This window comes from Enterobacter cloacae complex sp. ECC445, from assembly GCF_021892025.1.
Classification (GTDB): domain Bacteria; phylum Pseudomonadota; class Gammaproteobacteria; order Enterobacterales; family Enterobacteriaceae; genus Enterobacter; species Enterobacter chengduensis.
This window is the reverse complement of sequence record NZ_JAKLRZ010000002.1, coordinates 114371-170760: the sequence shown is the minus strand read 5'-3', so window position 1 is coordinate 170760 and position 56390 is coordinate 114371. Positions and strand designations below refer to the sequence as shown.

The window sequence follows — 56390 nt, the reverse complement described above, 5'->3', positions numbered from 1 at the left end:
GATTTTTGCATAGCGGTGTTCTCTTTTATTGTTGTGTGTACTGGTTTTTCGGTTGGTCTAAGCCCAGACTTTCGCGCAGCGTGGTGCCCGGATAGTCGGTACGGAACAGGCCGCGCGCCTGTAAAACGGGCACCACCTGGTCAATAAAGCGCGGGAAGGTGTCCGGCGTGCCGCCCTGAATGATGAAGCCGTCTGCGGCATAGCCCTCAAACCACGCCTGCAGGCCGTCCGCAACCTCTTCCGGCGTGCCGGAAAAGCGCGGGCGCGGGGAAGCGGCCTCAAGCGCCACCTGGCGCAGGGTTAAGCCGCGCTCGCGGGCGTTACGCTTGATTTCATCGGTGGTGCTGCGGAAGCTGTTTTTGCCTAAGTCGCCGATATCCGGGAACGGCTCGTCGAGCGGATACTGGCTGAAGTCGTGATGTTCGAAATAACGCCCGAGGTAGTTGAGAGCATCGTTAATCGACACCAGCGCCGCCGTGGTTTGATACTGGTTTTCCACGTCGTCGGCGTCTTTCCCCACAATCACGCTGACGCCCTGGAAAATATGGAGATCCGACGCGCGGCGGCCGTTTGTTTCCAGCTGCTGTTTTACGTCGCGGTAAAAGGCTTTTGCCTCGTCGAGCGTTTCGTGATGGGTGAAAATGGCGTCGGCATGTTTCGCCGCCAGCTTTTTCCCGTCGTCCGACGCCCCGGCCTGAAAGACAATCGGACGGCCCTGGGGCGTGCGGCCAATATTCAGCGGCCCGGCGACCTGGAAGAAGTCACCGTGGTGATCGAGCGCATGCAGTTTGGCCGGGTCAAAAAACTGGCCGCTCTCCTTGTTGCGGATAAACGCGTCGCCTTCCCAGGAATCCCACAGCCCTTTCACCACGTCGAGATACTCATCCGCAATGCGGTAGCGCAGCGCATGCTCGGGGTGTTTTTCGCGAGAGAAGTTCTTTGCCGACCCTTCCAGCGGCGAGGTCACCACGTTCCAGCCCGCGCGTCCGTTGGTCAGGTGGTCCAGGCTGGCGAACTGGCGCGCCGTGGTAAAGGGCTCGCTGTAGGAGGTGGATAAGGTTCCCACCAGCCCCAGACGCGAGGTGATGGTGGCCAGCGCGGAGAGCACCGTTAGCGGTTCAAAGCGATTTAAAAAATGCGGGATCGATTTCTCGTTAATATAAAGACCGTCGGCCACAAACAGGAAATCGAGTTTGCCCTCTTCCGCCTTTAGCGCCGTCGCCTTGACGAAATCAAAATTGATGCTGGCGTCGGCGACGGCCTCAGGGTGACGCCAGGCGGACATATTCCCGGATGCACCCTGCAAAATGGTCCCCAGCCGCAGTTGACGATGTGCAGACATATTCACCTCTCCTGAATTAAACGTGTTGCAGGGCTTTTTCCGCCAGCTGTGCAAAATAGCGGGCAGCGGGCTCAATTAAGGCTTCATCCGGATTGAAGGCCGGATGATGTAAACCATACGGGCTGTTGCTGCCGATGCTGACAAACGCCCCCGGGATCTGCTGCAGGTAGACCGCGAAATCTTCCCCGCCCATGTGCAGCTCGGCGTGACGGGTTTCATACCCGGCTTCCCGGGCGACCGAGGTCGCGAAGTCGGCCCAGCGCTCGTCGTTCACCAGCGCGGTAGGCCCGGCATACCAGGTAATGTCAATCTGCGCGCTAAAGGCGCTGGCAAACCCCGCCGCGATTTCGCCCACGCGGGCCTTCACGTTCTGCTGCACCTCCGTGCGGTGGGTGCGCAGCGTGCCTTCCAGCTCGACGCTTTCAGGCAGCACGTTCCAGGTGTTACCGCCCGCAATGCGCGTCACGCTCAGCACCACCGAATCCAGCGTGTTGACGTTGCGGCTGGCGACGCTTTGCAGCGCCGTCACCAGCTGGCTCGTCAGCACGATGGCGTCGTTGCCTTCATGCGGACGTGCGGCGTGCGCCCCCTTGCCGGTAATGCGGATCACAAAGCGGTCGACGTTGGCATAAAACGGCCCGCCGCGGGTGGCGAACTCACCGACCGGCAGGCCGGGCTCGTTGTGCATGCCGAAAATCGCGCTGACGTCACGCAGGGCGCCGGCCCGCACCATGCTCTTCGCACCGCCAAAGTTCTCTTCGGCAGGCTGAAACAGGATCCGCACCCGACCCTTAAGCGAGGCCTCCCGCTCTTTCAGCTTTAGCGCGGCGCCGAGGATCACGCTGGTGTGGATATCGTGCCCGCAGGCATGCATTACGCCTGCACGCTGTGAGCTAAACGGCACGCCGCTGCGCTCCTCTATCGGCAGGGCATCAATATCTGCCCGCAGCGCAATCAGTTTGCTGCCCGAGCCGATTTCCGCCACCAGTCCGGTAGACAGATCGTAAGGCTGCGGGGTAATCCCGGCATTGGTCAGCCACTGGCGCAGGCGTGTGGTGGTCTCCACTTCCTGACCGGACAGCTCCGGGTTCTGGTGCAGCTCCCGGCGCCAGGCAATCAGCTGTTCGCCAAAACGCATACCGTAACCTCCCTGTTAAGACGCGCCTCGGCAAGCAGACGCAGCGACGCGACGCGCGTTGCCCCCTCCGCGACCGGCGTGTCGATAATAAATTCGTCAATGCCCCACTGCCGGTGCAGCGCGTTGAGCTGCCCCAGGACCGACTCGGCCGTGCCCGCCAGCAGCGACTGGGCGCGGCGCGCAATGCGCACCGGCTCGCTCCCCGCCTGACGCGCAAACGCGTAGGCCTGCTCTTCGCTGGCGACGGTCACGCGCTGGCCGTTTGCCAGCTCAACGCCCCACGCTTCGACCTTCTGCGCCAGGGCTTCCGCTTCGGCCTTCGTCGGCGCAACAATCGCCTGCACCGCCACAATCGCGTCCCGCGCGCTGTTCTTACGCCAGGTTGAAATCACCTCGCGCAGCAGGTCCGGATCGCCGTTCAGGTGCGCGGCAAACACAAAGTCCCAGCCGAGCCTGGCGGCCAGCAGCGCGCTATCGGTACTCGCGCCCAGCAGAAAGCGTTCTGCTGGCGACGGCGGCAGCGGCGTGGCGCGGACGGCATCCTCGGTTGACGGATGTTCAGGACGGATCCAGCGATCGAGCTGGGCCAGCTGTTCGGCGAAGCTGCCCTTTTCCTCTTGATTCAGCCCCTGCTGCAGCGCGCGGGTTGAGAGCGGCAGGCCGCCGGGGGCTTTCCCGACGCCGAGATCGACGCGACCGGGCGCCAGCGCGGCCAGTACGTTGAAGTTCTCGGCGACTTTATAGGGGCTGTAGTGCTGAAGCATGACGCCGCCGGACCCAACGCGGATGCGCGTGGTTTGCCCAAGGATCCAGGCAATCAGCAGCTCTGGTGAAGGGCTGGCAAGGTGTGGGGTGTTGTGGTGCTCGGCAATCCAGAAGCGGTGATAGCCCAGATTTTCTGCCTGCTGCGCCAGCGCAAGGGTACGCGCCAGTGCATCGGCAGCCGTTTCGTTTTCAGCGATGGGGCTTTTATCCAGAATGCTGATTCGCCATGACATGTTGCGTTCTCGTTTGACTTAACATGTCGACATTATTAAAGGCGCATTTCACCACTGAGAAACAATTAATTTACATTTGGTTTGCCGGAAATCAGATATATAAAACCATGCTAAGAATAAGACTTTAAGGAGGCAATCAGCGTTTGTGCCTGCTCCCGGCGGGTGATGCGCGCAAAGCGAATATGGCCATATTGCGGGTTTTGCAGATCGGCTGTGTAACGCGAGCGGTTGTTTCGCCAGGTCTTAATCGTCCAGATGATAATGGATTCTCTGCTAAAGAACGCGCGACGGAAACTCTCTCTGTTCCCCGTTCCCGGCCAAAGCTCGTGCTTATGCCAGGCCCGCTTCATTGCCCGCGTGACGGCCTGCCAGAGGGTGCGGGTAAATCCGTAATCCACCCACACCACCACATCTACATCGCGCCATTTGACAGGCCGCGTGCGGTTGTAGTTACCGTCCAGCACCCAGTCTGGCGACGCCTGTAGCGCCTGCGCCAGCTTTGCCTGAAACTCGTCGTCCGGCGTCCCCTGCCAGTCAGGTTGCCAGTAGAGTCTGTCCATCTCGATATAGGGAATGGCCAGTTCGGCTGCAATCTGCTTTGCCAGCGTGCTTTTTCCGCTCCCGCTGGTTCCGATGACGTTAATTTTCACCCTATCCCCACTGTGTTAACGAAACTGACCAAATCATAGCGTTTTCATCCTGTTAACGAAACGCTATTTCGGCTCGGCAATTTTTATCGGGAGACGATCTCCCCCTTTCAATTTGGCTTATGTCATTTATTTGCAGCGCCGTTCATAAACGGCCATGCAAATATTTTCATTTTTATTACATCCCATAACCCTCATGTATTAAAAATAATTAACGCCGGGTATTTCAGGCAATCATCATTTCAGGGAGAATAAGAAACGGACAGTTATAAAAATAATCACATTAATCTTACCGGAGCATTTTCCGGAGTTTATTTTATTTTTGCACATCATCATGGAGTTACTCATGAGGCGTAACACACCCGTTACACAAAACGAATATTTGCTTAACGATAGTTCGACGTTAATGTCGACCACCGATACAAAAAGCCATATTACCTATGCTAATTCCGCTTTTATTGAAGCCAGCGGATATAAGGAAGAACATCTTCTTGGCGTGCCGCATAACCTCATTCGCCATCCCGATATGCCTGCCGCCGCGTTTGCCGACATGTGGTATACCCTTCAGCAGGGCGAGACCTGGACCGGGCTGGTGAAAAACCGTCGTCATAATGGCGATCACTACTGGGTGCGGGCTAACGTGACGCCGGTCTGGCAGGGTGGATCCCTGACGGGGTATATTTCCGTGCGAAATATACCCGCCCGGGACGAGATCGCGGCCAGTGAAAAACTGTATGAAAAGGCGCGTAATAACCAGTTAAAACATTACCGCTTTTATAAAGGATTACTGGTGCGGCGCGGACTATTTTCGTTTTTGTCGCTCTTTAAATGTCTCAGCACCGCTAAACGAATCCATCTTGGTATTGCTGCGACGGCGCTACTCTCCTGCCTGACGGTGTATTTATTCCCGGATAAACCTGTTCTGACGGGTACTCTCGCGCTGCTGTTTATTGCCCTGGCCTTTTATCTTCATGCGCAGATCGCCCGGCCGGTAAAATCGATTGTGCAACAGATGCAGCGCGTGGTTTCAGGGCGTAAAACGGCCTATTACCATTTTGACAGGATCGACGATATTGGGCTGATGATGCGCCTGGTGAATCAGTCTGGCTTAAACCTGAATTCGCTGGTCGACGATGTCGGGGCGCAAATCAGCGGTATTGGCGCCATCAGCCAGCAGGTCGCGAAAGAAGGTGCGGCGCTGCAAACGCGCTCTGAAGAGACCGCAGATTTTCTGCAGCAAACCGCGTCGGCGGTGGGAGAGATCGCCAGCGCGGTGAAGCAGACGGCAGAAACCGCGAACGAGGCGATCCAGATGGCGGACCGCACCCGCGACAGCGCCCATCGCGGTGAAGCGATGATGAATGAGACCATCGGTATGATGCAGTCCGTGTCGCAGGATAACGGCCAGATCGTCGATATTATCAGCGTTATCGATCGTATTGCCTTCCAGACCAATATCCTGGCGCTGAATGCGGCCGTGGAAGCGGCGCGCGCGGGTGAAGCCGGGCGCGGGTTCGCCGTGGTGGCGGCTGAGGTACGCAACCTGGCGCAGCACTCCGCGACGGCGGCGAAAGAGATCAAAGCGCTGATTGAGAAAAACGTCGCCAGCGTCAACGCTGGCGTGGAGAAAGTAGAGCAGACCGAAACGCAGCTGGCGGTCATGATCGCCAATGTGCTGCAGGTCTCCTCCCTGATTAAGGAGATCGGCCACGCTACGCAGGAGCAAACCCAGGCGCTGACGCTCATCAACGCATCCCTCTCCCGAATTGGTGCAATGACCCACAACAATACGGGGATGGTGGATAACGTCACTCACGCCGCCAATCACCTGACGCAGCGCACGACGCGACTGCAGCAGGCGATTGCCGTTTTTGGCGGTTAACCGTTCGGGTACTGCTCGTCGGTGACCTTTTCCAGCCATGTTACCGGGCTGCCGTTAACGGATTCGGCGATGGCAATATGCGTCATCGCCGTTTGCGCACAGGCGCCGTGCCAGTGTTTTACGCCGGGTGGGATCCAGGCGATATCGCCCTGATTCAATATTTCCGCCGCCTTGCCCCACTCCTGTAACCAGCCGCGACCCTGCGTCACAATCAGCGTTTGTCCCAGGGGATGCGTATGCCACGCCGTGCGCGCGCCGGGCTCGAAGGTGACGGTGGCGCCGCCGACGCTGGCAGGTTCACTCGCCTGGAATGGCGCATCTATACGGACGGTGCCGGTGAACCAGGCTTCCGGCCCCTTTGCTGAAGGTAATGAACCGCTGCGGATAATTTTCATCGTATGCTCCTCTTTTGCTGTTGCGTAAACAGTAGCGCAAAGCACTCCGGAGCATTAGAGTGCATAATCAGATTGAACCCATGACTGAAATTCATTAATAGAATCGCGATGCTTAAAGATAGCGTCAACGACCTGCTCTCATTATCCGAGCCGTCGCCAACACACTACCGCCTTCAGGTTACTGTTAGATGCACTTCAGCATTCCACATCTATACCACCTGGTAATTATTAAGCGAATCTGATGATTAAATCATCAACCGGCCGACCGTTTTGTCTAAAAACTCACCACGATTCAGCGTGTTGTGATCCCCGTCTGCTCTGACCACACGATTTCCTTCGACGTGCATCACTTTCGGCACGGTTATATTTTGCGTCGCTTATGAATTGCAGGTAGGATGCCTCGCCATGTTTCGCCTTATCCATACGCAGAATGACTGGGAAGGCGACATGTGTTTGCGCAGAAGCAATCGTTTGTATTGCGCTCTGCCAGGCAGGACTATCACGATAATGGTTCAGACAGGCAAACAGGTAACTCAATGAAAACAAGCAATAAAAGCGCAGCCGATCATCATGCTGCTAAACGTCGCTGGTTGAACTCCCACGAAGAGGGCTACCACAAGGCGATGGGCAACCGTCAGGTTCAAATGATCGCCATCGGCGGCGCTATCGGAACGGGTCTGTTTTTAGGCGCGGGTGCACGCCTGCAGATGGCGGGCCCGGCTCTCGCCCTGGTCTATCTGGTGTGCGGGATCTTCTCTTTCTTCATTCTTCGTGCGCTGGGCGAACTGGTACTGCATCGCCCTTCCAGCGGCAGCTTCGTCTCTTACGCCCGTGAATTCCTCGGTGAAAAGGCCGCTTACGTGGCGGGCTGGATGTACTTCGTTAACTGGGCGATGACCGGTATCGTCGATATCACCGCCGTGGCGCTGTACATGCACTACTGGGGCGCGTTCGGTGACGTGCCGCAGTGGGTCTTTGCGCTTGGCGCGCTGGCGATTGTCGGCACCATGAACATGATCGGCGTGAAGTGGTTCGCGGAGATGGAGTTCTGGTTTGCGCTGGTAAAAGTGCTGGCCATCGTGATCTTCCTGGTCGTGGGTACCGTCTTCCTCGGCAGCGGCAAGCCGCTGGACGGCAACGCCACCGGCTTCCATCTGATAACCGATAACGGCGGATTCTTCCCGCACGGCCTGCTGCCTGCGCTGGTGCTGGTTCAGGGCGTGGTGTTCGCCTTCGCCTCTATCGAGCTGGTGGGTACCGCCGCGGGTGAATGTAAAGATCCGCAGACCATGGTGCCAAAAGCCATCAACAGCGTGATCTGGCGTATCGGTCTGTTCTACGTCGGTTCCGTGGTGCTGCTGGTACTGCTGCTGCCGTGGAACGCCTATCAGGCGGGCCAGAGCCCGTTTGTAACCTTCTTCTCTAAGCTGGGCGTGCCTTACGTGGGCAGCATCATGAACATCGTGGTGCTGACGGCGGCGCTTTCCAGCCTCAACTCCGGCCTTTACTCTACCGGTCGTATCCTGCGCTCCATGTCGATGGGCGGCTCTGCGCCGAAGTTCATGTCGAAGATGAGCAAGCAGCACGTACCGTATGCGGGTATTCTGGCGACCCTGGTGGTGTACGTCTTCGGCGTATTCCTGAACTACCTGGTGCCGTCTCAGGTGTTCGAGATCGTACTGAACGTGGCTGCACTCGGGATTATCGCCTCCTGGGGCTTTATCGTGGTCTGCCAGATGCGTCTGCGCAAGGCGATTAAGGAAGGCAAAGCCGCTGACGTCAGCTTCAAGCTGCCCGGCGCGCCGGTAACCTCCTGGCTCACCCTGCTCTTCCTGTTCAGCGTGCTGGTGCTGATGGCGTTCGACTACCCGAACGGCACCTACACCATCGCGACCATTCCGCTGCTGGCCGTGCTGCTGATTGCGGGCTGGTTTGGCGTGCGTAAGCGCGTTCACGAAATTCACAGCACCGCGCCGGTTCATCCTGATGATGAAAAACACGACGCCCCGCTGGTAGAAGAGACCTCGCGTTAATCAAAAAGCCGGGCGGCGGCTTCGCCTTGCCCGGCCTACGTTTCAGGTTTTGTAGGCCCGGTAAGCGCAGCGCCACCGGGCAATCCCTTACTAGAGCGCGATACGAATCACGTCGTCAGGCTGGGTGGCTTCCTGCTGGCGGGTAGATTTCTGTTTCACCGTCACGTACAGCGTTTTGCCATCGGCAGACAGCGCCAGGCTGTTCGGGTGGACCGGCGTATCGAACGTTTTGGTCACTTTGTATGTTTTTCCGTCAATCACGCTCACCTTACCGGCTTCACGGTGCGTCACGTACGCTTCATTGCGGGCCGGGTTAAACAGGACGGCCAGTGACTCCGGCGCGGCGATTTTCTCGATCACGCTGCCGTCCTTCAGGCTCACTACCAGCACTTCCGGCTGCTTTGAATCGGTCAGGAACGCGCGCTGGCCGGCGGCGTCGAGGCTCAGGTTCAGGTAGAAGTGCTCTTTCCCGTCGTCCTGCACTTTTTTACGGCTCAGGATCTTGTTGGTGGCCGTATCAATCGTTATCAGCTCGCCGTCCGCATTCGTGGTGTATAGACGTTTCGCCTGCGCATCCAGCGCCAGGCCGGTGCTGTAGGTACCGGTATTGGCAATGGTCTCTTTCAGCTTCAGCGTGGCGCCATCGACCACCCAAATCACGCTCTCTTTGCCGACGCCGGTAATGTAAATCGTGTTGCTTGCGTCATCCGCCACCAGCTGGCGCGGCTGCAGCGGTTTGACGGTTTCGCTGCGCTGACGGCCGTCCAGCACCAAGCGCCCTTTCACGTCGCCCGTTTTTGCATCAATAGCCGTTACCGCGCCGCTGATCGTATTGCCGAACCACAGCGTTTGGGTCGCGTTGTCAACGGTGGCACCAAAGGGTTTGAGATCGCTATGGATTGCCTGCGTCACGTCCAGCGTGACCGGATCAAGACGGTAGACAACCCCGCCCTTGTCGGTTTTACGACTTTGTGACGTCGCCACCCACAGCGCATTTTCCTGCTGGCTGACCGCCATTTCATACGCCCCTTTGCCCACCGCTTTGCGCAGCACCTCTTCGGCGGCATGCGCCTGGAACGTCCCGGCAAGCAGTAAGGTGGCAGACAGCAGCGACAGGCTCAGACGCGGCGAGCGCAGATGACGTAAAGACATAACAATTCCTTTTCTGAAAAGTGGGGTTTGGGCTGACATCACTTCCGGCAGACAACGTCATGGCATTGCCTTTTGATAATGAGAATAGTAATCATTAATCAGTTGAATGTGGAGTTTTTCTTTACCCTCTCGCCTTTCATTAACGCAATGTGCGGTTATAGTTTTCAAAACATTTACAAAACCTTTAACATGTATGGACATGTTCCATTTGGTTCGTTTACACCACAATCGGTTTTATTCATGAAAATCATTTCTGCCCGTAAGGCTTCTCTCCCGCTGCTGCTGGTTCCCGTTGTTTTCGCGCCGCTGACCGCAATGAGCGCGGAGGAACAGACCATGATCGTCAGCGCCACGCCGCAAACCGTATCGGAACTGGATACCCCTGCCGCCGTCAGCGTCGTGAATGGCGATGATATGCGCCAGGCCGCGCCCCGCATCAACCTGTCAGAATCGCTTGGCAGCGTACCCGGGCTGCAAATTCAGAACCGTCAGAACTATGCCCAGGATCTCCAGCTTTCGATGCGTGGATTTGGTGCCCGCTCAACCTTTGGCGTGCGCGGGATCCGTATGTACGTCGACGGGATCCCTGCCACCATGCCGGACGGACAGGGCCAGACCTCCAATATCGATCTCTCCAGCGTGGAGAGCGTTGAAGTGCTGCGCGGCCCCTTCTCCGCCCTGTACGGCAACGCCTCCGGCGGCGTGATTAACATCAATACCCAGACCGGACAGCAGCCGCCGACCATTGAAGCCAGCAGCTATTACGGCAGCTACGGGACCTGGCGCTACGGCATGAAGGCCACCGGCGCGATGGGAGATGGCACCCACGCGGGAGACGTGGATTACACCGTTTCCACTACCCGCTTCACCACCACGGGATACCGCGACCACAGCGGCGCGCGGAAGAATCTGGCCAATGCAAAACTTGGCGTGCGTATTGATGACGTCAGCAAGCTGACGCTGATTTTCAACAGCGTGGACATGAAGGCCAACGATCCGGGCGGCCTGAGCTATCAGGAATGGCAGAATAACCCGCGCCAGTCTCCGCGCGGCGATCAGTACAACACCCGTAAAACCATCAAGCAGACCCAGGCCGGTCTGCGCTACGATCGCCAGCTCAGCACCCGGGACGACCTCAGCGTAATGATGTACGCCGGCGAGCGTGAAATGACGCAGTACCAGTCGATTCCGTATCAGCCTCAGCTGAAAGCCTCCCACTCCGGAGGGGTGATTGATATGCAGCGTCATTACCAGGGTATTGATACCCGCTGGACGCACCGTGGCGAACTGCTGGTGCCGGTGACCTTTACCACCGGTCTGAACTACGAAAACCTGAGCGAGGATCGCCGCGGCTACGAAAACTTCGTGATGACCAACGGCGTGCCGGACTACGGCGTGAAGGGTGATAAGCGCCGGGATGAACGTAATCTGATGTGGAACGTCGATCCTTACCTGCAAACGAGCTGGCAGCTGACGCAGAAACTCTCTGTTGATGCCGGTGTTCGCTACAGCTCGGTCTGGTTTGATTCCAACGACCACTATGTTACGCCGGGCAACGGTGATGACAGCGGTGACGCCAGCTACCACAAATGGCTCCCGGCGGGCTCCGTGAAGTATGCGGTCACGGACGCATGGAACCTTTATGCGGCCGCAGGACGTGGATTCGAAACGCCGACCATCAACGAACTTTCTTATCGCGCCGATAATCAGGGCGGCCTGAACATCGGCCTGAAGCCGTCCACGAACAACACGTACGAAGTGGGCAGCAAAACCCGCATCGGCAATGGCCTGCTGACGGCAGCGCTGTTCCGCACCGATACGGATGATGAGATCGTGGTGGATGCCAGCGCGGGCGGACGTACCAGCTATAAAAACGCCGGTAAAACCCGCCGTCAGGGGGCAGAGCTCTCCCTCGACCAGCAGTTTGCCGAGAACTGGAAGCTGAAGCTGGCCTGGACATACCTGGACGCTACCTACCGCACCAACGTCTGCGGCGACGCAGACTGCAACGGTAACCGTATGCCGGGTATCGCCCGCAACATGGGCTACGCCTCGTTTGGCTGGCAGCCGGAGGAAGGCTGGTACGCGGGTTCTGACGTACGCTACATGAGCGATATCATGGCCGACGACGAGAACACGGCCAAAGCGCCGTCGTATACGGTGGTCGGACTGAACACCGGGTATAAATTCGACTATGGCAACTGGGGCATGGACGTGTTTGGCCGCGTCGATAACCTGTTTGACAAAGAATATGTTGGCTCGGTTATTGTCAATGAGTCCAACGGGCGTTATTACGAGCCTGCGCCAGGCCGTAACTACGGGGTCGGGCTGTCGGTCTCTTATCGCTTCGAGTAAGCAAAGAGAAACGTTTATTATATTTATGAAATAACCCTCCCGAGGGCTTATTGCCCTCGGGAGGTATTCACCAGATAAATAATTAGCTGCGGTATATAGTCGCTCTGTTAAATAATCGCTCAGTTAAAATATTGTCGCTGTAAAAGCACATTCGCTTCATCAATCACATTATCAATCGCCTTCTGACAGGCTATAACATCGCGTCGTTCAAGGGCGGAAAGGAGCTCGTCATAGTGATATGTCGACGCTTTGATGTCGTTAAGCTCCTGATGCAGATAGTTCATACAGGGTCCGATGCGCACCCAGAGCTGCTCAATGAGTGCATTGAGCGTCGGCATTTCCGCATACTGATAAAGCGTAAAGCGGAAGACGCGATTCGCATGAAGCGCCTGCTGAACGTTGCCGTTGCGCATGGCCTCATGGAATGCCTCTGACATGTTGCGCAATATCTCCAGCTTGCCTTCCGACATGTTCTGACAGGCGGCGGCGACCGCCATCGGCTCAAGCTGTTTTCTAATCGCGTTAATCTCGTTATAACGCTCCAGCGTCACCTCCGGAACCAGAAAGGCCTGCGCGGGCGTGGCGTGTAACGCCCCCGATGACACCAGGCGCAAAAGCGCCTCCCGAACCGGGGTAATACTGGTTCCTAATTTATCGGCGATCTCTTTGGTAATCAGTCGCGCCCCAGGTTTGAGCGAGCCTGTAATTAACGCGCCTTTCAAACTGAGTTCAACTTGCATGGTAAGGCTAACCCTTTGGGCTTTTTCTAAGTGATCCAAATCAAGCATGTTCAATTCCTGTAGCTAAAACTTAATGCTATTTTAAGCGTCAGTTAAATAAGTGACGCTGTTCCGATATATCCTGTATCGTCATGCCTGGTGGTGGGAAGTACGTAAAAAACAGCAAAAAAAGCAAATTTTGTTTTTTTTGGTTTCGGCCCATTCGGTATGCAGGCGCGAAAAACCATGTTCGTTAATTAAAGACAATATATCGTATCTTCACAAATAAATATGGCGGGAAATCCCGCCATAGTGCTTTTTATTTATTGTCAGCCGCGACGCGAATCACGACTTTGCCGAAGTTACGCCCTTCAAGCAGGCCAATCAGCGCCTCGGGGGCGTTCTCCAGCCCGTCCGTCACCTGTTCACGATAGTGAATTTTGCCCTCCAGCACCCAGCGCCCCATCTCTTCCTGGAACTCCTTAATGCGGTGCCCGTAGTCCTGGCCGATGATAAAGCCCTGCATACGAATGCGCTTTTTCAGGATGGTCGCCATCAGGAGCGGCAGGCGGTCCGGCCCCTCGGGCAAACCCGTTGCATTGTAGCCGCTGACCAGGCCACACACGGGCACCCGCGCGGAGGTATTCAGCAAGGGCAGCACGGCGTCAAACACCTTCCCGCCGACGTTTTCATAGTAGACATCAATGCCTTTCGGACAGGCATGCTTTAGCTGCTCGGCAAAATCGGCCGCGTGGTGATCCAGACACTGGTCAAACCCGAGAACCTCAACGGCATGGCGGCATTTTTCAGCGCCACCGGCCACGCCGACCACCCGGCAACCTTTGATTTTGCCGATCTGCCCGACGGTTGCGCCCACCGGGCCGGTCGCCGCGGCCACCACCAGCGTTTCACCCGCTTTGGGTTGCCCGATATCCAGTAATCCCATATAGGCGGTAAAGCCCGGCATGCCCAGAATCCCCAGCGACCAGGAAGGATGCGAGGGATTGTCGCCCAGCTTGACCAGACCGCTGCCGTCGGAAAGTTCATACTCCTGCCAGCCGCTGTAGCCCAGTACCCACTCACCCGGTTTGAAATCGGGATGGTTTGACTGCTCAACGCGGCTAACCGTACCGCCCACCATCACCGCACCAATCTCAACCGGCGGTGAATAGGACGGCGCATCGCTCATGCGCCCGCGCATATAAGGGTCCAGCGACAGCCAGACGGTACGCAGCAAAAGCTGCCCCTCACCCGGTACCGGAACCGACTGCGTTTCCAGACGAAAATTTTCCGCGACCGGCGCACCCTGAGGACGGGAGGCCAGTACCCAGCGGCGGTTTTGCGAAACAGGTTGATTCATCGGGATCTCCTTCTGGTCAAATGTCATTACAGCCTGGCGCACGTTTGACGTTATCGCATTAGCATTACGAGCCGGACTGGTTAAGCCGTACAACCAGGTAGATACAGGTTTCATTCGTTTCGTTGATGAACCGGCAGTCATTTGGCGGCCCCAGCTCAAGACAGTCTCCGGCGCGCATTTCGTGGCGCGTATCGCCCTCCTGAAACACCAGCTCGCCGGACTGGAGCCAGATAAGCTGACGCGCCAGCGCGTAAGAAGAGGCAGGCATAGGCACATCGCTGCCCGCAGGCAGTTCAACCTGAACAAGGTCGATGGGCAGATCGGTTCGGGGAGAAACATGGCGGCGGAGGTAGTGCGTCTGCGGGTCGCGCCAGACGGGCTGGTTGACGAGGCGCAACAGCTTGCCTTCCTGCATTTCGGCCCGGGCAATCAGCGTGGACATGCTGATGCCAAACGCGCCGGAGAGGCGGGCAAGCAAGGTGGCCGTTGGGCTACTGTCTCCGCGCTCTATCTTGTGGATCATGGCGCGGGAGACGCCTGCCCGGTCAGCAAGCTCGCTCAGGGACCATCCGCGAGACTCGCGCTCCAGGCGAATTCTTGCGCTAATCCGTTGATTCATCGTGTCTGTTATGGTGTTCATGACGTCATACTATAGTGTATGAACGGCATTTCAATCGGCTTTTGATAACAAAAAAATATAGTTTATGCCGTAGCGATCGGGCGATACGGTTGTGTAATATCGTAGCAATAACGTAACACTATAGTGAACAACACACAGAGGGTTAAACATGATCGTTCGTCATGCCTGCAAAGAAGACTGCGCTGCGATAGGCGAAATCTACAACCACGCGGTGCTGCATACCGCCGCGATCTGGAACGATACAACCGTCGATACCAATAATCGCATCGCCTGGTTTGAGGCGCGCACGCTTGCGGGCTATCCGGTTCTGGTGAGTGAAGAAGACGGTGCGGTGACCGGTTACGCCTCTTTCGGCGACTGGCGCGCCTTCGACGGTTTTCGTCATACGGTGGAGCATTCGGTCTACGTGCATCCGAATCATCAGGGCAAAGGCATTGGCCGCACGCTGATGGTCGCGCTGATTAACGAGGCCCGCGCCATCGGTAAGCACGTGATGGTGGCCGGCATTGAGGCGCAGAATCATGCCTCTATTCATCTCCACCAAACCCTGGGCTTTGTGACGACCGGGCAAATGCCGCAGGTGGGGACCAAGTTTGGCCGCTGGCTGGACCTAACCTTTATGCAACTGCTGCTGGACGAGCGCAGCGATCCGGACGCTATCCCATGAATCAGTCACTGACGCTGGCGTTTCTGGTGGCGGCGGGGATCGGCCTGGTGGTGCAAAACACCTTAATGGTGCGTATCACCCAGACCTCCTCCACCATTCTTATCGCGATGCTGCTGAACTCTCTGGTCGGCATTGTGCTGTTTGTCAGCATTCTGCTGCTGAAGCAGGGCGTCGCCGGGTTTAGCGAGCTGGCCGCAACGGTGCGCTGGTGGACGCTTATTCCTGGGCTGCTGGGGTCGTTCTTCGTGTTTGCCAGCATTAGCGGGTATCAGAACGTCGGCGCGGCGACGACCATCGCCGTGCTGGTGGCAAGCCAGCTGATTGGCGGGCTGGTGCTGGACGTGCTGAGAAGCCATGGCGTTCCGCTGCGCGCCCTGATTGGCCCGGCGTGCGGCGCGGTGATGCTGGTGGTGGGAGCCTGGCTGGTGGCGAGACGCCAGTTTTGATCGTTACAGTATGGTGCCGCCCTTGGTCAGCTGTTCCTGACGCGCGTCCATCTCCTCTTTATGCTGCTTGCCGTGGTGCGAAATCGCGGTACGCAGGCGCTGCTGCTGGGTATAACGGTCTTCACGGCTAAGCTCTGCATCATCGCTTAATTCAATCAGCAGTTCGTTCATGTGGGCAATGACGCTCTCGTCGATGGCGGCATCGACGCGGGCGGTAACGTCGTTTAAATGTGACATTGTCACTCCTCGTGAATTGCCGGATGGCGGCTACGCCTTACCCGGCCTACAGGGGGAACCGTAAAATGTAGGCCGGGTAAGGCGTAGCCGCCACCCGGCGATAAAATGCTTAATTCAGCTTCGCTTTAGAGAAATCGCTGCCCATCAGGCTCACGCTGTATCCGGTCACGTTGCTGCGGGTCGCGTAGAACGTTTTGCCGTTAGCCAGCGCGATCCACGGTGCCTGCTGGTAGAAAATCTCCTGCGCCTGGCCGTAGAGCTTCGCGCGCTCGGCCGGGCTGCTGGTCAGCTTCGCTTTTTGCACCAGGGCATCATACCCCTTATCGCACCAGCGCGCGGCGTTTGATCCGGTTTTAATGCTGCTGCAGCCGAGCAGCACGTCGGCAAAGTTGTCCGGGTCGCCGTTATCGGACATCCAGCCAAACAGCGCGGCGTCATGTTCGCCTTTACGCATTCCGGAGAGATATTCGCCCCACTCGTAGGAGACAATTTTGGCCTTCACGCCGACTTTCGCCCAGTCGCTCTGAATCATCTCCGCGATACGACGCGAGTTCGGGTTATACGGACGCTGAACCGGCATTGACCACAGCGTAACTTCCGCCCCCTTCTCCAGGCCCGCCTGCTTCAGCAGGGCTTTCGCTTTTTCAGGATCGTAGCCGTAGTCCTTCAGGTCTTTATTAAAGCCCAGCATATTTGGCGGGATCGGCGATTTTGCCACCGTACCCGATCCCATAAAGACCGCATTCACGATAGCCTTCTTGTCCGTCGCGTAGTTCAGCGCCTGACGCACCAGCACGTTATCAAACGGTTTTTTCTCGGTGTTAAACGCCAGATAGCCGACGTTCAGGGCATCGACCGAGTGCAGCGTCAGGTCTTTATTGTTCTTGATGACGTCAAACTGAACCGGAGACGGTGCAGGAATAATCTGGCACTCGTTGGTCTGCAGCTTCGCCAGTCGGGTTTCCACGTTCGGCGTAATCGAGAAGATGAGATGCTTGGTCGGCACGTCGCCTTCCCAGTAGTTCGGGTTCGCAACGTAGCGGATCAGCGAATCCACCTTGTACTGCTGCAGCACGTATGGCCCGGTACCGATCGGCCAGGTGTCGACGTTTTCAGGCGTGCCTTTTTTCAGCATCGCGTCGGCGTATTCGGCGGAAAGAATGGAGGCGAAATCCATCCCCCAGTCGGCCAGAAACGCGGCGTTGGGTTCACTGAGGGTGAACTGCACGTGGTAATCATCAACCTTTTTAACGTCCTGGATCAGCTTGTCGAGCCCCACGTCGTTAAAGTATTCGTAGTTGCCCTGCGACACGTTGTGATACGGGTGCTTAGGGTCTTTCTGACGCATAACCGAGAAAATAACGTCATCGGCGTTAAAGTCGCGCGTCGGTTTGAAGTACTTGTTGCTGTTGAACTTCACCCCTTTGCGCAGGGCAAAGGTATAGGTCTTACCGTCCGGTGAGATCGTCCAGGACTCCGCCAGCGACGGAACCGGGGTGTTTTTCACCGGGTCGAAATTGATCAGGCGGTTGTACAGCACCTGAGAGCTGGCCACAAAAGAGGGGCCAGAGCTGGCGATTTGCGGGTTGAAGGATTCGGGGGACGCTTCTGAACAGTAAATAAGCGTATCGTTGTTTGCCGCCCATGCGGCGCCGGCTGGTAGCAGCGCGCTCAGCGCAAGGGCGAGCAGTGTTTTCCCTGTAGACATGGTTATAACCCTGACAGTTTTATTATATAAGAGAGTAATAACAGCACAGCCGTTATGACCTGGCAAATAACGAAACACTATCAGGTTATTCTAAAGCCGCGTTTTTTGCTGATTTTACAGCCAGCGCCCAACGCGGTGATTTGCCTTAAGGCCCATTATTCGTCAAGCACAACCGTCACTTTCTATGCCGCAAGAAATCGGCCCTTTTAGCGTCTCTTCTGCCGTTTGGTTGCTTCTTCATTTCGTTAAAGTAACGGTGTGAAGAAGTATATGGGATCAAATCGTGGCAAAAACTCTTTTACGCAGCGGTAACCTGGATGACTTTCAGGCCGTTGGCGGCGGCGGACAAGCCGTTTTTGAATCAGCGTTACAAATCCGGGAAGCGCTCCGGTTACGCAAACAGCAGGCCATCGTCGACTGTCTGGCGATCCCTCAGGTCAACGACAGCGGCGACCGCGTGGACTGGTATTCCCCGGTTGAAGGGAGCGTAACCAGCTGGAAAGCGGCCGATGAAGACGATCGTTACCGCGCCCTGCGTTATCTGGAAAACACGCTGGCCAGCGTCGAGTCGCTCAGCAAAAAATGCCTCCAGTCGCCCAAAACCGCCCAGCAGCTTTTTGGCTCCCTGCTGTCGAAGGCGTTTCAATTCCCGGGGGAAAACTTCCTCTTCCTGGTAGACGGAAAGCCGGTCATCTGCTTCTGGGGGTTTGTAAACCTGAACGAGAACGCGCGCGACGATGTTCTCGACTGCCTGCGTGAGTCCCTGATCCCTGAACCTGCCCCCGTTGTGAATGCCGATCCGGAGCCCGAGCCTGAACCCGAACCGATCGTCACCTTTGAACACGCAGACGAGCCGCTGATCGCCCCTTCCACGGTGGTGCGCATTACCCCGGACGAACTGTATGCGCCCGAGCCCGCCCCGGCTGTTGCGCAACCCGCTCAGGAACCGGCCCCGCCGATCGTCGCGAAAAAGCGCCGCGTTCCCCTGTGGACGCTACCGGCTGCCGTCGCGATCGTCGCCGCCATCGCCGCCCCGCTGCTGTGGCCAAAACAGGCCCCTTCCGCTGCGCCCGCACAGGCCGCCGCCCCGGAACCGGTGGAGATTGCGCCGAAGCCGATCAAGGCGGTTGAGCCGCTGGCGATGACGTTACCGCTGCATCAGGCAGAGGTGCTGGCAAGCAAGGAAAAAGAACCTGCTCCTGCGCCGCAGCCCGCTCCGGTAGTGATTGTCGCCATCCCGAAAGACGCCATGGTGATGGAGGCGAATCAGGTAAAAGCGGGATCGACGCGCTTCCTGAACGGCACCTGGCGTGCGGTTCTCGACGTGAAAGATCCGGTCACCGGCAAACCGCCGTCAATGCGCTATCAGATCCAGAACAATAAAGGCTTTGCCCGCGTTGTCCACGGCGACAACGTTGTCTGCCGCGCGGACGTGTTCTCCGGCCTGCACAGCAACGGCGAGCTGATGATTAAAAGTCGCGGCACTGCCCGCTGCACCGACGGTTCCCGCTACCCGATGCCGGAAATTGCCTGTAAAGCAGGCGCCAGCGATATCGCAGAATGTCGCGCCCGTTATGATGCCAACACCGTCGTCCCACTGACGTTCAAGAAAGCAGGTGCCTGATCCTATGCTGGTAAATCTTTGCGACTATAAACAAAGCGTCACGCTTATTGCCAACAGCGGCGTGCAGTTCCTCGATTTCGGCCTGACGCCGCAGGACCTGGCCAGCAACGGGCGCTTCGTACGTAAAACCGCGAACGGCCCGCTTTTGCGCCTCGATTTCGACCTGGTCAACGGTCGCTATACCCTGCCGGCCATGAACGGCGGGCAGCCTGAAGTGGTCAAGCCGGAAACCACTATCCCGCTGCATCAGTCTCTGGCGGTGCTGGACGGCGTCTGGCTTCCGGTTCCGTTCCTGCGCTTCAACCCGCCGCGCACCTTTGTTGAGGGGCCGGATAACTGGGCCCGCGTTCAGGTGCGCAGGCTTGACGCCCCGGACACGGCAGGCAACACGCACCGCGTCACGCTCGCCCTCGACAGCCAGATTGCCGAACACGCCACGTCCGCACTCTCGCCGGTAGAAAACGATATTCTGAACGGGACCCGCTTCGCGCTGGCCTGGCGAGACAGCGAAGTAGAAAGTTTCCTCGATCAGACCTGGATTGACGGCTGGCTGCGCGAGGCGTTTACCCAGTATGCCGACGGCGTTGAAAGCCGCTCGGAACGCGATCTCCAGCAGGCGATGCGCGGCTTTGAATATCAGGCCCACTGGCTGAACCTGATGACCATGCTCGGTGAACAGCTCACCGTGCCGGAAGTGAAATTTGTTACCCATACGCTCAGCACGCCGGCCATTCCGGTCGACCTGATCCTCGACGTGGGCAATACCCACACCTGCGGCGTCATTATTGAAGACCATGGCGATGCCAACGATGGGCTGCGCCAGACCGCCGAGCTGCAGGTCCGCTCGCTCAGCGAGCCGCAGTTCCTGAACGAGCCGCTGTTCACCAGCCGTCTCGAGTTTTCGGAAGCGCGTTTTGGCAAACAGCACTTCTCGGTTGAAAGCGGTCGTGAAGATGCCTTTGTCTGGCCGTCGATTGTTCGCGTTGGCGATGAAGCCCGCAAGCTGGCGATGCAGCGTCTGGGAACCGAGGGCAACAGCGGTATCTCCAGCCCGCGTCGCTACCTGTGGGATGAAACGCCGGTCGTGCAGGACTGGCGCTTTAGCCAGATGAACAGTAAGACCCAGCGCGAACCGCTTGCCACCGCGTTTCCGCTGATGAACCTGATGAACGATGACGGCGAGCCGCTCTTCACGCTGCCGCAGGACGAGCGCCTGCCGGTCTTCTCGCCGCAGTACAGCCGCAGCACCCTGATGACGCACATGCTGTGCGAGCTGCTGGCGCAGGCGTTGGGCCAGATCAACAGCGTCGCCACGCGCCTGCGCCTGGGCTTCCCGGCCTCGCCGCGCCAGCTGCGCACCCTGATCCTGACCCTGCCTTCGGCCATGCCAAAGCAGGAGCGCGAGATCTTCCGTCGTCGCATGTTTGAAGCCATCGCCATCGTCTGGAAAGCAATGGGCTGGCATCCGCAGGATGAGGATTTTGTCACACGCAAACAGCAGGATAAAAGCGTGGTGCCGGTACCTGAAATCCAGATGGAGTGGGATGAAGCCAGCTGCGGCCAGCTGGTCTGGCTGTACAACGAAGCCATCTCCCGCTTTGGCGGCCAGACGGAAGCCTTCTTTGCCTCCCTGGCCCGCCCGGACCGTGAGCCTGAGCCAGGTAGCCAGCCGGGCCGCGCCCTACGCGTCGCGTCCATCGACATCGGCGGTGGCACAACGGATATGGCGATCACCCATTACCAGTTGGACGACGGATCCGGCAATAACGTCAAAATTACCCCGCAGCTGCTGTTCCGCGAAGGGTTTAAGGTAGCGGGCGACGATACGCTGCTGGACGTGATTCAGCGCTACGTGTTGCCCGCGCTGCAAACGCAGCTGCAGAAATCCGGTATCGCGGACGCCTCGCTGCTGATGGCGTCGCTGTTCGGCGACTCCGGACGCATCGATACCCAGGCCGTACTGCGCCAGCAGACGGCGCTGCAGCTCTTTATGCCGATTGGCCATGCCATTCTTGCCGCGTGGGAGTCGAGCGACGTTGACGATCCGCTGGCCGGTCTGCACGCCACCTTTGGCGATCTCCTTGCGCATAAGCCGACCCGCAACGTCATGAATTACCTGCAGCAGGCGATCGACCATGCCCTGCCCGCGGGTTCCGACGCGTTTGACCTGTTCGCCGTGCCGCTGCACGTCAATTTCCGCGAAATGCAGGATGCGATGCTGGCCGGGCAGTTTACGCTGGCCTCCCCGCTCCACGCGGTGTGCGAGGCGATATCCCACTACGGCTGCGACATTCTGCTGATCACCGGTCGTCCCGGCTGCCTGCCTGGGGTTCAGGCGCTGATTCGTCATCTGCAGCCGGTGCCGGTCAACCGCATCGTCTGGCTGGATAAATACCAGGTGCACGAATGGTATCCGTTCAGCCAGCAGGGACGCATTGGCAACCCGAAATCAACGGCCGCCGTGGGGGCCATGCTCTGCAGCCTGGCGCTCGACCTGCGTCTGCCGCGCTTCAACTTTAAGGCCGCGGACATTGGCGCGTACTCCACCGTGCGCTATCTCGGCGTGCTGGATAACACCGTTAATACCCTGCGCGAGGAAAACGTCTGGTATCAGGATATCGATCTCGATAAACCCGGCGCGAAGCTCGACGCGCGTCTGCACTTCCCGCTGCGCGGTAACGTGACCCTCGGCTTCCGCCAGCTGGCGAACGCGCGCTGGCCCGCCACGCCGCTCTACACGCTCAGCATTAACTCGGCTGAACTGGCGAAAGCGATTGCCGGTGACGGCGTGCTGAACGTGCGGCTCAAGCTCTGCGGCGGCAGCAAGCAGGAAGGTCCGGAGGCCTTCGAGCTGAGCGACGCCTGGCTGCAGGACGGCACCCCGGTGGCGCCTGACGCATTAACCTTCAAACTGAATACCCTGGCCGACCGCCGACACAGCGGCAGCCACTACTGGATCGACAGCGGGAGCGTATACCTGAAATGACAGCGACGACGACCACCACTCAGGCCTTAATCGGGTGGATTAATGAGACGCGCCTGAACGCCCCTGTGCTGGATAACGATGCCGACGCCCTGCTTGCCCGCATCAACGCGGCGCAGGCGCGGGAGCAGGCCATTGAACGCGCCATGGCCCGCCAGAGCAGCATTGGGCTTTACGGTCATTCGCAGAGCGCGAAAGCGCACCTGCTGTTATCGCTGTGCGGCAGCGGTAATGGACGCCTGAACGTGACGCCCGGCCAGCGCACCTTTGACTACTTTTCGCATATCAATCCGGGGCACGCCCTGACCAACATGGCCGTCCGCTTCACCCGGGAAAACCCGGAGGTGGCTGATGACGCGTTTCCGCTGCGACTGCGTCTGATCTCCGAGGCCGAGCTGGTACAGCTGTTTATTGCCCGCACGACGCTGCATCCGCAGATGCGCGCGGTGGATAAGGCGGTCATTGAGGCACGTCTGGAGAAATGGCGCGGGCTGCGCCAGCCGCAGGGCGTGCCCGGCATCACGGCGCAGGAGGTGGGTGCCATTGCCCGCTTCTGGCAGAGCACCGTCCCCGCCGCTAAGCAGCAAATTGATGATGCCCTTTGGCACGCGTTTGCCCAGCTGGTGCCATCACTCGATCTCAGCACGCGGGCCAGCGTATGGTCGCTGCTGTGGGGGGAGCAGCAGGAGCTGACCCAGCAGTGGTTAAAACTGGCCCACGTGCTGCATCAGACCAGCCATGCCAGCGAGCTTGCTGCCCCGCTTAGCCTGCTGGTGGACAGCTTTGGGCTGCCGGGTGAAGGGTTCCTGACGCACGACGGCACGTTAGATCTTCAGGACGCTCAGGAGACGCTGCTTCATCCGCTGAACGGCGGTGAGATGCTTAACGCCATCAGCCTCCCGGTCGACGTGCTGGCCTTCCTGACCCGCGAGCTGGTGCTGCCGGTTGAGAACGGCGCGCTGGATCGCGTCGACATTATTGATATTCCGGTGTTTGAAGATAACCGTGCCGACCCGCTGCGTCAGGCGAAAGCCCAGTGGCTGCTTGAGCATTACCGTCAACAGCTCCAGCCGGATGTACTGGTGATTTGCAATGCGACGGCGCAGCACGAACAGACCGCCAAAAAAGCAAAAGTGCTGATGAACTGGGTGAAGGAGACGCAGCCTGCTGAAGAATCGGCCCTGCCGGGGCTGGTGTGGGCGATCACCCCACACGACGCGCGCTTTACCACCCGACAGAACCTTGATGAAGCCGTACAGCATCTCCTCGGAAAACCGGGGCTACACTGGGGCACGCTGCAGGCGCTGGACAGCCACAGCATGCAGCGCGTCATCGAGTGGCTGTCTCAGGCCACGCTACCCGCGCAGAGACAGAAGCGTCTCAGCACGCTGAAAGCCCTGCTGCGCCAGGAGCTTACGTCGCTGATGCATAGCTATCTGGCGCCGCTGGTTGAGGAGCCCGGGACAAGACGTGCTCAGGCCGAAAACATGGTGCGCACGCTGCAAAGCAGCGCCGCCCGTCACGGCGAGCTGCTTGAAGGCCTTCTGCCGCCGCTGAAAGCCTTTGAAACGCTGCTCGCCGTTCAGCAGCCTCGCGAGGAGCAGGTGAACGGGCTGTTTACGGACACCATTGACCTGTTTGCCGAGAGTGCGCAGGAAAGCACCGGCCTGTTCCAGACAAAAGACAAAGCGCGTCTCGCGCACCGAGTCTGGATCAACCATCTGCGCCAGTGGAGCCGCAATGAGGCCACGGCCGCCCGTCTCGGGCTGGAACCTGCGGTGTTACAGCAAATCGCGGACGTGCTGGTGGTCACCAGTTACCGGCTTGATCTGCCTCAGCAGCTGCAGCGTATTGTCGAAGCGGACAAAAGCAGCGCTGCACAGCTGCATGCCGTGATGGGCAATTTCATTGGCTGGCTGGGTTACGACCAGACGCCCGTGACGGCACGTCCGGCAAGCCGCATTCGCAAGGGCCAGGCCATCTTCGTCACGCCGGTGGTCAGCAGCGGCGAGCCGCGTTTGACGCGCCTGGGGGAACAGCCTGTGCATGCGGCCACCGCGTACGTTTACGACTGGCTGGTTGCATTCTACAGCCGCGCGATCGAGAACATCGATTACCAGCATCCGCAGGATATTCAGCATGACGCACGTCGGGCACTGCGGGCTTTAATAAAGTAGCCGCCCTTCTTGCCGGGTGGCGCTGCGCTTACCCGGCCTACATTTCTCCATAATATCAATACATTGCACAATTCATCGTAGGCCCGTGCAAGCGTAGCGCCGCCGGGCGGAACTCACAGAATGCACGTTGCCATACACCCGGCTAACGTCTGTGCCAGTGCTGACGGATTTTCCCACGACATCGAGTGCCCCGCCGCAGGGATAATTTTTACCTTGACGCCTTTCTGCTTCAGATTATCAACATCATCGTCAGGCAGAGAATGTTCGCCGAAGATTAGCGTCACCGGGCACGTGAGCGTCAGGAATTGCGTTTCCCACACTGGCATTACACCCTCAACCAGGCTCTTTGCTCCGCGCCAGACGGCATACGGCGCATTGCTCTGCAGGCACCCCGCCCACGCCGTTTTTTCTGCACCGAGCATGGCGTCATAGCCCTGCGTCACAAACTGTTGCTCGGTTTGCGCTGCAATAGACCGGCTGAACATTCCCCCACCTGCATGAAAATTCGGTTCCGACACCATCAACCCCTTCACGCGCCCTGTCAGCAGCCCCGCCGTTTCGATAGCAATACTGCCGCCCATGCTGTGGCCGTATAGCCAGAAGGCATCCAGCTTAAGGTGGTCAATCAGTTCCGCGACAACGCGCGCCTGGTCGGTGGTTTTATAGCCGTAGTGCTCAGGCCTGTCGCTGTAGCCGCTGCCGGGCAAGTCGATGAGAATCGCTCTGCGCGCACCAAACAGCGGGTCGTGAACGACGCGGGGATATTCATAGGAAGAGGCGCAGCCCAGCCCGTGAATGAACACCACGGGATCGCCGGTGCCGGGCAGGTCATGCCAGCGCACGGTGCAACCGGCCTGCTGCGAGTAAAAACTGTTCATAAGCACTCCTTTTACGATGCACTGTTTATTTATACAGTTACCGTAGCTGGAATGCCATATTCATCTTTTAAAAATGGAAGCGTGCTTCAGAAAAGCGAGACCAGCAGCGCAACGGGAAAGCTCATTGGCCAGGTTGACCCCACCAGAAAAGCGCTGAGCAGGCGGATACGTTTGCGGTCTTTGGAGAGGAACCAGGTAATTAATGCGCAGATGGAAGCCATAATTGCGTAAAAAACCAACATCTTTTGATACAACGTCATTCTGTACACCAGAGCCGAAAAAATAACCGCACGCAATATGCGTCATATGTTGATACAGATCAAGTTTTTTCGTTACAGAATAACCACTTAAAGTGTATGGCTAATAACAACTGAGTAGTTTGCTTAACACGTATGGCGGGCGTGGCGAACGCCTGGCCGCGCGTGCGGCCAGGCATGGCGGGCTTAGTGTTTGATCATGACGTGCCGCACGACCGTATAGTCCTCAAGCCCGTAGACCGACATATCTTTGCCGTAGCCGGATAATTTCATGCCGCCGTGCGGCATCTCGCTCACCAGCATAAAATGGGTATTCACCCAGGTGCAGCCGTACTGCAGGCGCGCGCTCAGGCGGTGGGCGCGCCCCACGTCCTGGGTCCAGACCGATGACGCCAGGCCATACTGCGAATCGTTCGCCCAGGCCAGCACCTGCGCCTCGTCGTCAAACTCGGTGACGCTCACCACCGGGCCAAACACCTCGCGCTGAACGATGGCGTCGTCCTGTTTTGCCCCCGCCAGCAGGGTTGGCTGGAAGTAGTAGCCCGCCCCCTCGCCTTTGCTTCCGCCCGTGACCACGCGGATATGATCGAGCGCTTTCGCCTCATCGACGGCCTGGCAGACGCGCGAAAGATGGGCCGCCGAGCTGAGCGGCCCCAGTTCCGTCGCGGCATCTTCCGGCGCGCCCATGTTGAGGCTGGCGACCGCTGCGCCCAGCTTTTCCACCAGCGCGGCATAAATGCCCTTCTGGGCATAAATGCGGCAGGCCGCCGTACAGTCCTGTCCGGCATTGTAGAAACCAAACGTCCTCACCCCTTCGACCACCGCATCAAGGTCGGCATCATCAAAGACGATCACCGGCGCTTTACCGCCCAGCTCCATGTGGGTGCGTTTAATGGAGGATGCCGTATGGCCGATGATGTGCTCCCCGGTCGCAATTGAACCGGTCAGCGAGACCATACGCACTTTTTCATGTCCGGTAAGCGGGTCGCCGACCGTTTTCCCGCGACCAAACAGGACGTTCAGGACGCCCGCCGGGAAGATATCTTTTGCCAGCTCGCCCAGCTTCAGCGCGGTCAGCGGCGTGATCTCTGAGGGTTTAATCACCACGCAGTTCCCTGCCGCCAGCGCGGGCGCCAGTTTCCACGCGGCCATCATCAGCGGGTAGTTCCAGGGGGCAATAGAGGCCACCACCCCCACCGGATCGCGGCGGATCATCGACGTGTGGCCATCAAGGTACTCCCCGGCGGCCAGGCCGTTCAGGCAGCGGGCGGCCCCGGCAAAGAAACGGAAAACGTCGACCACCGCCGGAATTTCATCGCCCAGCGCGCAGTGCAGCGGCTTGCCGCAGTTAAGCGATTCGAGCCGGGCAAACTCCTCGCCGTGCGCTTCAATTGCATCCGCCAGCTTCAGCAGGCACTCGGCGCGCGTCTTCGGCGTGGTTTGCCCCCACTCCACAAAAGCACGGTCGGCCGCCAGAACCGCCGCGTCGACCTGCGCCGCTGACGCCTCAGCAATCTCCAGCAGGCGCTCTCCGGTGGCCGGGTTATAGACCGGCTGTTTTTCTCCCTCTCCGGTTACCAGTTTTCCCTCTATCAGCAGTTGTGTTTGCATAGCATTTTCCTGTTGAATTCACCGTTATTTCCCGCTGCCGGCGATGTTCTCGCCGTCGCGGGTTAGCCACCAGGCTCCCAGAATGGGGAACGTTGTCACCAGCATCACCAGCAGCGCCACCACGTTGGTGACCGGCACGTCGCGCGGACGGCCGAGCTGGTTGAGCAACCACAGCGGTAACGTGCGCTCGTGTCCCGCCGTAAACGTTGTGACGATTATCTCGTCAAACGACAGGGCAAACGCCAGCATCCCCCCGGCCAGCAGCGCCGAGCCCAGATTAGGCAGCACCACGTAGCGGAAGGTTTGCCACCCGTCGGCCCCGAGATCCATCGACGCTTCCACCAGGCTCCAGGAGGTGCGTCTGAACCGGGCAATCACGTTGTTAAATACCACCACCACGCAGAAGGTGGCGTGACCAACGACGATGGTGAAAAAACCCGGCTCAAGATCGATCCTCTTAAACGCCGTAAGCAGCGCCAGGCCGGTGATGATCCCCGGTAGCGCAATCGGCAACAGCAGCAGCAGCGAGATCGCATTCTTGCCAAAAAACTCGCTTCGCCACAGCGCCGCTGCGGCAAGCGTGCCAAGCACGAGGGCAATCGCGGTGGAGAGCGCCGCAATTTGAAGTGACAGCGTCACCGATTCAATGATATCGCCGCGCCCCGCCGCCACGCTAAACCACTTCAGCGTCAGCCCCTGCGGCGGGAAGCTGAAGGCAGCGTCCTCGGTGTTAAAGGCATAGATCGCGATAATCAGCAGCGGGAAGTGCAGGAAGATCACGCCCCCCCAGGCTGCTACTTTCAGAAACAGCGGTGTGCGCTCAGAGTGCATCGAAGGCTCCCAGACGTTTCACGAACGCCAGATAAAGCGAAATCAGCACGATGGGCACCAGCGTGAAGGCGGCGGCCATGGGCATGTTGCCAATTGCCCCCTGCTGGGAATAGACCATGTTCCCGATGAAGTAGCCCGGCGGCCCCACCAGCTGCGGAACAATGAAATCCCCCAGCGTCAGGGAAAAGGTGAAGATTGAGCCCGCCGCAATGCCCGGGATCGCCAGCGGCAGAACCACATAGCGAAAGGTCTGACGCGGACGCGCACCGAGGTCGGCCGAGGCCTGCAGCAGCGAGGCCGGCAGGCGTTCCAGCGCCGCCTGGACGGGCAGGATCATAAACGGCAGCCAAATATAGACGAAGACCAGAAACCGTCCCAGCCCGGAGGTGGACAAGGTGTTGCCGCCAATCGCCGGGAGCGTCAGGAGTGAGGTCAGGAGCGGCTCCAGCCCCATATGATTGAGAAACCACTGCGCCACGCCGTCCTTCGCCAGCAGCAGCGTCCAGGCGTAGGCTTTGACGATGTAGCTCGCCCACATGGGCAGCATCACGGCGATATAGAAAAACGCTTTCCACTTGCCGCGGGTGTATCGCGCCATGTACCAGGCCATCGGGAAGGCGAGGATAGCGCTGGCAATGGTTACCGCAATCGCCATCGTTAGCGTGCGCAGGATGATGTCGTAGTTTGCCGGGTTGAAAAGCGCCTGAATGTTCGCCAGGGTCAGGTCCGGCGTGACCGCCATGGTGAAATCGTCAAAGGTGTAAAACCCCTGCCACAGCAGGGTCAGAAGCGATCCCAAATAGACGATGCCAAACCACATCAGGGGCGCAAGCAGAAGCAGGAACAGGCCGAGCGACGGCTTACGCCAGAACAGCGCGGTCAGGCGGCTCAGGCGGCCGCGCGGGGCGGGAGAATGCGCAACGCTTGTCGCCATTTCACCTCTCCTCGTGCAGGCGGATCATGGCCTCGCGCGACCACGAGGCCATGACGGACTGCCCCGGCGCTACGCCGCTCGGCGACGAGGCGTCACTGAAATTAGCCTGGCTCACCAGCAGCTTAGCGCCATCGGCCAGCTTCAGCTCGAGGCGCGTAGCTGCCCCCTGATACTGAACGGCCTGCACGACGCCGTGAACCTGAACGTCTCCACCCTCATTCAGGCGAATATGTTCCGGGCGAAGGGAATAGCAGCCCTCCATGCCGCACAGTTTCTGTGCGAGACCGGCATCAAATACGTTGGACGTGCCGACAAAACCGGCGACAAACGGCGTGCGCGGACGCATGTAGAGATCGCGTGGGGTATCCACCTGCTCGATGCGCCCGTTATTAAATACCGCCACCCGGTCCGACATGGAAAGCGCTTCGCCCTGATCGTGGGTGACAAAAATAAAGGTGATGCCGAGCTCCTGCTGAAGCTTCTTCAGCTCGAACTGCATCTGTTCGCGCAGCTTAAGATCGAGCGCGCCCAAGGGTTCGTCCAGCAGCAGGACGCGCGGTTCATTGACCAGCGCGCGAGCGATGGCGACGCGCTGGCGCTGGCCGCCGGAAAGTTGTGAAGGCTTGCGGGCAACGGCGAAGCTCAGGCCCACTTTTTCCAGGGCATCGCGGGCCTGCGCGTGGCGTTTTTTCTTGTCGACGCCTTTGACCATCAGCCCGTAGGCAACGTTGTCGAGGATAGACATATGCGGGAACAGCGCGTAGTCCTGAAAGACGGTGTTCACATCCCGCTCCCACGGCGGCAGTTCGCTCGCCTCCTTGCCGAAGATAGAAATCGTGCCGCCTGACAGCTGTTCAAAACCCGCTATCAGACGCAGGCAGGTGGTTTTGCCGGAGCCCGAAGGCCCCAGCATGGAGAAAAACTCTCCGTCACGAATCGCAATGGTGACCCCATCCACCGCCCGGACGTCGCCGTACAGGCGGGAAACATTGTTAAACTCTACCGCGTACGTCATGTTCTGCTCCCGGGAAATTAACGACCGCCCATGATGGCGATGTAATCCTGCGTCCAGCGGCTGTAAGGCACAAATTTGCCGCCTTCGGCGATGGGGGTTTTCCAGAACATGATTTTGTCGAACTCGTTATACCCGTTTGTTTCACAGCCTTTCTCGCCCAAAAGCGTGCTGGCCTTACACCCTTCCGGCACCACGGGCAGAGAGCCAAACCATGCGGCCAGATCGCCCTGCACTTTCGGCGTCAGCGACCAGTTCATCCATTTGTAGGCGCACATAGGGTGTTTTGCCTGCGCGTGCAGCATGGTGGTGTCCGCCCAGCCGGTCACCCCCTCTTTTGGGAAGACGGTGGCGATGGGCTGGTTTTCCCCTTTCAGCGCATTTGCCTGATACGGCCAGGCGCTGGAGGCCACGACGCCTTCATTTTTAAAATCGCTCATCTGGACGGTGGTGTCATGCCAGTAGCGGTGGATCAGCGCGTGCTGGTCGCGAAGCACCTTGAGCACCGCGGCATACTGTGCTTCGGTGAGCTGGTATGGGTCTTTGATACCCAGCTGCGGCTGCGTGGCTTTGACGAACAGCGCGGCGTCGGCGATATAAATCGGGCCGTCATAGGCCTGCACGCGTCCCTGATTGGTTTTCCCGTCCGGCAGATCCTGTTTGGTAAAGACCACGCTCCAGCTGTCCGGTGGGGTCGGGAAGGTTTTGGTGTTGTACATCAGCAGGTTTGGCCCCCACTGGTACGGCGTGCCGTAGACTTTCCCGCCGACGTTAAACCATTCCCCTTTCACGATGCGTCCGTCGAGGGTTTTCCAGTTCGGGATAAGGTCGGGGTTAATGGGCTGAACGCGTTTGCCCATAATCAGGCGCAGGGAGGCGTCACCCGAGGCGGTGACCAGGTCATATCCCCCTTTCGCCATCAGGCTGACCATTTCATCCGACGTGGCCGCCGTTTTGACGTTGACCGCACACCCGGTCTCTTTTTCAAACTGGGTGACCCAGTCATAGTTTTTATCCGTCTGTCCGCGTTCGATGTATCCTGGCCAGGCGATAATATCCAGCCGACCTTCCCCGTCGCCAATGGCCTTGGGGGGTTCTGCGGCGTGCGCTGTCATGATTGTCATGCCGAGCGCGCACAGGCTGCTGCGGGCAAATTTTTTGCTCATAAGAGTACTCCTGTCGCAATGAAATTTAGCGGCAGCCGTGCCGTAAAAATATCTCCCTTATTAAACGTAGACCGCGCAAATGCGCCGCACCGTACGGCTTCAGGAAATTTCATCAAGGTGTGACCGAGGGCGCATTCCCCGTTAACTGGATTATAGACAAGGAGTTAGCCGCGAGAGACGGTATGCAGATTTCCTATGACAGGGCGCCGCGAAATAATCGCAGCGCCGTGATCAGGATAAGAATTGATTATTTAAATAACGCAGAAAAGATTATTCCAGCATCGTGCTAATTAATTTCCCTAACTGAATAACCGCCTGCTCTTCTCGCTCTCCCCAGGCCCATGAGGTATTAAAACGAAAGAACGGCGTCCACGCGTCAGATGTGGAAAACATCTTCCCGGGGGCGATGCTGATGTGGTGCGTTAAGGATTTTTCGCTCAGCAGCCCCGCGTCGAGCTGCGCCGGAAGCTCCAGCCATAAAAAGTAGCCGCTGTCGTTATGGTGGATTTTGACCCCGGCAGGCATATGGCGCAGAAGTGACTGCCAGGCCTGCTGCTTTCGCTCGGCCAGCGTGCGCCGCAGGCGGCGCAGGTGGGCGTCGTAGCGTTTGGTCGCCAGGTAATCCACCAGCGCCAGCTGCACGGGAGAGCTGGTGGAGAGCGTGCTCATCAGCTGCAGCTGCTGGATCCGTCGCGCGTGTTTTCCTGCCGCCACCCAGCCGATGCGAAAACCGGCCACCAGACATTTTGAAAAGGACGAGCAGTGCAGCGTCATGTCCTGACGATCCCAGGCTTTCGCCGGGAGCGGCTTTTCGCGGCCAAAATATAGCTCGCTGTAGACGTCATCTTCAATCAGGGGGACATTGTGCTGCGTTAATAGCGCGACGAGCCGCGCTTTTTTCTCCGCGCTTAGCGTGAAGCCGAGCGGGTTCTGGCTGTTGGTCATGATCCAGCAGGCTTTAACCGGATAGTCATTGAGCGCCTGTTCGAGGGCATTCAGGTCAATCCCCTCGCGAACATCCGTCGCAATCGATAAGGCTTTGAGCTTGAGGCGCTCCAGCGCCTGCAGCGCGCCGTAGAAACAGGGGTTTTCGACGATCACCCAGTCGCCCGGCTCGGTGACCGCCTGCAGGCTGAGATTGAGCGCTTCGAGCGCGCCTGCGGTGATCACGATCTCTTCCGGAGAGATGTTCATCCCCTGCTGCGCGTAGCGGCGGGCAATGGCGTGGCGAAGATCGACGTTACCCGGCGGCAGGTTCTCAATTACGCTCATCGCCGTCGCGGTTTTGCTGACGTTCGCCAGCGAGCGGTTGAGCTGCTGCAGCGGGAAAAGCCGCGGATCGGGAAACGCGGAGGCAAAAGGAACAACGGACGGGTCGCGGCTGGCCTGTAAGACGTCGAAGATGTAGGTGTTAATATCCACCGCTTCGTCACGCATCACCTGAGCGGGTGGCGCAGGCTGTTGTGCGGTCGGGCGCGAGGCAACGTAATAGCCCGACTGCGGTCTGGCGACAATGCGCCCCTGGCTTTCCAGCATCTGATACGCGTGGCCAACGGTCATAAAACTCATGCCGCTGCTCGCCACCTGCTCTCGCAGCGAAGGCAGCTTATCGCCCGGCAGCCATACGCCAAGCTCAATCTGCGAGATAATTTGTTGCGCCAGACGCTGGTATTTTTTCATCAGATTCTCCTTATTGCCGACAGTGTATATCAGCAGGAGAAAAAGAGAAGATTTAGCTAACTGTTATAGTCTGGAAGATGAATTACTTACGGTACTCGGTAACGTGGCTTTGCGCCTGGCGCGCGGCGGCAAGGTGATCGAGCGTAATCATCGACGATTTGCAAAAGATGCATTTTGCGCCGAGTGGGTTTTTCTCAGACACATCAAAGACTGAGGTACGGTACTGCGAGCCATGACAGCATGGGCAGCGAAAATGGATATAAGAAGTCATAGGATTCTCCTGACACGTAAAACGTAAATTACTAATGGGCCGATTGGGCAATAATGGTTTTAAACAAAACGAATCGGAAAGTAGATAAAGACCCAAGAGAGGCTGCGGAGAGGCACAACGTGATGAGAACTGCTTTATAAAACTACGTCAGATATTTATTTGGACTCAAAACCAGAAGACCATTAACGCACGGCGTTGACGACAAAGCAAGCGGTTTTATGCGGAAAATTCATAAAAAGAGTGTTTTTATTCTCTGAAGCTCATTCAAGATTTAAACATTGATATTAACAATCCCAGCCATGCTTACATAACCCAATGAAATATCAATACAATCAATAACATTTTTTGCCTACTCATCTGTCGAACCACAGAGTATTAACAACAGGCTAATGAACACTCTTCTACTTGTGTTGCTTACGCAAGCATTTCGATCTTACTTTACATAAAGGAACTATGAATGAGTTGGAATAAAGACGCGGCTGTTTCTTACCTCCGCTCGCATGCGCTCGGACATTCCCATAACGAATGCGCGAAGTTTACACGTCGTGCCATAATCGCTGGCGGCATTACGCTTGAACGTACACATGACGCGAAGGATTATGGACCAAAACTTTTGCGAGCTGGTTTTAGAGAGGTTCCTCCCGGTTCGACGTTACTTAGCGGAGATGTCGCTGTAATTCAGCCCTATCCCGGGGGAAATTCAAGCGGCCATATGACAATGTTCGACGGCACTCGCTGGATCTCAGATTTTACCCAGCTCAGCATGTATCCCGGGCCGGGTTACCGCCACGCGCAACCAGCCTATAAGATTTACAGGATGAGTCGATGATGAGGAGGATAATAATTAGTTTGCCGTTATTATTATCAGCTTGTACGTGTGTACCTCAGCAGAATGCTGCCGAACGGGCGGAAAAATTTTATTCAACATATCTGACGTTTTTTGCAGAAAGTGATGGTGAATATCCTCAGCTTAGTGAGTTTGTTGCGGCTGATACACTGTCCCGACTTAACGAGATAGAGTCTATTCCTGAACAGGAAATCGTGGGATCAGATTATTTCGCTTACGTTCAGGACTATGATCCATCCTGGGTGAAGGGGCTTAAGGTTGGTGTACCGCATCAATTCATGAATGGCGAAGTTCTTCCTGTCCGGATTGGCATTGAGGACGGCGGGTTTCTTAATCTTGAAGTCTATATGCGTCGTGAAGATGGAAAATGGAAAATTTACCGCGTGAGTGACGTAACCGATCGCTACGAGCACCCCATATTTAATGCCGGAGCAATTACTCGAGCAAAGTCATCAGCGGAAAGTGGACTTTAAGCACATCTATAAGGATTACCCTGGCAAACTGTTATAGGTAAATAGGCCGGGTCTGTTTCTGCAACCCAGTCCTGGCGAGGCTTAGAATGGCATCGACATAATTACATCGCGGAGTTTTGCATGTTTGGTTTGGATGCTTTTCACCTTGCACGGATGGAGATAAAAAGATTTCAAAATTATCCATTTAAATCAGTAAGATAAACAACACTCACATTATCTGGTTGCAAAACGGCTAAAGATAAAGTTCTTTAAATCAAGCAGATAAAAATCGTTTTGGGAGAGGATATTCCCCGGTAATCATCCGGGGTGTTTGGTTGTTACGATATTTGAAATGATCATTATTAGCAGGAATTGTCTTTTTTAAATCCCCTCACTACGTTGATGAATATGATAAGAATGGCAAACGGGAGAGCAGAAATGCAAAAACCTCAGGCCAAGGCCCAATACCACGTTTTCTGGTAGAGGGTCTAAATTGACGGCTCATGATAGCAATACACAGAAACGAGCATTGCAAACATAGGGCCGATGAACAATTCTATTTTAAGTTGCTTGTGTTTATTTTTTACTGCCAGAGAACGAATGGCATGTAAAAAACACTAAGATATAATTAGCGCTGCATATACATTCACAAAGTCACCACTCGTCAATAGCTTCACTGATTGCTGCCATGACTTCACTGGCGCCGATTATACTCATGGGCTGGGCGGAAGTCATGAGGTCATCATTGTTGTTAACACGTATAATCTTATGCAGATGAGGATCTTGAAGAGGGCCGGTGTACGCAGGGTTCGCTGTCACAAACAAACTTATTGTTTTAACTTTTAGCGCTACGGCAAGATGCAATGGCCCCGTATCACCTGTCACTAGCAAGTCAAAACCGGAAATGGTTTCAACAAGCTCCTTCAAAGAAACCTTTCCGACATAATCATTAATAGACTGCCTTTCAGCTTCCGTCATACCCTCCATAAATTTTTTGGAAATCTCCACTTCATTTGGAGAACCAATCAATACAATTTCAACATTATGTCCAGAGTTGATTAATAACTTTGCAAGTTCATTGAATCTAAGAACGGGCCACTGTCTTTGGATATCAGATGCTCCAAGCTGGAACCCAATAATGATGGCGTTCTTTTTGCTTTTTGCTTCGAATGAAAAAGGTATTTCCATTTCTATATTTTCCACATCACAGCCCATTGGTTTGATTAAGGACATTTTTCTTTCAATTAAATGCCCGTTAAACTCAACCCCGGACAATGAAGTTACAAAACGCCTCATTGCAAGATCACTTTCGTTATATGCATCTTTAAATATGTATTTCGCACCTGACAGAGTTGCAATAAGTACATCGTAGGGGCTTTTCGAATGAAGAATAACGGCAATATCTGGAGTATCCGTCTTTAACAATCGCACAATCTTTGAGGCTGTTTTAACTTTTTGGTCCCAAAAAATTACTCGTTCAAACCAAGGAGAACACTCAACCAAGTTTCTGTTCTTGTGGCTTGAAACTAATGTTATTCGAGCAGAGGGAAACCTTGATTTCAGAGATAAAATCGCTGGTGTATTGAACATGAAGTCCCCAAGGGCAGTTGTAGAAAAAATGACTATACTCTCTACTTTTTCATCAAGACCGATTCTGTCAAAAGAATGACCACTTCGCTTAAAAAATCGGTATGAAGATAATAAAAATGAAACTAAAGCTACCCTTGCTTTCTTTGATGACATGCTCAAACCTACCCTATGATATTCAATGGGTATGATTATAACATACTGAATCGTAATATATCCAATAACATCAAGGTGACTGAGGCCAGTTAATATCAGGAGCCTTACCGGCATCAACACGACTCAACCAGACACGGTGTTTTTTCCACTCAAGCAGTAATGCTTGCCTCCTCTCCAGTTGCCATATCCAGATCAACAGCATCCTGAAGTGTTGTAATCATGTTATTCGCCTGAGACAAGTAACTCTTGTTTTTGCGCTGAGCTTCATCCACGTAATCCACAGGGGCGGCGATACCCTCCATCAAAAAGAAATGCACCACCTAATGCTTTTTCGCCAGCGACGGTAAACTCATCAAGTACATTCTCGGTTTCGATTTCAACGACAATCTGATTAATCGGGAAAATTGCGCTAGCATCATAAAAAAATGAACAATTTCTTTCCAGCCCGGGTAAAAGGAAATTTTTAGCGTTTCAGGAGAAAGTGCTTTTAGCCACAGATACCAATCATTCCCATTATCATGTTTCAGAAAAACAATATTCATCCCTGGTGATTTTGCAATGTAATATAACTCGAACTCCTCCACCGAGAATTTAGCCACCTTCACCGGGTTATATTTACCCCACATATCTAATGGGTCATATTTTTTAAACATACCTGATTACTTCGTCATTACGCCACCCATGCCGTGTACCAGTGTCCGCCGATGTTATATTGCTCATAACGATACTGAACTGCTGTATAGTTTGTTTTTTGCTGTACGGCAGTGACTACAGCACCAAAGAACGCCGCGATGCCGTTGGTATTTTCGAGCATGCCAAAAAGCATGAATCACCTTGAGCAATTAATGCGCTATTGCTGGCCATGGTCACCACGCAGCGCTTATCGGATATCCTGAAGTTAAATTTTAGGATAGAACGCGAGGATGAATGGACGTTTATTTCCGCTCAATAAACAATCAGTTTTGGGGAAGGGTTTTGGGGGGATTATGGTGAAGAGGCTGTACGGTGGGCAAACTGTTATAGGTAAATAGGCCGGGTCTGTTTCTGCAACCCAGTCCTGGCGCGGCATAGAATGGCATCGACATAATTACATCGCGGAGTTTTGCATGTTTGGTTTGGATGCTTTTCACCTTGCGCGGATACAGTTTGCCTTTACCGTATCCTTTCACATTATTTTCCCGGCCATCACCATCGGCCTGGCAAGCTATCTTGCCGTGCTCGAAGGGCTGTGGCTGAAAACAAAAAATCCGGTCTGGCGTTCGCTGTACCATTTCTGGTCGAAGATTTTCGCCGTCAACTTTGGCATGGGCGTGGTCTCCGGGCTAGTGATGGCCTACCAGTTTGGCACCAACTGGAGCGGCTTTTCGCAGTTTGCGGGCAGTATTACCGGCCCGCTGCTGACCTATGAAGTGCTTACCGCCTTCTTCCTCGAAGCCGGGTTCCTCGGCGTGATGCTGTTCGGCTGGAACAAGGTCGGGCCGGGTCTGCACTTTTTCTCAACCTGCATGGTGGCGCTGGGCACCATTATCTCCACCTTCTGGATCCTCTCTTCGAACAGCTGGATGCAGACCCCGCAGGGCTATGAGATCGTCAACGGTCAGGTCGTCCCGGTGGACTGGTTTGCCGTGGTGTTTAACCCCTCCTTCCCTTACCGCCTGCTGCATATGTCGATTGCCGCCTTCCTGAGCAGCGCCCTGTTTGTGGGCGCATCCGCGGCATGGCATCTGCTGCGCGGGAATAATACCCCCGCCATCCGGGCGATGTTTTCGATGGCGCTGTGGATGACGCTGATTGTCGCCCCCATTCAGGCCCTGGTTGGCGATATGCACGGGTTGAACACCTTAAAGCACCAGCCCGCCAAGATTGCCGCCATTGAAGGCCACTGGGAAAATCCGCCGGGTGAACCTACCCCGCTGCTGCTGTTTGGCTGGCCGGATATGGAGCAGGAGCGCACCCGCTTTGGGCTGGCGATCCCCGCCCTCGGCAGCCTTATTCTGACGCACAGCCTGGATAAACAGGTTCCGGCGCTGAAAGAGTTTCCGAAGGAAGACCGTCCGAATTCCACCATCGTCTTCTGGTCGTTCCGCATTATGGCGGGCCTGGGCATGCTGATGCTGCTGCTTGGGGTGGCGGCACTCTGGCTGCGCTACAAAAAACGCGTGTATTCGTCGCGCCCTTTCCTGTGGTTTGCGCTGTTGATGGGGCCATCCGGGCTGATTGCCATTCTGGCCGGGTGGATCACCACCGAAGTGGGCCGCCAGCCGTGGGTAGTGTATGGGCTTCAGCGAACGAAAGATGCGGTTTCCGCCCACGGTGACCTGCACATGAGCGTAAGCCTGCTGGCCTTCTTCGTCGTCTACACCTCGGTATTCGGCGTGGGTTACAGCTATATGGTGCGCCTCATCCGAAAAGGCCCGCAGCCGCATGAGTCTTTCGCCACCGAGTCCGACGGACGTCCTGCGCGCCCGCTTTCTGCCGTTACAGCTGAACATAAGGAGCAGCCATAATGGGTATCGATCTTTCCATTATCTGGTTCGTCATTATCGTGTTTGCCACGCTGATGTATATCGTCATGGACGGTTTTGATCTGGGGATCGGCATTCTGTTCCCGGCCACGCAGAACGCCGACGATCGCGACGTGATGGTCAACAGCGTCGCGCCTGTCTGGGACGGAAATGAAACCTGGCTGGTGCTGGGCGGTGCCGCCCTGTTCGGCGCATTCCCGCTGGCCTATGCGGTGATCGTTGATGCCCTGACCATTCCGCTCACATTAATGCTGATCGGACTTATTTTCCGCGGCGTGGCGTTTGAGTTTCGCTTTAAGGCCACGCCTGCGCATCGCCCGTTCTGGGATAAGGCCTTTATTGGCGGTTCGATTCTGGCGACGTTTACCCAGGGCGTGACGGTAGGTGCCGTCATTAACGGCTTTTCCGTCACCGGCCGGGCCTACACCGGCGGCCCCTTTGACTGGTTTACCGCGTTTAACCTGTTTTGCGGCGCGGGTCTGGTGGTGGCCTATGCGCTGTTAGGCGCTACCTGGCTGGTGATGAAAAGCGAAAACGCGCTGCAGCAGCGGATGCGTGAGGTATCTAAAACGCTATTAATCATGCTGCTGGCGTTTATTGCGGCGATCAGCCTCTGGACGCCGCTGGCGCAACCGGCCATCGCTGCGCGCTGGTTTACGCTGCCAAACCTGTTTTATCTGCTGCCGGTCCCGGCGCTGGTGGTGATGTTTAGCCTGTATCAGTGGCGCTGCCTGAATAATCCCGACAGCCATAGCCGACCGTTTATCCTGACGCTGGGGCTGATCTTCCTCGGCTTTAGCGGGCTTGGGATCAGCATCTGGCCGCATATTATTCCGCCGTCGATCACCCTGTGGCAGGCCGCCGCACCGACGCAAAGCCAGGGCTTTATGCTGGTGGGCGCGCTGTTGATCGTTCCCGTTATTTTGGTCTACACCTTCTGGAGCTACTACGTATTTCGCGGCAAAGTTCAGCATGGGGAGGGTTATCACTGATGCAACAACCGGTCTGGAAAAGATTACTGTGGCTGGCCATTATCTGGGGCGGCAGCGTGCTGGCGCTGGCTGCGGTCAGCATGCTCTTCCGTATGCTGATGACGGCGGCAGGGTTTAAATCGCATTGAGGTTATTCCGGGCAACCGCTGCGTTGCCCGGTACATCCTCGCACTTTCAGATAAACCCCATTAACGCCCGGCAGAGTATCGTTACACTGGAAAAAGATTCACAGTATTTATAGTTTGAGAAGAAAAATGAAAAAGCTCATCGCGTTAAGCGTTATTAGTCTTGTCCTTACCGGCTGCGTTAATCCGGGTAAAGCCTCCGTACAGCCGGAGCAACTTAAGAGCCACCGCTTTGTGCTGGAAAATGTGAACGGTAAGGCGGTGAAGAGCGCGACAACGCAACCTGAAATCAGTTTTAACGCGCTGCCTGATATCAGCCTGGTGGACAACATCAGCGTTTCTGGCCAGATGTGTAACCGCTTTAACGGACAGGGGAAATTGTCCGAAGGCGAGCTTAAGGTGAAAACGCTGGCCATGACGCGCAAGCTCTGCACGGAACCGCAGCTGAATGAGCTGGATCAGGCCATCGGCGACATGCTGCGCAAAGGGGCGCAGGTCGACCTGACTGAAGACCAGTTGACGCTGGCGACAGCCGATAAAACGCTGATGTTTAAGCGTGCAGAATAATCAGTAGTTACCGCAGCTTCCCACGGCAAGCGACTGCTCACTGCAGCGTTTGCCGTTTGGCAAGGCGCACATCCCAATAGCAGAACCGTCAAGCTGTCGGGCGACGGACAGCGAACCGCCAATCATTGCGCAATTGGCCTGACCTGAACTGGACATCGCCGCCTTCATTCCGGGCGCGACGTGAGCGGCCGTAGCCTGCTGGACTGGTTCACTGCTACATGCCGACAACAATAGTGCGGCACACCCTACCCAAAATGCTGAGCGCATGCTCTCTCCCCCATAAATAATGCGAAACCTATGCATAATAGGCATCACATCCCGTGCCGTCGAGAGTGGAAGTGCGTATTTATGCGCTCCAGAAACAATTTCTCGCAATTTTTTCGCCAAAAATTTGATCTACACATTGATGGTGGGAATACCCAGGACACAAAAGCGAAAATCGTAAAATCCCCCGTTTGCTAGAATACACAGATAATATTCAGGGTTTGTCGCCGTAATACAGACCCCTATTTTTTGCGCAATGTAAGGGTGTTGTCCTATGCAAACTATTGACGGTAATGGTGCAGTTGCCTCAGTCGCCTTCCGCACCAGTGAAGTTATCGCCATCTACCCGATTACGCCAAGTTCGACCATGGCTGAGCAGGCGGATGCCTGGGCGGGTAACGGGTTAAAAAACGTCTGGGGCGATGTCCCGAGAGTGGTTGAAATGCAGTCCGAGGCCGGCGCGATCGCCACGGTCCACGGCGCGCTACAGACCGGTGCGCTTTCCACGTCGTTCACCTCCTCACAGGGATTGTTGTTAATGATCCCGACGCTGTACAAGCTCGCCGGGCAACTGACCCCCTTCGTTCTGCACGTCGCGGCGCGCACCGTTGCTACCCACGCGCTCTCCATCTTTGGCGATCACTCTGACGTGATGGCCGTGCGCCAGACCGGCTGCGCGATGCTGTGCGCCAGCAGCGTTCAGGAAGCCCAGGACTTTGCCTTAATTTCGCATATCGCCACGCTCAAAAGCCGCGTGCCGTTTATTCACTTCTTTGATGGTTTCCGCACCTCTCATGAGATCAACAAAATCGTCCCGCTGGCCGACGAGACTATCCTGAACCTGCTCCCGCAGGCGGAAATCGACGCGCATCGCGCCCGGGCCCTGAACCCAGAACATCCGGTGATTCGCGGAACGTCGGCCAATCCGGATACCTATTTCCAGTCCCGCGAGGCCACGAACCCGTGGTACAACGCCGTTTACGATCGGCTTGAACAGGCGATGAATGACTTTGCCGCCGCAACCGGTCGTGAATACAAACCGTTTGAATACTACGGACATCCGCAGGCGGAGCGTGTGATTGTGCTGATGGGGTCAGCCATTGGGACCTGCGAAGAAGTGGTTGACGAGCTGCTGACGCGCGGCGAAAAGGTGGGCGTGCTTAAGGTGCGCCTCTATCGTCCGTTCTCGGCTAAACATCTGCTTTCCGTTCTGCCTGAAAGCGCGCGCGCGGTGGCGGTGCTCGATCGTACCAAAGAGCCCGGCGCGCAGGCGGAACCGCTTTATCTGGACGTGATGACCGCCCTGGCCGAAGCCTTTAACAATGGCGAACGCGAAACGCTGCCGCGCACCGTCGGGGGGCGCTACGGTTTGTCCTCCAAAGAGTTTGGCCCGGACTGCGTGCTGGCGGTATTTAACGAGCTCAGCGAAGCGAAGCCGAAGCCGCGCTTTACCGTCGGCATTTATGACGATGTGACCAACCTGTCCCTGCCGTTGCCGGAAAACACCCTGCCCTCAACCGCCAGGCTTGAGGCGCTGTTCTATGGCCTGGGCAGCGACGGCAGCGTCTCCGCGACCAAAAACAACATCAAAATCATCGGTAACTCCACGCCGTGGTACGCCCAGGGGTACTTCGTTTATGACTCCAAGAAAGCTGGCGGCCTGACCGTTTCGCACCTGCGCGTGAGCGAACAGCCCATCCGCTCGGCGTATCTTATTTCTCAGGCTGATTTTGTTGGCTGTCACCAGCTGCAGTTCATCGATAAATACCAGATGGCCGAGCGCCTGAAGCCCGGCGGTATTTTCCTTCTGAACACGCCGTACGGCGCGGATGAGGTCTGGTCGCGCCTGCCGCAGGAAGTGCAGGCGGTGCTGAACCAGAAAAAAGCCCGGTTTTATGTAGTCAACGCCGCCAAAATTGCCCGCGAATGCGGCCTTGCTGCGCGTATTAATACCGTGATGCAGATGGCCTTCTTCCATCTGACGAATATCCTGCCGGGCGATAGCGCGCTCGCGGAACTGCAGGGCGCAATTGCCAAAAGCTACAGCAGCAAGGGCCAGGAGCTGGTCGAGAGGAACTGGCAGGCGCTGGCGCTGGCCCGCGAATCCCTGTTTGAGGTGCCGCTGCAGCCGGTCAATGCCGCCAGCCCGAATCGCCCTCCGGTGGTGTCCGACGCGGCGCCTGACTTCGTGAAAACCGTTACGGCGGCGATGCTGGCCGGTCTGGGTGACGCCCTGCCCGTCTCGGCGCTGCCGCCGGATGGAACGTGGCCGATGGGCACCACCCGTTGGGAAAAACGCAACATCGCCGAAGAAATTCCCATCTGGAAAGAGGAGCTGTGCACCCAGTGTAACCACTGCGTCGCGGCCTGCCCGCACTCGGCCATTCGCGCCAAAGTGGTATCACCGGAAGAGATGGAAACCGCGCCGGCCAGCCTGCACTCCCTGGACGTGAAATCCCGCGATATGCGCGGACAGAAATACGTTCTCCAGGTCGCGCCGGAAGATTGCACCGGCTGTAACCTGTGCGTTGAGGTTTGCCCGGCGAAGGACAGGCAGAATCCGGAAATTAAAGCCATCAATATGATGTCGCGCCTGGAGCACGTCGAAGAGGAAAAGGTCAATTACGACTTCTTCCTGAATCTGCCGGAAATCGACCGCAGCAAGCTGGAACGTATTGATATCCGCACATCACAGCTGATCACACCGCTGTTTGAGTACTCAGGCGCCTGCTCCGGCTGCGGTGAAACGCCGTATATCAAGCTGCTTACCCAGCTGTACGGTGACCGGATGTTGATTGCCAACGCAACCGGCTGTTCGTCTATCTATGGCGGCAATTTGCCTTCCACGCCGTACACCACTGATGAGCATGGTCGCGGACCGGCCTGGGCAAACTCGCTGTTTGAGGACAACGCCGAGTTTGGTCTGGGCTTCCGCCTGACCGTTGACCAGCACCGCGCGCGCGTGATGCGCCTGCTGGAGCAGTTCGCCGGACAAATCCCCGCCGAGCTCAATGACGCGCTTCACGCGGACGCGACGCCGGAAGTGCGTCGTGAGCAGGTTGCTGAGCTGCGCCGTGCGCTTCAGGGCGTAGCGGGAGCCGAACAGCTGCTGACCGACGCTGACGCCCTGGTCGAAAAATCGATCTGGCTAATTGGCGGCGACGGCTGGGCTTACGATATCGGCTTTGGCGGGCTGGATCACGTGTTGAGCCTGACCGAAAACGTCAACATTCTGGTTCTGGATACGCAGTGTTATTCCAATACCGGCGGTCAGGCTTCGAAAGCCACACCGCTAGGCGCCGTAACAAAATTCGGTGAACACGGTAAACGCAAGGCGCGCAAAGATCTCGGCGTGAGCATGATGATGTACGGCCACGTTTACGTCGCGCAAATCTCGCTGGGTGCCCAGCTTAACCAGACGGTAAAAGCGATTCAGGAAGCGGAAGCGTACCCGGGTCCGTCGCTGATTATTGCCTACAGCCCTTGCGAGGAGCATGGCTACGACCTGGCGCTCAGCCACGATCAGATGCGACAGCTGACCGCGACCGGCTTCTGGCCGCTGTACCGGTTCGACCCGCGCCGTGCGGACGAAGGTAAGTTACCGCTGGCGCTGGACTCTCGTCCACCGTCAGATGCCCTGTCCGAGACGTTAATGCAGGAACAACGGTTCCGTCGTCTTAACGCGCAGCAGCCGGAAGTGGCTGAACAGCTGTGGAAAGATGCCGCTGCGGACCTGCAAAAGCGCTATGACTTCCTGGCGCAAATGGCGGGTAAAGCCGAAAAACCGACCAGCGACTAGTGCCTCTGCCCGGCTTGTCCGGGCATTTTTTTGCCATAAAAAAAGCCCGGCGTATTCACACCGGGCAAATCCAAATAATCAATGAAAATCTATTTAGTTTCCTTAATAGCATTCACGTTAATTATGGATGAATCATCTTAAAGGCATATAACGCCGTCAAGACCACCTTAATTAACGGCTGATTAATAATTTCAATTTAATATACTTCACTTTAAATCATTCATAAAACCAATGATCATTTCCACTGATTTATTCGGTTTAGATTTTACTTAGTTCGTAACAATTCTATTTTATTACTCTTACACGGGAGTGATTTAGCATGGGACAACTTTCTCATTCTGAAAGTTCAACAGGTAATTAAATAAAAACAACTGCAAAGGAATATCACAATGCAAAGAAAAGTACTGGCCCTGATGATTCCGGCTCTGTTAATGGCTGGCGCAACGCATGCAGCAGAGATTTATAATAAAGACGGCAACAAATTGGATCTGTACGGGAAAGTAGATGGTCTGCACTATTTCTCCGACGACAAAGGCGCTGACGGGGATCAAACCTACATGCGTCTGGGCTTCAAAGGCGAAACCCAGATCAACGACATGATGACCGGCTATGCGCAGTGGGAATACAACATTCAGGCCAATAATACCGAAGGATCGGATAACCAGTCCTGGACGCGTCTGGCCTTCGCCGGTGTGAAAGTGGGCGATTACGGCTCTTTCGATTACGGTCGTAACTACGGCGTACTGTACGACGTGGAAGGCTGGACCGATATGCTGCCTGAGTTCGGCGGTGACTCCTACACCAAAGCCGACAACTTCATGACCGGCCGCGCAAACGGCGTAGCCACCTACCGTAACACCGACTTCTATGGCCTGGTGCAGGGTCTGAACTTTGCGCTGCAGTACCAGGGCAAGAATGAAGACGCCAGCAACAATCAGGAAGGCACCAACAACGGTCGCGATACGCGTCACGAGAACGGTGATGGCTTCGGTATCTCCACAACCTATGACTTCGGCATTGGGATTACTGCGGGTGCAGCCTATACCACTTCTGACCGTACCAACGAGCAGGTGATGAACACCACTGCGGGCGGTGACAAAGCGGATGCATGGACGGCGGGTCTGAAATATGACGCCAATAACATCTATCTGGCGGCAATGTATTCTGAAACACGCAATATGACGCCGTACGGTGATAACACCGACGCCGTGGCAAACAAAACCCAAAACTTCGAAGTGACCGCACAGTACCAGTTCGACTTCGGCCTGCGTCCGACCCTCTCCTACCTGCAGTCTAAAGGTAAGGACCTCGGCAACGGTCAGGGCGACCAGGATCTGGTTAAATACGCTGACGTTGGCGCGACCTACTACTTCAACAAAAACATGTCCACCTACGTTGATTACAAAATCAACCTGCTGGATGAAGATGACAGCTTCTACAAAAACAACGGCATCGGTACGGATGATGTCGTGGCACTGGGCCTGGTTTACCAGTTCTGATTGTCAGAGCCCGCATCATGATGCGGGCTCGTTTTTTTTGAAACTCGTCACAAAAGACAGCTTCAGAAAGCGGTTGGTTGAGGGTAAGTTGAAAGAAAGCTGGTTAAACTTCGGTGATAGCCCTTTCGTCACTAAGGATAACAGCGTTGTTTAGTCGTGTATCCCTTGCAGTACTTACCCTTTTAGCTATTCTGTGGATGGCGTTAATTTTTGATTTTGGTGATATTGTCGGGCATCTCGGCGCGCTCTTAAACCATCTGGATGGCAGTTAACTATACTGATTAAAAAGCGGCCAGACGGCAATCATCCCTGCTCTTCCCCTTTCTCGCGAAATGAGAGATAGCCAAATACCCCACTTTCCCCATCTGAGGGATGATTTACGCCGTCCATCACCTTCACCTCATGAAAATCAAAAGGTGAAACGTTTTCAAGACAGGCGACATTCACGCCGTATTCGTCTGGGTTAGAACGCCGCTGATGGAACGTATAAATCCCACACACCGAGCAGAAGAAATGCCGTGCCGTTCCCTTATTGAAGCGGTACTCGGTGAGTTTATCCTGACCTTTGGTGACGGTAATTCCTGATAACGGCGCAGAAACGACGACCGCGCCCCGCATGCGACAAAAGGAACAGCTGCAGCGTCGCGCGGTGTTCAGGTCATCCGTAAGCTCAACGGTAAACGTCACCGCGCCGCAATGGCATTTCGCTTTACGAACCTCAGCCATGGCCTATACCCCTTTTCTTACCAGCTCGGCGGCTTTCACGAAAACCTCGTCTTCTACACCGTCGCCCTTTTGCCTGCCGAGCCTGACCAGCTCATCAACAATACTGTTGCGGTCAATGGGTTTCTGCGCTGAAACCAGCCCAATAACGGCGGCCCCAATCGCCAGCCCCACTAATCCTGTTTGTTCATCTTTGTTTTTCATATTCATGCTCCTGGTACAACAAACAAGCGTAGCAGGAATACGGTAAAACGGAATGCCGGACACACGCTCTGTGAATATTATTTAAACAGTTCAGGCAGGTACGACTTCCAGAATCGACAGATACGAACGGGTGTCTATTATTTTGTTCAACTTCAGGTTGGTCTGTTCAAACAAGGCCTGATACTCAGACTCTGTTCGTGCCCGTCCTCCATCAAAGCTTGTTAACAGAAGAAGGTCAATTTCAAATCGACCCTGTTCATTGTTTTCTTTTTTAATAAGCGGCTCAAAAATTAATAGCCGGGAATTTTCTTTCATTACATTTCTGCAGCATTGAAGTATCTGAATGGACTTCTCATCAGGCCAGTCCATCAAAATATACTTAAGCAGGTAAATGTCTGCTACAGGACAGGCTTCAAAAAAGCTGCCCTCAACGGTCTCCCATCGACGATTATCATTTAACAGGTGTAGTCGATTCCGCTCAAGCACGTCTTTTTGATCGAAAAGGATCCCTGTTAAGGTCGGATTTCGCCGTAAAACGGCCAGCAATAAATTACCCAGCCCACCGGCGATATCGGCAACGACAGCGTTTTGAGGGAACGAATAGCTATCTGCAATGACTTCATTCTCTACGGATGACATAGAGGCCATACCGGCATGAAAAATGTTGCTGTCAGCTCCCCTATCGTCATGCTGCCAGTAGTCGTAAAAAGGCTTGCCAAATAATTCATTAAACACAGGTTTGCCTTGCAGTATCTCATCCATTTTAGCCGCTGGCTGCCAGAATGTTTGGTCTGTCAGCATGAGCACCGCCGCACGCAAGGAAAATTCATGCTCAGAACACAGGAATTGTGCGGAAGGGCTAAGACTGTATTCAGCTTGAGATAATTCGTTGAAAACTCCACGAGAGGACAATAAGCGCATGATTCGATGAAGATAGTTAACGTCGACATTCAACTCCTTCGCCAGTTTCTTGACGGTTTTTTTCCTTCAACCAGACGATCTGCGACGCCTAATACCGCGACCGCCCGGAGTGCAGCCTGCCAGACAAAACCCATGCTTTGCTCTAACAAACACATTCCTTCTTTACGGCTCAGTAAATCCAGACTATTGCGTTGTGACATTTTCTGCTCCTTACCAATAAAGATGCGCTGAACAACTGAAACGCCGCTAGCAAGCGTAAGTCTGGTAATGAGCTTTATCCACAATATCAAAAAGGATTATTTATGTGGTTTCGTACCGTTTAGCATACACTCCATTTAAATACGTAAAAAAACAGGGCCACTTACTCGTCATCCTGATTAGTAACAGCATGATATTATTATTTTATAAATGATTTCTATTAAACAAAAAATGCCTGTCGTGAGACAGGCATTGCATAGTTAGAATCTCGGCGCGAGTCCATATTTTGGCGTGTTGATATTTGCCGACCAAATTTTGATATCGTTTTGCAGGAGAATAGTGAAATCAGATTTCAGATGCATCACCATGCCATTGACGCTTTCCGCATCCACCACTGAAAAATGCTCAATTCTGTTTTGCCCTATCTGGACACAATTATATTTGGCGGGCAGCACTTTACCATTGACATTTAGCGGTAGATTATTCTCACCACAGCGGCCTTCCGTAATATAAGACACGAGCAAATTAGCGGATTTCCTCCCAGGCTGGAATACGCTCACCATGACGGGAGAACCTGCCGAGGTCTGCGTCATATCGTAAAGCACCGCATTTTTCATATACCAGGTATTATATTCCCGCTCCTGAAAAGCGGACCAGACAGGTGCAGAAAAAAACGCCAACACTGCCAACATAATAGATACTATTTTCATGGGATGTCATCGTCCGTGGTGTTGCTCGTATTATTCAGATTGTGCAAAAAACAGCAACAACTTAAGAATAGTCCTACTACTATTGGCAGTGATGGAGGGTTAATTAACGCATGCGCGATGGGGTCTGTCTCCTGTTGCTAACGTATATTCGCTTTATTTATTCTGACCGGCCATTCGGATCGCTTCCAGGCCGACGCGCTGTCCGAATGACAGCTCTAACGTATTTCCATCGGGATCGGCAAAAAAGACATAGTAGCCGACGGGATCGCCTACATTCTCAGGCGCCTTCCTTAGCACACCTTCAGCGGTGGCCATCGCGGTTTTTCTGTCAATTTCTTCTCGGGTCGCGCAGGCAATACCCAGATGCCCGAAGCGACCCAGCGGCGTGTCGGTCACGGTATCGGCCTGTACCAGAACCAGTGCAAAAGGACGGGTATGGTCGCTAAGCCATGCTACTTTTCTTGCATCAGGGATGTCGGGTTCACGCAAATGAATGACCTCCATACCGGCATAGCGACGATAGAAGGCAATACTCTTTTCCAGGTCCCTGACCATAAACGCGACATGAGTGAAACCTACATCAATGTCTTTCATTTTAAGATGTTACTCCTTTATCAACGTGGTGCTGACATCTTAAAAGCTCAAGTTAACTTGATGTCAATACGCTCATAACGAAGAAACAGGAGAGAAATGGTAAACCGCCGCCATCACGGCGATGCTGACGACAATGCTCAAGAAAAAGTAGGTTTTGAAAGGCTGCTTTTGTGTTTTATGGCGAAAGAGCTGTTGGCCCACAATGGCGCCAGGCCAGCCTCCGGTCACGCCAAATACCAGCAACGTCGCTTCCGGAACTCTTCTCATCCCCTTCCGCGCCGCCATTTTATCGGCACCATATATCACCACTGTCAGCACATTGATCAGCAGAAACCACACGACAACAGGATTTGATGATAAAAGGCTGCCGATTGCAGCGAATATCAGGAGTGAGTAACAAAAGCGATTGAGAGTCATTGAATGCGTCACTGGATTGTTGAGCGGTTTGGAAGACGCATTATACGTTATCTTCGTCATGTTTCGGGAGAAACACTTATAGCTGGATAAACCTCATTCCACCTTCACTTTAACTTTAGGCTTCGACAAAAGGACTTTGACCAGTTCCTTGAAAGCAAGAGGTCTGTAGAAGAAGAATCCCTGTAAAAACCGGATGTTATTACGGATGAGATAATCAAGTTGCTCTTGCGTTTCAACACCTTCCGCCACAATGCTAATTGAGAGTTTTTTTGCTAATTCCAGTACCGAATCAAGGATCAGGGTTGAGTCCTCATTGGCGTTAACCCTGGCCACAAAACGTTGGTCGATTTTAATGTAATCAATATGCAGTTCTTGCAGATAGGAAAGACCGGAATATCCCGTGCCAAAATCATCCAGCGCAATGGCAAATCCGTTGTTATGCAGTTCATTCAGCGCCCTGACGAGATGTTCATCGATGTGGAGCGGTTCGCGCTCGGTTACCTCAATGACAAGGTTGAGATCCAGTTGAATAAAACTGTGTTTGTAGTGGAGACACTCTTCCACAAAGGTGGACGCTACGATGTGAGAAGCGCTGAAGTTAATTCCTACATGAAACCCTTCTGGCAGCAATGTAGAAATAGCGTTCATTTGTTTTGCAACCTGTTTCATTAGGCTCTGAGTCAGAGGAATAATTAACCCTGACTGCGGATGCTTCCATCTGGCCAGAACTTCCACACCTCGCACTTTGCAGGAACTAATGCAAATGAAATGAGTCGAATGAAGACACTTACCAGGAAAGATTATTTTATGACATCTTATATTATAGTAACCACTGTTGCCGCTGTTATGGGGTTGATAACCTTGAGTCTAATCAAAGTTTGGATAAGCACCTCGAACAACCCTGACAATCTGTAACTTCATCGCAAGCCACTTACGCTTCTGGTAAATCTATGATAACCAGCGTGCCAAAACTGCCTGTTTCTACAGTATGGGGAGTGCCAGCTTTGGCTACATAAAGCTGTCCAGCCGTTACAGAGATTTTTTTACCCTTCACGCTCAGCTCCAGACGTCCATCAATGACCAGTAACCCCTCGTCATACTCATGTACCTCTTCAATCACTGAGCGCTCATCCATTCGTAAAACCTTGAGATTCGTTGTTCCAATGCGGCCTAATACACGAGAGCGCCATGTCTCTGGTAATGCAAGTGCTTCGGTTTTGAGGTCATAAAGCGACATAACGTCATTCCTTTTGATGTTCTTTTCACGCTCTTATGGCATATAAGCTCCCTGCCGTCATATAACAAATATGGAAAACCAGTACGAGTAAGATGCTATAGGTCTTGAAACCACAGCGCAGGCTGAGAGCGAGTTGCAACGTCAGATATAACCCCGCTGCAAAACGTGCTGGCATTCGCCGCCGGAATCCGTACCATACGCGGCATACAATTTTTGCCCCTGCTGGCTCCGAAGGTAGTACTCAATGCAAGAGAATCAAGAGATTAACAAAAAAGAGCAATACAACCTGAACAAACTGCAAAAGCGACTGCGCCGTAACGTGGGCGAAGCCATTGCAGACTTCAACATGATTGAAGAAGGCGACCGCATCATGGTTTGCCTGTCAGGGGGTAAAGACAGCTACACCATGCTGGAGATCCTGCGCAATCTTCAGCAAAGCGCGCCGGTGAAATTTTCCCTGGTGGCGGTCAACCTTGACCAGAAACAGCCGGGCTTTCCGGAGCACATCCTGCCGGAGTACCTCGAGAAGCTGGGCGTTGAGTACAAAATCGTCGAAGAAAATACCTACGGCATTGTGAAAGAGAAAATCCCGGAAGGGAAAACCACCTGTTCACTCTGCTCTCGTCTGCGCCGCGGCATTCTGTATCGTACCGCGACGGAGCTGGGCGCAACCAAAATTGCGCTGGGCCATCACCGCGACGATATCCTGCAAACGCTGTTCCTGAATATGTTCTACGGCGGCAAGATGAAAGGCATGCCGCCCAAGCTGATGAGCGATGACGGTAAACACATCGTGATCCGCCCGCTTGCCTACTGCCGTGAAAAAGACATTGAGCGTTTTTCGCAGGCGAAAGGGTTCCCGATCATTCCATGCAACCTGTGCGGCTCTCAGCCGAACCTGCAGCGTCAGGTGATTGGCGACATGCTGCGCGACTGGGACAAGCGTTATCCGGGCCGCATTGAAACCATGTTCAGCGCGATGCAGAACGTCGTCCCTTCCCATCTCGCGGACGTGGAGCTGTTCGACTTTAAAGGCATCAACCACGAATCAGAAGTGGTGAACGGCGGCGATCTGGCGTTCGACCGGGAAGAGATCCCGACGCAGCCAGCAGGCTGGCAGCCTGAGGAGGATGACAATCAGCTGGACGAGCTGCGTCTGAACGTGCTGGAAGTGAAATAAGCAATTAGCGTCTCAGACACAACGTCTGAGACGCTTTAGGCCTTACTTCAGCAGACGTACGCGACAGGTTTTACCCTTAATTTTCCCGTTTTGCAGCTGCTTCCATGCCTTGTGGGCAACCGCCTGACGAACGGCCACATAAACATGCGCCGGATGGACCGCAATCTTACCGATATCCGCCCCCTCCAGACCGACGTCTCCGGTTAATGCCCCTAACACATCGCCCGGACGCATCTTGGCTTTTTTGCCGCCATCAATACACAGCGTCGCCATTTCGGCCTCAAGCGGCACGAGCTTCACGCTGCCCGGCGCACTCTGCCAGTTCAGCTTAATCTGCAGCATTTCGGAGAGAATATTAGCGCGCTGCGCCTCTTCCGGTGCACAGAAGCTGATAGCCAGGCCGCTGTTGCCTGCACGCGCGGTACGCCCAATACGGTGCACATGCACCTCCGGATCCCACGCCAGCTCATAGTTCACCACCAGCTCGAGGGACTTGATATCCAGGCCGCGCGCAGCGACGTCGGTGGCGACCAGAACGCGGGCGCTGCCGTTCGCGAAACGAACCAGGGTCTGGTCGCGATCGCGCTGTTCCAGATCCCCATGCAGCGACAATGCGCTCTGCCCGGCGGCATTCAGGGCATCACAGACCGCCTGGCAGTCTTTTTTCGTATTACAGAACACCACGCAGGAGGCAGGCTGATGCTGGCTCAGCAGTTTCTGCAGAAGCGGGATTTTCCCCTTCTGTGAGGTTTCGAAGAACTGCTGTTCGATGGCGGGCAGCGCATCAACGCTGTCGATTTCAATGGTGAGCGGATTTTTTTGCACGCGCCCGCTGATGGCGGCGATAGCCTCCGGCCAGGTGGCAGAAAACAGCAGCGTCTGGCGATCGGCCGGTGCGAAGCGGATCGCCTCGTCAATCGCGTCGCTGAAGCCCATATCCAGCATCCGATCGGCCTCATCCATCACCAGCGTTTGTAGCGCATCCAGCGAGACGGTGCCTTTTTGCAGGTGATCCAGCAGGCGACCCGGCGTGGCGACGATGATGTGCGGCGCATGCTGGAGTGAATCACGCTGCGCGCCGAACGGCTGTCCGCCACAGAGGGTCAAAATCTTGGTGTTGGGCAGGAAACGCGCCAGACGACGCAGTTCACCCGCCACCTGGTCTGCCAGCTCGCGGGTCGGGCACAGCACCAGAGACTGGGTCTGAAAAAGCGCCGCATCGATGTGCTGCAGCAGGCCAAGGCCGAATGCCGCAGTCTTCCCGCTGCCCGTTTTCGCCTGAACGCGCACGTCACGACCCTCGAGAATGGCGGGCAAGGCGGCCGCCTGAACAGGCGTCATCGTGAGGTATCCCAACTCGTTGAGGTTATCGAGTTGGGCGGCGGGCAGAACATTCAGGGTAGAAAAAGCGGTCACAATAGTCTCTCGTGGTGATCTTTGCAGTCAGATGGCGCGTATCCTCGCAGATCTCACGGTTCGATGCGACAATTTAATCGGTTCTTCATCGGGCGGCGGGTCGGGCATCGGCTGCGGACGCGGGATGGGGTCAGGCATTGGCACCGGGTCGGTGGGGATCGGATCGGATTGACGCGATTGTTGCTGTAGCAGAGCGTTCAGGTTGCTCATGACTCCCTCCAGAATTTGCTGTCGTCCCTTTTAGGGTAGACGCTGAGAATCAGGAGGCAAAAAAAAGCCGACTGTTAAAGTCGGCGTCGTACGAATCAATTGTGCTATGCAGTAATTCAAAAAAAGGAAGTAAGACAATATGGAGCGCAACGCCCATCGCTTGACGTTGCATTCACCTGCGGGAGTAATATTGCACCTTACGGGGGTGATGTTTATTGACTTCGCTCAATTAAAAGCGCGTTTCGAACCCGGTAAAAGCGGAAAAAAGCGTAAATTTACAGCCATTTACTACGATGCAACCACCATGCAACACCGCCAATCAAAACAACTAACATCACGCAAAACGCGGTAAAGCCGTAATGATAAGCGCCCCCCGGAATGCCGCCAAGGTTGACGCCAAACAGCCCGGTAAGAAAGGTGCTGGGTAAAAACACCATCGCCATCAGGGACATCGTATAGGTTCTTCTCGCCAGCGACTCCTGCATCACCTGCGCGATTTCGTCCGCCATTACCGCCGTTCTGGCAATACAGGAATCAATTTCATCCAGGCCGCGGCCCAGCCTGTCGGCAATATCCTGCATTCTGCGGCGCTGATCGTCATTCATCCAGGCGAGCCTTTCGCTGGCAAGGCGCGCATAAACGTCGCGCTGCGGCGTCATATAGCGGCGCATTACAATCAGTTGCTTACGCAACAAGGCCAGAAAACCGCGCGGCGGGATCTGCTGATCGAGGAGGTTATCCTCCAGGTCGATGATTTTGTCGTGCAGTTCTTCAATAAACTCGCTCGCATGATCCGTAAGGGCGTCACAGACGTCCACCAGCCAGCTGCCGCAGTCGACCGGCCCGGTGCCCTCTTTCAAATCGTTGACGATATCATCCAGCGCGAGGACTTTTCGCTGCCGGGTGGACACAATCAGCCCATCATCCATATAGACGCGCATCGCAACCAGCTGATCCGGGCGTTCATCCGTGCTGCCGTTAATGCAGCGCAGGGTGATCAGCGTACCGTCACCCATTCGGCTCACGCGGGGCCGCAGGCTTTCACCCGCCAGCGCATCGCGCACGTTATTCGGCAAGAGCGGAGTCGAAGCCAGCCAGTCGGCGCTGTCAGGGTGGGTGTAGTTCAGATGTAGCCAGCAGGGATGCGCACTGTCGATCGCATCGTCATCTTCCAGCGGCCGGGCACCGCCACGACCATCCAGCACCCACGCAAAAACTGCGTCAGGAACGTTAAGTTCAGATCCTTTAATGCTTTCCACAGCGCCTCCACCTTTTGAGCTCTTTCGGTGTCAGTCTAGCCTCCATCAGGGGTTAAGCAACAACTATGTATGCCATCGCGCTGAAATTGCTCAAGAAATGTACACGCTGCGAGATTCGCCCGGCGGTGCTGCGCTTGCTCGGGCCTACGGCTGTTAGTTGGCCGGGCCAGCGCAGCGCCGCCCGGCATGAAACTGCGGTTGTATCAGAGAGAGTGCTCTGGCCGCTGAAGGAAGGATGGCGAGCCGGTTGAAGAAGAAGGAGAACCTGTATCGAGCCTGAAATTACGCGTCCTTGCCTGCAGCTCAATTACCTGATTGCGCAGTACATCAGAGGAGCCGTTGAGTTCTTCCGCCATCGCCACGTTACTTTGCGTGACCCGCTCCAGCTCCGAAAGCGCCAGCGTGATCTGGGAAATGCCCTTCTCCTGCTCGGACGTCGAGGCGGAAATGTCGTCCATCAACCGGCTGACGTTCACCGAACCGGTCACGATTTCGTGCATATTTTTCTCTGCCTGCGACACCACGCTGGCTCCCTGCGTGACGTTACTGCTGGTAACGTCAATCAGCGTTTTGATATTTTTCGCGGCCTCAGCGCTGCGGTGCGCCAGGTTTCTGACCTCTTCCGCGACGACAGAAAACCCCTTTCCATGATCGCCCGCCCTTGCCGCTTCTACCGCCGCGTTAAGCGCCAGGATATTCGTCTGGAACGCAATGCCGTCAATCAACGAAATAATCTCCGTCATCTGCTGGGCGCATTCGGTAATGGACTGCATATTGCTGGCGACCTGCCCCATGAGCTCGCCCCCCTTGCGCGCCTGAAGCGTCGCCACGTTTGCCTGCTCGCTCGCCTGGCGGGTGTTATCGGCGTTGTTTTTGGTGCTCGCGGCCATCTGCTCCATGCTGGCTGCGGTTTGCACTAAAGATGCAGACTGCTGCTCGGTTTTCACCGAAAGCTGAGCGCTACGCGATGAGAGTTGATCCGATAAGGTCATGGCGGTTTGCGATGACGCCCTGATCTCGCGCACCAGCGTCGCAATGTTGCCGGAAAGGCTATTGATCCCGGGGATAAGCCGGCCCGCGCAGTTATTGCCAAACTCAGGGATAGAGACGCCAAGGTTACCTGCAGTCACCTCTTCAATGCTTTTCTTCACCGTATTGATCGGCGTAACAAGGTACTTCGTCATATAGATCCAGAGCAAAAATAGCGCAACGAAGTTGATGGCATTAAGTGAAATAAAGAGAGACGGATTGCTGGAAAATAGAACAACGACACCTGCATTAACTAAAAATAGCGATAAAAGGAACCCTATAATAAAGGTCCTGACACTAATATTTTTTAGCATGATAATACCCACGTTTTATATT

56 protein-coding genes and 1 pseudogene (1 of these 57 cut by a window edge) are annotated in these 56390 nt (G+C 55.5%); 18 read left to right on the top strand and 39 right to left on the bottom strand.

What is annotated here, in order from left to right; all coding sequences use genetic code 11:
- The 4 genes and pseudogenes from L6R44_RS02195 to L6R44_RS02180 form a co-directional block, all read right to left on the bottom strand.
- Positions 1-1342: pseudogene (locus L6R44_RS02195) on the bottom strand (NtaA/DmoA family FMN-dependent monooxygenase); it reaches 922 nt to the left of the window's first position.
- A gap of 16 nt (positions 1343-1358) precedes the next feature.
- On the bottom strand, positions 1359-2480 hold the full coding sequence (locus L6R44_RS02190) for an amidohydrolase (RefSeq protein WP_237423083.1): 1122 nt from the start codon (positions 2478-2480) through the stop codon (positions 1359-1361).
- Positions 2459-3478, bottom strand: coding sequence for an LLM class flavin-dependent oxidoreductase (locus L6R44_RS02185; RefSeq protein WP_237423082.1), 1020 nt, complete (start codon positions 3476-3478; stop codon positions 2459-2461). The genes L6R44_RS02190 and L6R44_RS02185 overlap by 22 nt, the downstream gene beginning before the upstream one ends.
- Before the next feature lie 110 nt (positions 3479-3588).
- Positions 3589-4128: an AAA family ATPase gene (locus tag L6R44_RS02180; RefSeq protein WP_237423081.1), complete on the bottom strand. Its 540-nt coding sequence runs from the start codon at positions 4126-4128 to the stop codon at positions 3589-3591.
- A 343-nt stretch (positions 4129-4471) separates the two neighbouring features.
- Here L6R44_RS02180 and L6R44_RS02175 point away from each other — a divergent pair, with 343 nt between their 5' ends.
- Positions 4472-6007 (top strand): methyl-accepting chemotaxis protein, encoded by a 1536-nt coding sequence (locus L6R44_RS02175; RefSeq protein ID WP_237423080.1) that lies wholly within the window; start codon positions 4472-4474, stop codon positions 6005-6007.
- Here L6R44_RS02175 and L6R44_RS02170 read toward each other — a convergent pair.
- Positions 6004-6402, bottom strand: coding sequence for a (R)-mandelonitrile lyase (locus L6R44_RS02170; RefSeq protein WP_032640807.1), 399 nt, complete (start codon positions 6400-6402; stop codon positions 6004-6006). The two genes, L6R44_RS02175 and L6R44_RS02170, sit on opposite strands and share 4 nt — an antisense overlap.
- Before the next feature lie 536 nt (positions 6403-6938).
- Between L6R44_RS02170 and ansP the strand changes: the two genes are divergently transcribed.
- Positions 6939-8435, top strand: coding sequence for an L-asparagine permease (gene ansP, locus L6R44_RS02165; protein WP_032640809.1), 1497 nt, complete (start codon positions 6939-6941; stop codon positions 8433-8435).
- A gap of 90 nt (positions 8436-8525) precedes the next feature.
- Here the strand turns inward: ansP and yncE are convergent, their stop codons facing one another.
- A complete protein-coding gene (yncE, locus tag L6R44_RS02160) occupies positions 8526-9587 on the bottom strand; it encodes a 7-bladed beta-propeller protein YncE (protein WP_237423079.1) in 1062 nt (353 codons plus the stop codon).
- Between the two features lie 240 nt (positions 9588-9827).
- On the opposite strand from yncE, the gene pqqU reads away from it, so the two are divergent.
- Positions 9828-11942, top strand: a complete 2115-nt coding sequence (gene pqqU / locus L6R44_RS02155; RefSeq protein ID WP_237423078.1) for a TonB-dependent receptor PqqU — start codon at positions 9828-9830, stop codon at positions 11940-11942.
- Positions 11943-12061: 119 nt separating this feature from the next.
- Here the strand turns inward: pqqU and L6R44_RS02150 are convergent, their stop codons facing one another.
- The 3 genes from L6R44_RS02150 to L6R44_RS02140 all read right to left on the bottom strand — a co-directional run bounded on the left by L6R44_RS02150 (position 12062) and on the right by L6R44_RS02140 (position 14661).
- Positions 12062-12730, bottom strand: a complete 669-nt coding sequence (locus L6R44_RS02150) for a GntR family transcriptional regulator (protein ID WP_237423077.1) — start codon at positions 12728-12730, stop codon at positions 12062-12064.
- A 250-nt stretch (positions 12731-12980) separates the two neighbouring features.
- A complete protein-coding gene (locus L6R44_RS02145) occupies positions 12981-14021 on the bottom strand; it encodes an NADP-dependent oxidoreductase (protein WP_237423076.1) in 1041 nt (346 codons plus the stop codon).
- 64 nt (positions 14022-14085) lie between these two features.
- Complete coding sequence (locus tag L6R44_RS02140; protein ID WP_077064027.1) at positions 14086-14661, bottom strand: helix-turn-helix domain-containing protein; 576 nt, start codon at positions 14659-14661, stop codon at positions 14086-14088.
- Between the two features lie 148 nt (positions 14662-14809).
- On the opposite strand from L6R44_RS02140, the gene L6R44_RS02135 reads away from it, so the two are divergent.
- Both L6R44_RS02135 and L6R44_RS02130 read left to right on the top strand, forming a co-directional pair.
- Positions 14810-15328 carry a GNAT family N-acetyltransferase gene (locus L6R44_RS02135; RefSeq protein ID WP_237423075.1) on the top strand — a complete coding sequence of 173 codons (519 nt, stop codon included), beginning with the start codon at positions 14810-14812 and terminating at the stop codon, positions 15326-15328.
- Positions 15325-15774, top strand: a complete 450-nt coding sequence (locus L6R44_RS02130) for a DMT family transporter (RefSeq protein WP_237423074.1) — start codon at positions 15325-15327, stop codon at positions 15772-15774. Before L6R44_RS02135 ends, L6R44_RS02130 begins: the two co-directional genes overlap by 4 nt.
- 3 nt (positions 15775-15777) lie before the next feature.
- Here the strand turns inward: L6R44_RS02130 and L6R44_RS02125 are convergent, their stop codons facing one another.
- The gene (locus L6R44_RS02125; RefSeq protein ID WP_237423073.1) at positions 15778-16011 is read right to left on the bottom strand and encodes a YdcY family protein; all 234 of its coding nucleotides are present in this window, start codon (positions 16009-16011) and stop codon (positions 15778-15780) included.
- A 109-nt stretch (positions 16012-16120) separates the two neighbouring features.
- Entirely contained in the window at positions 16121-17719 is a 1599-nt protein-coding gene (locus L6R44_RS02120; protein WP_237423072.1) for an ABC transporter substrate-binding protein, read from the bottom strand.
- 283 nt (positions 17720-18002) lie between these two features.
- Between L6R44_RS02120 and L6R44_RS02115 the strand changes: the two genes are divergently transcribed.
- The 3 genes from L6R44_RS02115 to L6R44_RS02105 are packed head-to-tail and all read left to right on the top strand — an operon-like array spanning position 18003 to position 24503.
- Positions 18003-19343 carry an SrfA family protein gene (locus tag L6R44_RS02115; RefSeq protein WP_237423071.1) on the top strand — a complete coding sequence of 447 codons (1341 nt, stop codon included), beginning with the start codon at positions 18003-18005 and terminating at the stop codon, positions 19341-19343.
- Positions 19344-19347: 4 nt separating this feature from the next.
- Positions 19348-22329, top strand: a complete 2982-nt coding sequence (locus L6R44_RS02110; RefSeq protein WP_237423070.1) for a virulence factor SrfB — start codon at positions 19348-19350, stop codon at positions 22327-22329.
- Positions 22326-24503: a virulence factor SrfC family protein gene (locus L6R44_RS02105; protein ID WP_237423069.1), complete on the top strand. Its 2178-nt coding sequence runs from the start codon at positions 22326-22328 to the stop codon at positions 24501-24503. Before L6R44_RS02110 ends, L6R44_RS02105 begins: the two co-directional genes overlap by 4 nt.
- 113 nt (positions 24504-24616) lie before the next feature.
- On the opposite strand, the gene L6R44_RS02100 is transcribed toward L6R44_RS02105, so the two are convergent.
- The 9 genes from L6R44_RS02100 to ymcF form a co-directional block, all read right to left on the bottom strand.
- Positions 24617-25381 carry an alpha/beta fold hydrolase gene (locus L6R44_RS02100; protein WP_237423068.1) on the bottom strand — a complete coding sequence of 255 codons (765 nt, stop codon included), beginning with the start codon at positions 25379-25381 and terminating at the stop codon, positions 24617-24619.
- An 86-nt stretch (positions 25382-25467) separates the two neighbouring features.
- A complete protein-coding gene (locus tag L6R44_RS02095) occupies positions 25468-25641 on the bottom strand; it encodes a GhoT/OrtT family toxin (RefSeq protein WP_013096478.1) in 174 nt (57 codons plus the stop codon).
- 183 nt (positions 25642-25824) lie between these two features.
- Positions 25825-27249 (bottom strand): aminobutyraldehyde dehydrogenase, encoded by a 1425-nt coding sequence (gene patD / locus L6R44_RS02090; protein ID WP_032640838.1) that lies wholly within the window; start codon positions 27247-27249, stop codon positions 25825-25827.
- Positions 27250-27273: 24 nt separating this feature from the next.
- Positions 27274-28080 carry an ABC transporter permease gene (locus tag L6R44_RS02085; RefSeq protein WP_237423067.1) on the bottom strand — a complete coding sequence of 269 codons (807 nt, stop codon included), beginning with the start codon at positions 28078-28080 and terminating at the stop codon, positions 27274-27276.
- Complete coding sequence (locus L6R44_RS02080; protein WP_237423066.1) at positions 28070-29014, bottom strand: ABC transporter permease; 945 nt, start codon at positions 29012-29014, stop codon at positions 28070-28072. Before L6R44_RS02080 ends, L6R44_RS02085 begins: the two co-directional genes overlap by 11 nt.
- A gap of 1 nt (position 29015) precedes the next feature.
- Complete coding sequence (locus L6R44_RS02075; RefSeq protein WP_237423065.1) at positions 29016-30029, bottom strand: ABC transporter ATP-binding protein; 1014 nt, start codon at positions 30027-30029, stop codon at positions 29016-29018.
- A gap of 17 nt (positions 30030-30046) precedes the next feature.
- Positions 30047-31192 carry a putative ABC transporter substrate-binding protein YdcS gene (gene ydcS, locus L6R44_RS02070; RefSeq protein WP_237423064.1) on the bottom strand — a complete coding sequence of 382 codons (1146 nt, stop codon included), beginning with the start codon at positions 31190-31192 and terminating at the stop codon, positions 30047-30049.
- Between the two features lie 270 nt (positions 31193-31462).
- Positions 31463-32872: an aminotransferase-like domain-containing protein gene (locus tag L6R44_RS02065; RefSeq protein WP_237423063.1), complete on the bottom strand. Its 1410-nt coding sequence runs from the start codon at positions 32870-32872 to the stop codon at positions 31463-31465.
- An 82-nt stretch (positions 32873-32954) separates the two neighbouring features.
- On the bottom strand, positions 32955-33143 hold the full coding sequence (gene ymcF / locus L6R44_RS02060; RefSeq protein ID WP_028013309.1) for a cold shock small protein YmcF: 189 nt from the start codon (positions 33141-33143) through the stop codon (positions 32955-32957).
- 457 nt (positions 33144-33600) lie between these two features.
- On the opposite strand from ymcF, the gene L6R44_RS02055 reads away from it, so the two are divergent.
- Both L6R44_RS02055 and L6R44_RS02050 read left to right on the top strand, forming a co-directional pair.
- The gene (locus L6R44_RS02055; RefSeq protein ID WP_237423062.1) at positions 33601-33972 is read left to right on the top strand and encodes a hypothetical protein; all 372 of its coding nucleotides are present in this window, start codon (positions 33601-33603) and stop codon (positions 33970-33972) included.
- Positions 33969-34463, top strand: a complete 495-nt coding sequence (locus L6R44_RS02050; RefSeq protein ID WP_237423061.1) for a DUF3828 domain-containing protein — start codon at positions 33969-33971, stop codon at positions 34461-34463. The genes L6R44_RS02055 and L6R44_RS02050 overlap by 4 nt, the downstream gene beginning before the upstream one ends.
- Positions 34464-35096: 633 nt before the next feature.
- Here L6R44_RS02050 and L6R44_RS02045 read toward each other — a convergent pair.
- The 5 genes from L6R44_RS02045 to L6R44_RS02030 form a co-directional block, all read right to left on the bottom strand.
- On the bottom strand, positions 35097-36185 hold the full coding sequence (locus L6R44_RS02045) for a glycosyltransferase family 9 protein (RefSeq protein ID WP_237423060.1): 1089 nt from the start codon (positions 36183-36185) through the stop codon (positions 35097-35099).
- Between the two features lie 70 nt (positions 36186-36255).
- A complete protein-coding gene (locus L6R44_RS24870) occupies positions 36256-36387 on the bottom strand; it encodes a tail fiber assembly protein (RefSeq protein WP_272930016.1) in 132 nt (43 codons plus the stop codon).
- Complete coding sequence (locus tag L6R44_RS02040; protein ID WP_272930015.1) at positions 36335-36487, bottom strand: tail fiber assembly protein; 153 nt, start codon at positions 36485-36487, stop codon at positions 36335-36337. The genes L6R44_RS24870 and L6R44_RS02040 overlap by 53 nt, the downstream gene beginning before the upstream one ends.
- An 18-nt stretch (positions 36488-36505) precedes the next feature.
- Positions 36506-36838: a hypothetical protein gene (locus L6R44_RS02035; protein ID WP_237423059.1), complete on the bottom strand. Its 333-nt coding sequence runs from the start codon at positions 36836-36838 to the stop codon at positions 36506-36508.
- A gap of 17 nt (positions 36839-36855) precedes the next feature.
- On the bottom strand, positions 36856-37011 hold the full coding sequence (locus L6R44_RS02030; RefSeq protein WP_154231965.1) for a hypothetical protein: 156 nt from the start codon (positions 37009-37011) through the stop codon (positions 36856-36858).
- A gap of 280 nt (positions 37012-37291) precedes the next feature.
- On the opposite strand from L6R44_RS02030, the gene L6R44_RS02025 reads away from it, so the two are divergent.
- The 4 genes from L6R44_RS02025 to hslJ all read left to right on the top strand — a co-directional run bounded on the left by L6R44_RS02025 (position 37292) and on the right by hslJ (position 40394).
- Positions 37292-38692, top strand: coding sequence for a cytochrome ubiquinol oxidase subunit I (locus L6R44_RS02025; protein WP_032640854.1), 1401 nt, complete (start codon positions 37292-37294; stop codon positions 38690-38692).
- Positions 38692-39702, top strand: a complete 1011-nt coding sequence (gene cydB, locus L6R44_RS02020) for a cytochrome d ubiquinol oxidase subunit II (protein ID WP_032640856.1) — start codon at positions 38692-38694, stop codon at positions 39700-39702. The genes L6R44_RS02025 and cydB overlap by 1 nt, the downstream gene beginning before the upstream one ends.
- Complete coding sequence (locus L6R44_RS02015) at positions 39702-39830, top strand: DUF2474 domain-containing protein (RefSeq protein WP_008501283.1); 129 nt, start codon at positions 39702-39704, stop codon at positions 39828-39830. Before cydB ends, L6R44_RS02015 begins: the two co-directional genes overlap by 1 nt.
- Positions 39831-39956: 126 nt before the next feature.
- A complete protein-coding gene (hslJ, locus tag L6R44_RS02010; protein WP_032640858.1) occupies positions 39957-40394 on the top strand; it encodes a heat shock protein HslJ in 438 nt (145 codons plus the stop codon).
- Here hslJ and L6R44_RS02005 read toward each other — a convergent pair whose 3' ends face one another.
- Positions 40395-40661, bottom strand: coding sequence for a putative hemolysin (locus tag L6R44_RS02005; RefSeq protein WP_023312003.1), 267 nt, complete (start codon positions 40659-40661; stop codon positions 40395-40397). It lies immediately after the preceding gene.
- 271 nt (positions 40662-40932) lie between these two features.
- Here L6R44_RS02005 and nifJ point away from each other — a divergent pair, with 271 nt between their 5' ends.
- The gene (gene nifJ / locus L6R44_RS02000; protein WP_237423058.1) at positions 40933-44457 is read left to right on the top strand and encodes a pyruvate:ferredoxin (flavodoxin) oxidoreductase; all 3525 of its coding nucleotides are present in this window, start codon (positions 40933-40935) and stop codon (positions 44455-44457) included.
- Positions 44458-44846: 389 nt separating this feature from the next.
- A complete protein-coding gene (ompC, locus tag L6R44_RS01995) occupies positions 44847-45956 on the top strand; it encodes a porin OmpC (RefSeq protein ID WP_237423057.1) in 1110 nt (369 codons plus the stop codon).
- A 303-nt stretch (positions 45957-46259) separates the two neighbouring features.
- Here the strand turns inward: ompC and L6R44_RS01990 are convergent, their stop codons facing one another.
- The 8 genes from L6R44_RS01990 to L6R44_RS01960 all read right to left on the bottom strand — a co-directional run bounded on the left by L6R44_RS01990 (position 46260) and on the right by L6R44_RS01960 (position 50542).
- Positions 46260-46682 (bottom strand): GFA family protein, encoded by a 423-nt coding sequence (locus L6R44_RS01990; RefSeq protein ID WP_237423056.1) that lies wholly within the window; start codon positions 46680-46682, stop codon positions 46260-46262.
- Positions 46683-46685: 3 nt separating this feature from the next.
- Positions 46686-46883 (bottom strand): hypothetical protein, encoded by a 198-nt coding sequence (locus tag L6R44_RS01985; RefSeq protein WP_237423055.1) that lies wholly within the window; start codon positions 46881-46883, stop codon positions 46686-46688.
- Between the two features lie 90 nt (positions 46884-46973).
- The gene (locus L6R44_RS01980) at positions 46974-47837 is read right to left on the bottom strand and encodes a methyltransferase (RefSeq protein WP_337249836.1); all 864 of its coding nucleotides are present in this window, start codon (positions 47835-47837) and stop codon (positions 46974-46976) included.
- A complete protein-coding gene (locus L6R44_RS24915; protein ID WP_337249835.1) occupies positions 47834-48004 on the bottom strand; it encodes a hypothetical protein in 171 nt (56 codons plus the stop codon). Before L6R44_RS24915 ends, L6R44_RS01980 begins: the two co-directional genes overlap by 4 nt.
- A 258-nt stretch (positions 48005-48262) precedes the next feature.
- Positions 48263-48712 (bottom strand): hypothetical protein, encoded by a 450-nt coding sequence (locus L6R44_RS01975; protein ID WP_237423054.1) that lies wholly within the window; start codon positions 48710-48712, stop codon positions 48263-48265.
- 153 nt (positions 48713-48865) lie between these two features.
- Positions 48866-49306: a VOC family protein gene (locus L6R44_RS01970; protein WP_237423053.1), complete on the bottom strand. Its 441-nt coding sequence runs from the start codon at positions 49304-49306 to the stop codon at positions 48866-48868.
- 72 nt (positions 49307-49378) lie between these two features.
- A complete protein-coding gene (locus tag L6R44_RS01965) occupies positions 49379-49723 on the bottom strand; it encodes a DUF1294 domain-containing protein (RefSeq protein ID WP_032642609.1) in 345 nt (114 codons plus the stop codon).
- Positions 49724-49816: 93 nt separating this feature from the next.
- Positions 49817-50542, bottom strand: a complete 726-nt coding sequence (locus tag L6R44_RS01960) for a cyclic diguanylate phosphodiesterase (protein WP_337249838.1) — start codon at positions 50540-50542, stop codon at positions 49817-49819.
- Between L6R44_RS01960 and L6R44_RS24965 the strand changes: the two genes are divergently transcribed.
- Positions 50492-50638: a YnaM/YnfT family protein gene (locus tag L6R44_RS24965; RefSeq protein WP_442876495.1), complete on the top strand. Its 147-nt coding sequence runs from the start codon at positions 50492-50494 to the stop codon at positions 50636-50638. The genes L6R44_RS01960 and L6R44_RS24965 overlap by 51 nt on opposite strands.
- A 16-nt stretch (positions 50639-50654) precedes the next feature.
- Here the strand turns inward: L6R44_RS24965 and L6R44_RS01955 are convergent, their stop codons facing one another.
- The gene (locus L6R44_RS01955) at positions 50655-50960 is read right to left on the bottom strand and encodes a cupin domain-containing protein (RefSeq protein WP_237423052.1); all 306 of its coding nucleotides are present in this window, start codon (positions 50958-50960) and stop codon (positions 50655-50657) included.
- 244 nt (positions 50961-51204) lie between these two features.
- Between L6R44_RS01955 and ttcA the strand changes: the two genes are divergently transcribed.
- Positions 51205-52140, top strand: a complete 936-nt coding sequence (gene ttcA / locus L6R44_RS01950; RefSeq protein ID WP_237423051.1) for a tRNA 2-thiocytidine(32) synthetase TtcA — start codon at positions 51205-51207, stop codon at positions 52138-52140.
- A 42-nt stretch (positions 52141-52182) separates the two neighbouring features.
- Here the strand turns inward: ttcA and dbpA are convergent, their stop codons facing one another.
- From dbpA to L6R44_RS01930, 4 genes are all read right to left on the bottom strand, one after another.
- Positions 52183-53556 carry an ATP-dependent RNA helicase DbpA gene (gene dbpA / locus L6R44_RS01945; RefSeq protein WP_237423050.1) on the bottom strand — a complete coding sequence of 458 codons (1374 nt, stop codon included), beginning with the start codon at positions 53554-53556 and terminating at the stop codon, positions 52183-52185.
- A 27-nt stretch (positions 53557-53583) separates the two neighbouring features.
- The gene (gene ynaL, locus L6R44_RS01940; RefSeq protein WP_237423049.1) at positions 53584-53766 is read right to left on the bottom strand and encodes a proline-rich small protein YnaL; all 183 of its coding nucleotides are present in this window, start codon (positions 53764-53766) and stop codon (positions 53584-53586) included.
- 275 nt (positions 53767-54041) lie between these two features.
- Positions 54042-55025, bottom strand: coding sequence for a zinc transporter ZntB (gene zntB, locus L6R44_RS01935; RefSeq protein ID WP_032640874.1), 984 nt, complete (start codon positions 55023-55025; stop codon positions 54042-54044).
- Between the two features lie 203 nt (positions 55026-55228).
- Positions 55229-56368 carry a methyl-accepting chemotaxis protein gene (locus L6R44_RS01930; protein WP_237423048.1) on the bottom strand — a complete coding sequence of 380 codons (1140 nt, stop codon included), beginning with the start codon at positions 56366-56368 and terminating at the stop codon, positions 55229-55231.
- Positions 56369-56390 lie beyond the last annotated feature (22 nt).

What these genes read in the sequence shown, in the direction of transcription:
- L6R44_RS02190 (WP_237423083.1), bottom strand. Translation starts at nt 2,480, where the DNA reads ATGCGTTTTGGCGAACAGCTGATTGCCTGGCGCCGGGAGCTGCACCAG.
- L6R44_RS02185 (WP_237423082.1), bottom strand. Translation starts at nt 3,478, where the DNA reads ATGTCATGGCGAATCAGCATTCTGGATAAAAGCCCCATCGCTGAAAAC.
- L6R44_RS02175 (WP_237423080.1), top strand. Translation starts at nt 4,472, where the DNA reads ATGAGGCGTAACACACCCGTTACACAAAACGAATATTTGCTTAACGAT.
- L6R44_RS02170 (WP_032640807.1), bottom strand. Translation starts at nt 6,402, where the DNA reads ATGAAAATTATCCGCAGCGGTTCATTACCTTCAGCAAAGGGGCCGGAA.
- ansP (WP_032640809.1), top strand. Translation starts at nt 6,939, where the DNA reads ATGAAAACAAGCAATAAAAGCGCAGCCGATCATCATGCTGCTAAACGT.
- yncE (WP_237423079.1), bottom strand. Translation starts at nt 9,587, where the DNA reads ATGTCTTTACGTCATCTGCGCTCGCCGCGTCTGAGCCTGTCGCTGCTG.
- pqqU (WP_237423078.1), top strand. Translation starts at nt 9,828, where the DNA reads ATGAAAATCATTTCTGCCCGTAAGGCTTCTCTCCCGCTGCTGCTGGTT.
- L6R44_RS02150 (WP_237423077.1), bottom strand. Translation starts at nt 12,730, where the DNA reads ATGCTTGATTTGGATCACTTAGAAAAAGCCCAAAGGGTTAGCCTTACC.
- L6R44_RS02145 (WP_237423076.1), bottom strand. Translation starts at nt 14,021, where the DNA reads ATGAATCAACCTGTTTCGCAAAACCGCCGCTGGGTACTGGCCTCCCGT.
- L6R44_RS02140 (WP_077064027.1), bottom strand. Translation starts at nt 14,661, where the DNA reads ATGAACACCATAACAGACACGATGAATCAACGGATTAGCGCAAGAATT.
- L6R44_RS02135 (WP_237423075.1), top strand. Translation starts at nt 14,810, where the DNA reads ATGATCGTTCGTCATGCCTGCAAAGAAGACTGCGCTGCGATAGGCGAA.
- L6R44_RS02130 (WP_237423074.1), top strand. Translation starts at nt 15,325, where the DNA reads ATGAATCAGTCACTGACGCTGGCGTTTCTGGTGGCGGCGGGGATCGGC.
- L6R44_RS02125 (WP_237423073.1), bottom strand. Translation starts at nt 16,011, where the DNA reads ATGTCACATTTAAACGACGTTACCGCCCGCGTCGATGCCGCCATCGAC.
- L6R44_RS02120 (WP_237423072.1), bottom strand. Translation starts at nt 17,719, where the DNA reads ATGTCTACAGGGAAAACACTGCTCGCCCTTGCGCTGAGCGCGCTGCTA.
- L6R44_RS02110 (WP_237423070.1), top strand. Translation starts at nt 19,348, where the DNA reads ATGCTGGTAAATCTTTGCGACTATAAACAAAGCGTCACGCTTATTGCC.
- L6R44_RS02105 (WP_237423069.1), top strand. Translation starts at nt 22,326, where the DNA reads ATGACAGCGACGACGACCACCACTCAGGCCTTAATCGGGTGGATTAAT.
- L6R44_RS02100 (WP_237423068.1), bottom strand. Translation starts at nt 25,381, where the DNA reads ATGAACAGTTTTTACTCGCAGCAGGCCGGTTGCACCGTGCGCTGGCAT.
- L6R44_RS02095 (WP_013096478.1), bottom strand. Translation starts at nt 25,641, where the DNA reads ATGACGTTGTATCAAAAGATGTTGGTTTTTTACGCAATTATGGCTTCC.
- patD (WP_032640838.1), bottom strand. Translation starts at nt 27,249, where the DNA reads ATGCAAACACAACTGCTGATAGAGGGAAAACTGGTAACCGGAGAGGGA.
- L6R44_RS02085 (WP_237423067.1), bottom strand. Translation starts at nt 28,080, where the DNA reads ATGCACTCTGAGCGCACACCGCTGTTTCTGAAAGTAGCAGCCTGGGGG.
- L6R44_RS02080 (WP_237423066.1), bottom strand. Translation starts at nt 29,014, where the DNA reads ATGGCGACAAGCGTTGCGCATTCTCCCGCCCCGCGCGGCCGCCTGAGC.
- L6R44_RS02075 (WP_237423065.1), bottom strand. Translation starts at nt 30,029, where the DNA reads ATGACGTACGCGGTAGAGTTTAACAATGTTTCCCGCCTGTACGGCGAC.
- ydcS (WP_237423064.1), bottom strand. Translation starts at nt 31,192, where the DNA reads ATGAGCAAAAAATTTGCCCGCAGCAGCCTGTGCGCGCTCGGCATGACA.
- L6R44_RS02065 (WP_237423063.1), bottom strand. Translation starts at nt 32,872, where the DNA reads ATGAAAAAATACCAGCGTCTGGCGCAACAAATTATCTCGCAGATTGAG.
- ymcF (WP_028013309.1), bottom strand. Translation starts at nt 33,143, where the DNA reads ATGACTTCTTATATCCATTTTCGCTGCCCATGCTGTCATGGCTCGCAG.
- L6R44_RS02055 (WP_237423062.1), top strand. Translation starts at nt 33,601, where the DNA reads ATGAGTTGGAATAAAGACGCGGCTGTTTCTTACCTCCGCTCGCATGCG.
- L6R44_RS02050 (WP_237423061.1), top strand. Translation starts at nt 33,969, where the DNA reads ATGATGAGGAGGATAATAATTAGTTTGCCGTTATTATTATCAGCTTGT.
- L6R44_RS02045 (WP_237423060.1), bottom strand. Translation starts at nt 36,185, where the DNA reads ATGTCATCAAAGAAAGCAAGGGTAGCTTTAGTTTCATTTTTATTATCT.
- L6R44_RS24870 (WP_272930016.1), bottom strand. Translation starts at nt 36,387, where the DNA reads ATGCTGTTGATCTGGATATGGCAACTGGAGAGGAGGCAAGCATTACTG.
- L6R44_RS02040 (WP_272930015.1), bottom strand. Translation starts at nt 36,487, where the DNA reads ATGGAGGGTATCGCCGCCCCTGTGGATTACGTGGATGAAGCTCAGCGC.
- L6R44_RS02035 (WP_237423059.1), bottom strand. Translation starts at nt 36,838, where the DNA reads ATGTTTAAAAAATATGACCCATTAGATATGTGGGGTAAATATAACCCG.
- L6R44_RS02030 (WP_154231965.1), bottom strand. Translation starts at nt 37,011, where the DNA reads ATGCTTTTTGGCATGCTCGAAAATACCAACGGCATCGCGGCGTTCTTT.
- L6R44_RS02025 (WP_032640854.1), top strand. Translation starts at nt 37,292, where the DNA reads ATGTTTGGTTTGGATGCTTTTCACCTTGCGCGGATACAGTTTGCCTTT.
- cydB (WP_032640856.1), top strand. Translation starts at nt 38,692, where the DNA reads ATGGGTATCGATCTTTCCATTATCTGGTTCGTCATTATCGTGTTTGCC.
- L6R44_RS02015 (WP_008501283.1), top strand. Translation starts at nt 39,702, where the DNA reads ATGCAACAACCGGTCTGGAAAAGATTACTGTGGCTGGCCATTATCTGG.
- hslJ (WP_032640858.1), top strand. Translation starts at nt 39,957, where the DNA reads ATGAAAAAGCTCATCGCGTTAAGCGTTATTAGTCTTGTCCTTACCGGC.
- L6R44_RS02005 (WP_023312003.1), bottom strand. Translation starts at nt 40,661, where the DNA reads ATGCGCTCAGCATTTTGGGTAGGGTGTGCCGCACTATTGTTGTCGGCA.
- nifJ (WP_237423058.1), top strand. Translation starts at nt 40,933, where the DNA reads ATGCAAACTATTGACGGTAATGGTGCAGTTGCCTCAGTCGCCTTCCGC.
- ompC (WP_237423057.1), top strand. Translation starts at nt 44,847, where the DNA reads ATGCAAAGAAAAGTACTGGCCCTGATGATTCCGGCTCTGTTAATGGCT.
- L6R44_RS01990 (WP_237423056.1), bottom strand. Translation starts at nt 46,682, where the DNA reads ATGGCTGAGGTTCGTAAAGCGAAATGCCATTGCGGCGCGGTGACGTTT.
- L6R44_RS01985 (WP_237423055.1), bottom strand. Translation starts at nt 46,883, where the DNA reads ATGAAAAACAAAGATGAACAAACAGGATTAGTGGGGCTGGCGATTGGG.
- L6R44_RS24915 (WP_337249835.1), bottom strand. Translation starts at nt 48,004, where the DNA reads ATGTCACAACGCAATAGTCTGGATTTACTGAGCCGTAAAGAAGGAATG.
- L6R44_RS01975 (WP_237423054.1), bottom strand. Translation starts at nt 48,712, where the DNA reads ATGAAAATAGTATCTATTATGTTGGCAGTGTTGGCGTTTTTTTCTGCA.
- L6R44_RS01970 (WP_237423053.1), bottom strand. Translation starts at nt 49,306, where the DNA reads ATGAAAGACATTGATGTAGGTTTCACTCATGTCGCGTTTATGGTCAGG.
- L6R44_RS01965 (WP_032642609.1), bottom strand. Translation starts at nt 49,723, where the DNA reads ATGACTCTCAATCGCTTTTGTTACTCACTCCTGATATTCGCTGCAATC.
- L6R44_RS24965 (WP_442876495.1), top strand. Translation starts at nt 50,492, where the DNA reads ATGAGTCGAATGAAGACACTTACCAGGAAAGATTATTTTATGACATCT.
- L6R44_RS01955 (WP_237423052.1), bottom strand. Translation starts at nt 50,960, where the DNA reads ATGTCGCTTTATGACCTCAAAACCGAAGCACTTGCATTACCAGAGACA.
- ttcA (WP_237423051.1), top strand. Translation starts at nt 51,205, where the DNA reads ATGCAAGAGAATCAAGAGATTAACAAAAAAGAGCAATACAACCTGAAC.
- ynaL (WP_237423049.1), bottom strand. Translation starts at nt 53,766, where the DNA reads ATGAGCAACCTGAACGCTCTGCTACAGCAACAATCGCGTCAATCCGAT.
- L6R44_RS01930 (WP_237423048.1), bottom strand. Translation starts at nt 56,368, where the DNA reads ATGCTAAAAAATATTAGTGTCAGGACCTTTATTATAGGGTTCCTTTTA.